This is a genomic window from Pseudomonas sp. FYR_2 (assembly GCF_043106425.1).
GTDB lineage: Bacteria > Pseudomonadota > Gammaproteobacteria > Pseudomonadales > Pseudomonadaceae > Aquipseudomonas > Aquipseudomonas monteilii.
This window is the reverse complement of record NZ_JBICMM010000035.1, coordinates 1-57,671: the sequence shown is the minus strand read 5'-3', so window position 1 is coordinate 57,671 and position 57,671 is coordinate 1. Positions and strand designations below refer to the sequence as shown.

48 protein-coding genes (1 of these 48 running past the window's edge) are annotated in these 57,671 nt (G+C 62.6%); 28 read left to right on the top strand and 20 right to left on the bottom strand.

Annotation, left to right across the window (positions count from 1 at the left end):
• Both ACF8R4_RS14510 and ACF8R4_RS14505 read right to left on the bottom strand, forming a co-directional pair.
• Positions 1 to 436, bottom strand: the 5' portion of a protein-coding gene (locus tag ACF8R4_RS14510; protein WP_028698964.1) for a hypothetical protein. The gene continues 122 nt to the left of window position 1, outside the view; only the first 436 of its 558 coding nucleotides appear in the window; the start codon lies at positions 434 to 436; the stop codon falls past the left edge of the window.
• A gap of 47 nt (positions 437 to 483) precedes the next feature.
• Positions 484 to 1,239 carry a sulfite exporter TauE/SafE family protein gene (locus ACF8R4_RS14505; protein WP_156867082.1) on the bottom strand — a complete coding sequence of 252 codons (756 nt, stop codon included), beginning with the start codon at positions 1,237 to 1,239 and terminating at the stop codon, positions 484 to 486.
• 97 nt (positions 1,240 to 1,336) lie between these two features.
• Here ACF8R4_RS14505 and ACF8R4_RS14500 point away from each other — a divergent pair, with 97 nt between their 5' ends.
• The 4 genes from ACF8R4_RS14500 to leuA all read left to right on the top strand — a co-directional run bounded on the left by ACF8R4_RS14500 (position 1,337) and on the right by leuA (position 6,569).
• A complete protein-coding gene (locus ACF8R4_RS14500; RefSeq protein WP_374754774.1) occupies positions 1,337 to 2,293 on the top strand; it encodes a LysR family transcriptional regulator in 957 nt (318 codons plus the stop codon).
• Positions 2,253 to 3,632 (top strand): exodeoxyribonuclease VII large subunit, encoded by a 1,380-nt coding sequence (gene xseA / locus ACF8R4_RS14495; RefSeq protein WP_156867083.1) that lies wholly within the window; start codon positions 2,253 to 2,255, stop codon positions 3,630 to 3,632. The genes ACF8R4_RS14500 and xseA overlap by 41 nt, the downstream gene beginning before the upstream one ends.
• A 3-nt stretch (positions 3,633 to 3,635) precedes the next feature.
• Positions 3,636 to 4,463, top strand: a complete 828-nt coding sequence (locus ACF8R4_RS14490) for a M23 family metallopeptidase (protein ID WP_164524999.1) — start codon at positions 3,636 to 3,638, stop codon at positions 4,461 to 4,463.
• A 432-nt stretch (positions 4,464 to 4,895) separates the two neighbouring features.
• Complete coding sequence (gene leuA, locus ACF8R4_RS14485; RefSeq protein ID WP_060497425.1) at positions 4,896 to 6,569, top strand: 2-isopropylmalate synthase; 1,674 nt, start codon at positions 4,896 to 4,898, stop codon at positions 6,567 to 6,569.
• A 137-nt stretch (positions 6,570 to 6,706) separates the two neighbouring features.
• Here leuA and ACF8R4_RS14480 read toward each other — a convergent pair whose 3' ends face one another.
• The 3 genes from ACF8R4_RS14480 to zwf are packed head-to-tail and all read right to left on the bottom strand — an operon-like array spanning position 6,707 to position 9,574.
• The gene (locus ACF8R4_RS14480; RefSeq protein WP_019098216.1) at positions 6,707 to 7,387 is read right to left on the bottom strand and encodes a bifunctional 4-hydroxy-2-oxoglutarate aldolase/2-dehydro-3-deoxy-phosphogluconate aldolase; all 681 of its coding nucleotides are present in this window, start codon (positions 7,385 to 7,387) and stop codon (positions 6,707 to 6,709) included.
• Between the two features lie 17 nt (positions 7,388 to 7,404).
• On the bottom strand, positions 7,405 to 8,118 hold the full coding sequence (gene pgl, locus ACF8R4_RS14475) for a 6-phosphogluconolactonase (protein WP_392492763.1): 714 nt from the start codon (positions 8,116 to 8,118) through the stop codon (positions 7,405 to 7,407).
• Positions 8,105 to 9,574: a glucose-6-phosphate dehydrogenase gene (zwf, locus tag ACF8R4_RS14470; RefSeq protein ID WP_104834051.1), complete on the bottom strand. Its 1,470-nt coding sequence runs from the start codon at positions 9,572 to 9,574 to the stop codon at positions 8,105 to 8,107. Before zwf ends, pgl begins: the two co-directional genes overlap by 14 nt.
• Positions 9,575 to 9,785: 211 nt before the next feature.
• Here zwf and hexR point away from each other — a divergent pair, with 211 nt between their 5' ends.
• Positions 9,786 to 10,649, top strand: coding sequence for a DNA-binding transcriptional regulator HexR (hexR, locus tag ACF8R4_RS14465; RefSeq protein ID WP_169774905.1), 864 nt, complete (start codon positions 9,786 to 9,788; stop codon positions 10,647 to 10,649).
• Here hexR and ACF8R4_RS14460 read toward each other — a convergent pair.
• The 10 genes from ACF8R4_RS14460 to edd form a co-directional block, all read right to left on the bottom strand.
• Positions 10,642 to 11,496, bottom strand: coding sequence for a D-hexose-6-phosphate mutarotase (locus tag ACF8R4_RS14460; RefSeq protein WP_104834050.1), 855 nt, complete (start codon positions 11,494 to 11,496; stop codon positions 10,642 to 10,644). The genes hexR and ACF8R4_RS14460 overlap by 8 nt on opposite strands.
• A 117-nt stretch (positions 11,497 to 11,613) precedes the next feature.
• The gene (locus ACF8R4_RS14455; RefSeq protein ID WP_060497427.1) at positions 11,614 to 12,957 is read right to left on the bottom strand and encodes a carbohydrate porin; all 1,344 of its coding nucleotides are present in this window, start codon (positions 12,955 to 12,957) and stop codon (positions 11,614 to 11,616) included.
• A 41-nt stretch (positions 12,958 to 12,998) separates the two neighbouring features.
• The gene (locus ACF8R4_RS14450) at positions 12,999 to 14,153 is read right to left on the bottom strand and encodes an ABC transporter ATP-binding protein (protein WP_060497428.1); all 1,155 of its coding nucleotides are present in this window, start codon (positions 14,151 to 14,153) and stop codon (positions 12,999 to 13,001) included.
• 3 nt (positions 14,154 to 14,156) lie between these two features.
• Positions 14,157 to 15,002 carry a carbohydrate ABC transporter permease gene (locus ACF8R4_RS14445; RefSeq protein ID WP_392492761.1) on the bottom strand — a complete coding sequence of 282 codons (846 nt, stop codon included), beginning with the start codon at positions 15,000 to 15,002 and terminating at the stop codon, positions 14,157 to 14,159.
• Entirely contained in the window at positions 14,995 to 15,903 is a 909-nt protein-coding gene (locus tag ACF8R4_RS14440) for a carbohydrate ABC transporter permease (RefSeq protein WP_019098213.1), read from the bottom strand. The genes ACF8R4_RS14445 and ACF8R4_RS14440 overlap by 8 nt, the downstream gene beginning before the upstream one ends.
• Positions 15,904 to 16,036: 133 nt before the next feature.
• On the bottom strand, positions 16,037 to 17,323 hold the full coding sequence (locus tag ACF8R4_RS14435; protein ID WP_392492758.1) for an ABC transporter substrate-binding protein: 1,287 nt from the start codon (positions 17,321 to 17,323) through the stop codon (positions 16,037 to 16,039).
• Between the two features lie 145 nt (positions 17,324 to 17,468).
• Positions 17,469 to 18,923 carry an ATP-binding protein gene (locus ACF8R4_RS14430; protein ID WP_104834046.1) on the bottom strand — a complete coding sequence of 485 codons (1,455 nt, stop codon included), beginning with the start codon at positions 18,921 to 18,923 and terminating at the stop codon, positions 17,469 to 17,471.
• The gene (gene gltR, locus ACF8R4_RS14425) at positions 18,904 to 19,629 is read right to left on the bottom strand and encodes a two-component system response regulator GltR (RefSeq protein ID WP_060497432.1); all 726 of its coding nucleotides are present in this window, start codon (positions 19,627 to 19,629) and stop codon (positions 18,904 to 18,906) included. The genes ACF8R4_RS14430 and gltR overlap by 20 nt, the downstream gene beginning before the upstream one ends.
• Before the next feature lie 70 nt (positions 19,630 to 19,699).
• Positions 19,700 to 20,659 carry a glucokinase gene (locus ACF8R4_RS14420; protein ID WP_060497433.1) on the bottom strand — a complete coding sequence of 320 codons (960 nt, stop codon included), beginning with the start codon at positions 20,657 to 20,659 and terminating at the stop codon, positions 19,700 to 19,702.
• Positions 20,656 to 22,482, bottom strand: coding sequence for a phosphogluconate dehydratase (edd, locus tag ACF8R4_RS14415; protein ID WP_392492756.1), 1,827 nt, complete (start codon positions 22,480 to 22,482; stop codon positions 20,656 to 20,658). Before edd ends, ACF8R4_RS14420 begins: the two co-directional genes overlap by 4 nt.
• A gap of 264 nt (positions 22,483 to 22,746) precedes the next feature.
• Between edd and gap the strand changes: the two genes are divergently transcribed.
• The 6 genes from gap (at position 22,747) to ACF8R4_RS14385 (ending at position 29,678) form a co-directional block, all read left to right on the top strand.
• Entirely contained in the window at positions 22,747 to 23,748 is a 1,002-nt protein-coding gene (gene gap, locus ACF8R4_RS14410; protein ID WP_060497435.1) for a type I glyceraldehyde-3-phosphate dehydrogenase, read from the top strand.
• A gap of 258 nt (positions 23,749 to 24,006) precedes the next feature.
• Entirely contained in the window at positions 24,007 to 24,519 is a 513-nt protein-coding gene (locus tag ACF8R4_RS14405; RefSeq protein ID WP_060497436.1) for an RNA polymerase sigma factor, read from the top strand.
• Positions 24,520 to 24,606: 87 nt separating this feature from the next.
• Complete coding sequence (locus ACF8R4_RS14400; protein ID WP_104834045.1) at positions 24,607 to 25,566, top strand: FecR domain-containing protein; 960 nt, start codon at positions 24,607 to 24,609, stop codon at positions 25,564 to 25,566.
• Between the two features lie 126 nt (positions 25,567 to 25,692).
• Positions 25,693 to 28,269 carry a TonB-dependent receptor gene (locus ACF8R4_RS14395; RefSeq protein ID WP_392492754.1) on the top strand — a complete coding sequence of 859 codons (2,577 nt, stop codon included), beginning with the start codon at positions 25,693 to 25,695 and terminating at the stop codon, positions 28,267 to 28,269.
• Between the two features lie 347 nt (positions 28,270 to 28,616).
• Positions 28,617 to 29,210 carry a biliverdin-producing heme oxygenase gene (locus ACF8R4_RS14390; protein WP_392492752.1) on the top strand — a complete coding sequence of 198 codons (594 nt, stop codon included), beginning with the start codon at positions 28,617 to 28,619 and terminating at the stop codon, positions 29,208 to 29,210.
• Between the two features lie 54 nt (positions 29,211 to 29,264).
• Positions 29,265 to 29,678 carry a YbaN family protein gene (locus tag ACF8R4_RS14385; RefSeq protein WP_060497440.1) on the top strand — a complete coding sequence of 138 codons (414 nt, stop codon included), beginning with the start codon at positions 29,265 to 29,267 and terminating at the stop codon, positions 29,676 to 29,678.
• On the opposite strand, the gene arcD (ACF8R4_RS14380) is transcribed toward ACF8R4_RS14385, so the two are convergent.
• Positions 29,658 to 31,085, bottom strand: coding sequence for an arginine-ornithine antiporter (gene arcD / locus ACF8R4_RS14380; protein ID WP_392492750.1), 1,428 nt, complete (start codon positions 31,083 to 31,085; stop codon positions 29,658 to 29,660). The two genes, ACF8R4_RS14385 and arcD (ACF8R4_RS14380), sit on opposite strands and share 21 nt — an antisense overlap.
• Before the next feature lie 435 nt (positions 31,086 to 31,520).
• On the opposite strand from arcD (ACF8R4_RS14380), the gene arcD (ACF8R4_RS14375) reads away from it, so the two are divergent.
• From arcD (ACF8R4_RS14375) to gltS, 7 genes are all read left to right on the top strand, one after another.
• Entirely contained in the window at positions 31,521 to 32,948 is a 1,428-nt protein-coding gene (arcD, locus tag ACF8R4_RS14375) for an arginine-ornithine antiporter (RefSeq protein WP_104834043.1), read from the top strand.
• Positions 32,949 to 32,981: 33 nt separating this feature from the next.
• Positions 32,982 to 34,235, top strand: a complete 1,254-nt coding sequence (arcA, locus tag ACF8R4_RS14370; RefSeq protein ID WP_060497442.1) for an arginine deiminase — start codon at positions 32,982 to 32,984, stop codon at positions 34,233 to 34,235.
• A gap of 69 nt (positions 34,236 to 34,304) precedes the next feature.
• Complete coding sequence (locus ACF8R4_RS14365) at positions 34,305 to 35,315, top strand: ornithine carbamoyltransferase (protein ID WP_392492747.1); 1,011 nt, start codon at positions 34,305 to 34,307, stop codon at positions 35,313 to 35,315.
• Positions 35,316 to 35,493: 178 nt separating this feature from the next.
• Positions 35,494 to 36,423 (top strand): carbamate kinase, encoded by a 930-nt coding sequence (gene arcC, locus ACF8R4_RS14360; protein WP_060497444.1) that lies wholly within the window; start codon positions 35,494 to 35,496, stop codon positions 36,421 to 36,423.
• A 56-nt stretch (positions 36,424 to 36,479) separates the two neighbouring features.
• Positions 36,480 to 36,848 (top strand): DUF5064 family protein, encoded by a 369-nt coding sequence (locus ACF8R4_RS14355; RefSeq protein WP_060497445.1) that lies wholly within the window; start codon positions 36,480 to 36,482, stop codon positions 36,846 to 36,848.
• An 83-nt stretch (positions 36,849 to 36,931) separates the two neighbouring features.
• A complete protein-coding gene (locus ACF8R4_RS14350) occupies positions 36,932 to 38,440 on the top strand; it encodes a sigma-54-dependent transcriptional regulator (RefSeq protein ID WP_016713105.1) in 1,509 nt (502 codons plus the stop codon).
• Positions 38,441 to 38,567: 127 nt separating this feature from the next.
• Positions 38,568 to 39,770 (top strand): sodium/glutamate symporter, encoded by a 1,203-nt coding sequence (gene gltS, locus ACF8R4_RS14345; RefSeq protein ID WP_060497446.1) that lies wholly within the window; start codon positions 38,568 to 38,570, stop codon positions 39,768 to 39,770.
• A gap of 53 nt (positions 39,771 to 39,823) precedes the next feature.
• On the opposite strand, the gene ACF8R4_RS14340 is transcribed toward gltS, so the two are convergent.
• Positions 39,824 to 40,318, bottom strand: a complete 495-nt coding sequence (locus tag ACF8R4_RS14340; RefSeq protein WP_060497447.1) for a RidA family protein — start codon at positions 40,316 to 40,318, stop codon at positions 39,824 to 39,826.
• 78 nt (positions 40,319 to 40,396) lie between these two features.
• A complete protein-coding gene (locus tag ACF8R4_RS14335; protein ID WP_060497448.1) occupies positions 40,397 to 41,812 on the bottom strand; it encodes an FAD-binding oxidoreductase in 1,416 nt (471 codons plus the stop codon).
• Positions 41,813 to 42,404: 592 nt separating this feature from the next.
• Here ACF8R4_RS14335 and gcvH point away from each other — a divergent pair.
• The 6 genes from gcvH to ACF8R4_RS14305 all read left to right on the top strand — a co-directional run bounded on the left by gcvH (position 42,405) and on the right by ACF8R4_RS14305 (position 49,497).
• Positions 42,405 to 42,788 carry a glycine cleavage system protein GcvH gene (gene gcvH / locus ACF8R4_RS14330; RefSeq protein WP_016713109.1) on the top strand — a complete coding sequence of 128 codons (384 nt, stop codon included), beginning with the start codon at positions 42,405 to 42,407 and terminating at the stop codon, positions 42,786 to 42,788.
• An 11-nt stretch (positions 42,789 to 42,799) separates the two neighbouring features.
• Positions 42,800 to 45,655 carry an aminomethyl-transferring glycine dehydrogenase gene (gene gcvP, locus ACF8R4_RS14325; RefSeq protein ID WP_060497450.1) on the top strand — a complete coding sequence of 952 codons (2,856 nt, stop codon included), beginning with the start codon at positions 42,800 to 42,802 and terminating at the stop codon, positions 45,653 to 45,655.
• Positions 45,656 to 45,820: 165 nt separating this feature from the next.
• Positions 45,821 to 47,197: an L-serine ammonia-lyase gene (locus tag ACF8R4_RS14320; RefSeq protein ID WP_392492744.1), complete on the top strand. Its 1,377-nt coding sequence runs from the start codon at positions 45,821 to 45,823 to the stop codon at positions 47,195 to 47,197.
• Positions 47,198 to 47,224: 27 nt separating this feature from the next.
• On the top strand, positions 47,225 to 48,346 hold the full coding sequence (gcvT, locus tag ACF8R4_RS14315) for a glycine cleavage system aminomethyltransferase GcvT (RefSeq protein WP_060497452.1): 1,122 nt from the start codon (positions 47,225 to 47,227) through the stop codon (positions 48,344 to 48,346).
• Positions 48,347 to 48,704: 358 nt separating this feature from the next.
• Positions 48,705 to 48,917, top strand: coding sequence for a cold-shock protein (locus tag ACF8R4_RS14310; protein ID WP_003257941.1), 213 nt, complete (start codon positions 48,705 to 48,707; stop codon positions 48,915 to 48,917).
• A 91-nt stretch (positions 48,918 to 49,008) separates the two neighbouring features.
• The gene (locus ACF8R4_RS14305) at positions 49,009 to 49,497 is read left to right on the top strand and encodes an RDD family protein (protein WP_060497453.1); all 489 of its coding nucleotides are present in this window, start codon (positions 49,009 to 49,011) and stop codon (positions 49,495 to 49,497) included.
• Positions 49,498 to 49,785: 288 nt separating this feature from the next.
• Here ACF8R4_RS14305 and lptG read toward each other — a convergent pair whose 3' ends face one another.
• Together lptG and lptF are read right to left on the bottom strand one after the other, a co-directional pair.
• Positions 49,786 to 50,847 (bottom strand): LPS export ABC transporter permease LptG, encoded by a 1,062-nt coding sequence (gene lptG / locus ACF8R4_RS14300; protein WP_016713114.1) that lies wholly within the window; start codon positions 50,845 to 50,847, stop codon positions 49,786 to 49,788.
• Positions 50,840 to 51,955 (bottom strand): LPS export ABC transporter permease LptF, encoded by a 1,116-nt coding sequence (lptF, locus tag ACF8R4_RS14295; protein ID WP_060500110.1) that lies wholly within the window; start codon positions 51,953 to 51,955, stop codon positions 50,840 to 50,842. The genes lptG and lptF overlap by 8 nt, the downstream gene beginning before the upstream one ends.
• Before the next feature lie 301 nt (positions 51,956 to 52,256).
• Here lptF and ACF8R4_RS14290 point away from each other — a divergent pair, with 301 nt between their 5' ends.
• From ACF8R4_RS14290 to ACF8R4_RS14275, 4 genes are all read left to right on the top strand, one after another.
• Positions 52,257 to 53,750, top strand: coding sequence for a leucyl aminopeptidase (locus ACF8R4_RS14290; protein ID WP_104834040.1), 1,494 nt, complete (start codon positions 52,257 to 52,259; stop codon positions 53,748 to 53,750).
• Positions 53,751 to 53,800: 50 nt separating this feature from the next.
• Entirely contained in the window at positions 53,801 to 54,229 is a 429-nt protein-coding gene (locus tag ACF8R4_RS14285; protein WP_060499874.1) for a DNA polymerase III subunit chi, read from the top strand.
• A 5-nt stretch (positions 54,230 to 54,234) separates the two neighbouring features.
• Positions 54,235 to 54,600, top strand: a complete 366-nt coding sequence (locus tag ACF8R4_RS14280; protein WP_060499875.1) for a hypothetical protein — start codon at positions 54,235 to 54,237, stop codon at positions 54,598 to 54,600.
• Positions 54,601 to 54,805: 205 nt separating this feature from the next.
• Entirely contained in the window at positions 54,806 to 57,652 is a 2,847-nt protein-coding gene (locus ACF8R4_RS14275) for a valine--tRNA ligase (RefSeq protein WP_019098190.1), read from the top strand.
• Positions 57,653 to 57,671 lie beyond the last annotated feature (19 nt).

The window sequence follows — 57,671 nt, the reverse complement described above, 5'->3', positions numbered from 1 at the left end:
TGGAAAAGGCACATGGCTGCAGGTAAATGAAGCCATTGATGTCATCTTCGAAGCCGCACAACGGGCAGGTGAAGTTGTCACTTACCCCCGGCATCCACTCTTCCAGGCTTTCGAACAGCGGCTCGCCCACTTCGCGCCGGCATTCCGGGCAACCGGCTTCTTCAAGAAAGCCATCGGTCGGTGTATAGATGCAGCGCTTGAGCATCACTTCCAGGCCGTTGACCTGCTGGCCGAAGGGCAGTTTTTCCGGGTGCAGGGCCACTTTGCGCGCGCCTGCAGCCAAGGCATGCCCCATGCGGTTGCCGGTGCGGCCACAGGTGGTCAGTTGCTCCTCGACGACCTTTTCGCGCACCAGCCAGCGCAGGATGGCGCGGGCGCGGGCTTCATGCACCGGGACGGTGGACAGCTTGGGAACGATGATGCTCTGGGTGTTCATGAACGGGAAAAGCCTGAAAAACTGCGGTAATGACGCAATTCTACCGCTCAGGCGCTCAGGTAGCGACCGATCAACGCCAACCCGCTGGCCAGCACCAGCCAGGTGACCAAGCGTACAAACGCCTCACGGGACAGCCGGTGGGTCAGCCTGCGCCCCAGCCAAAGGCCGACGAACATGACCGGCAGCAAGCAGACGGCAAGCAGCAGCAAGCTTTGGTCGGCATAGACACCGGCGACCAGGAACAGCGTCAGGCGCACCACCGTGCTGCAACTGATCAGCGCGCTCTGGGTGGCACGAACCTGCTCCTTTACCTCCAGCCGTGCGCTCAGGTAAAGGGCGTACAAGAAACCGCCGCTGCCAAATAGCGCACCGAACAAACCACCTGCCGTACCCATCGGCACCGCCCACACGCCAGACAACCGGGCCGGCCGCACCTTCACCGCCAACCCGTAAAGCGCGTAGGCCGTGACGAACAAGCCCATCAGCAGCAGCAAAAGGTCGGATTTCAGTTGCAGAAGAAATACCACGCCCAGCGCGCAGCCCAGCGCCATGAACGGCAGCAGCCGCAGCAACTCGCTGCGCACCACGTCCCGGCGCGATGGCAGCAGGTTGCCAAACGCGGCAACGAAGTCCAGCAGCACCAACAGCGGAATGATGCGTGACAACGGCATGAAGTGGATCAGCACAGGGCCGGCCACCAGCGCCGTGCCGAAACCGGCGATGCCAAAAACGATGTAGGCGGCACCGACACCGAACAGGATGGGCAGCCAGTCAAGGCCGGAAAACGACAGTTGGGCAAGCATGGCAGCAGTTCCTGAAAAGACAGGCCAAGGTTAGCCAGCCATGAGCCATGCCGGCTAATATGCCTTTATCGCCATAGCTATCTTGAAAAGGCATGACATGACGTCGATCCGCCAGTTGCGTTACTTCGTGGAAATTGCCGAGTGTGGCAGCTTCAGCGGCGCCGCCGAACGGCTATACATCGCACAATCGGCGCTAAGCCGGCAGATCAAGGAGCTGGAGCAGCAACTGGGCACGCCACTGTTCGAACGCACAGCACGCCTGCCACGCCTGACGCTAGCCGGGCAGGCCTTTCTCGAACGGGCTCGCCGCTTGCTGGCCGACCTGGCGCAAGCAGAGCGCGTTACGCGCGACATTGGCGAGGGGTTGCAGGGCAGCCTGCGCCTGAACCATTCCAGCACCGTGCCGCTGATCGGCCCGTTGCTGGCTCGCCTGGGGGACTATCTGCGGGAAAACCCGGGGGTTTCGCTGGAGATCGCGCAGCAGTCGTCGGAGGCCCAGTTGGAGGATATTGCGGCCGGGCGGCTGGATATCGGCCTGCTGCGCTTGCCGGTGCTGCGCCAGCACGAAGGCGTGGTGCTGCATGAACTGTTCAGCGAACCGCTGTTGCTGGCGGTCGCTGCTGGGCACCCATTGGCCAACGCGCCGCACGTTCAACTGGAGCAATTGAGGGAAGAACGCTTTATTTCCATCCCGCACCGGGACCGTGGCGGGCTGAGTTACCTGTCGGCTTCGTTGTGCATGGCGGCCGGCTTCTTTCCGCGCGCGGCGCAGGTGCTGTCGCGCAAAACTACGCAATTGCAGCTGATTCAGGCGGGTTTCGGGGTGGCGTTACTGCCAGCGTGCATGCGTGAAATTGCGCCGGCTTCGGTCAGTTTCGTGGCGCTGGAAGGGGGCTGCGAGAGCACCGTAGCGCTGGCTTGCCGACGTGACGTAGGGCAGATGGTGCGCCAGTTCGTGAAGGCGATAGGGCCGGGACAGACAACCGGGGCCGATGTCCTTTATGATGCCCGCCATGATCAAAGACCCCTTCGAACGACTCGGCCTGGACCGTGAGGTCCTTACCGTCAGCCAACTCAACGGCCGCGCCCGCGTGCTGCTGGAAGACGTGTTCCGCAGCGTGTGGGTGGAAGGCGAGATTTCCAACCTCGCCCGCCCCGCGTCCGGCCACATGTACTTCACCCTCAAGGACAGCGGCGCTCAGGTGCGCTGTGCATTGTTCCGGCAGAATGCCACCCGCGTACGCCAAGCCCTGCGAGACGGCCTTGCCGTTCGTGTGCGCGGCAAGGTTTCACTGTTCGAGGGGCGTGGCGACTACCAGCTGATTCTCGACACCGTCGAGCCGGCCGGCGATGGCGCACTTCGCCTGGCATTCGAAGCCCTCAAGGAAAAGCTCGGTGCCGAGGGGCTGTTCAGCGCCGAACGCAAGAAGCCGCTACCGGCCCACCCACAGCGCATCGGCATCATCACGTCACCCACCGGTGCAGTGATCCGCGACATCATCAGTGTGTTCGGCCGCCGTGCCCCCCAGGTAGAGCTGAACCTGATCCCGACAGCGGTACAGGGGCGCGAGGCCATCGCGCAGATCGTGCGTGCCATCCGCCTCGCCGACAGCCTCGGTTTCGATGCGCTGATCCTGGCCCGCGGAGGCGGCTCGCTGGAAGACCTGTGGTGTTTCAACGAAGAAGCCGTGGCGCGTGCGGTTGCCGCCTGCGTCACGCCGATTGTCAGCGCCGTGGGCCATGAAACCGATGTGTCGATCAGCGACTTTGTCGCTGACGTGCGCGCGCCCACACCGTCTGCTGCCGCCGAACTGCTGGCCCCCGACAACAGTGGCCTGCAGCAACGCCTGGATGGCCTGCAACGGCGCCTGCTGCTGCGCATGCAGAACCGCCTGACCCACGACCGCCTGCGCCTGGATTCCCTGGCCCGGCGCCTGCGCCACCCGGGCGAGCGTTTGCGCCAGCAGGCCCAGCGCCTGGACGACCTGGACATGCATCTGCGCCGCGCCTTCATGCTCAGCCTCAACCAGCGCCGCGAACGCCTGGCACGCCTGGAGACGCGCTTGGCCGCACAGCATCCGGGGCGTACCCTGAAACTGCTGAGTCAGCGCCTGGACAGCCTGGCCGAGCGCCTGCCACGGGCCATGCGCGACGTGCTCAAAGATCGCCGCCAGCGCTTCCAGGCTCAGTTGCAAACCTTGCAGGTGGTCAGCCCGCTGGCCACCCTCGCCCGCGGCTACAGCATTTTGCTGGATGAACAAGGCCAGGCCATCCGCAGCGCCGAACAGACCCGCAACGGCCAGCGCCTGACCGCTCGCCTGAACGAAGGCGAGCTGCTGGTGCGGGTCGAAGACAACCACCTGACCCCGGTCACCCTCTCACTACTGGACTGACACATGCCCCGCCTGCTTGCGCCCCTGCTTGCCCTTTCCCTGTTGCTGCTGGCCGGCGGCGCTCAGGCCAGCTACATCACCCGCATATTGAATAAGCCGGTGCCCGGCGGCGTGGCGGTGGTCGACCTGGGCCCCGCCGCCAGCGCGCCCAGTGCCCGCTTCGACGGCAAGCCGGTGCTGGTGGTGAAGGAGCAGGATACCTGGCTGGCCATCGTCGGCATCCCGCTGACCCAGAAGCCCGGCACTGCCACGTTGAACCAGGGCGGTCGCACGCTGCCTTTCAGCGTGGGGAGCAAGAAATACCCCGAGCAGCGCATCACCCTGAAGAACACCCGCCAGGTCAACCCGAACCCGGCCGACCTCAAGCGCATCGACCGCGAACTGGCCGAGCAGATCAAGGCCTACCGCAGTTTCAGCCCGAGCCTGCCGAGCAACCTGATCCTCGACAAGCCGGTCAACGGCCCGCTGTCGAGCAAGTTTGGCGTGCGCCGCTTCTTCAATGGCGAAGAACGCAACCCGCATGCCGGGCTGGACTTCGCGGTGCCGGCGGGCACGCCAATCAAGACCCCGGCCAATGGCAAGGTGATTCTGGTGGGGGACTACTTCTTCAATGGCCGCACAGTGTTCGTCGACCATGGGCAGGGCTTCATCAGCATGTTCTGCCACATGTCGAAGATCGATGTGCAGGAGGGGCAGCAGCTGCGTCGTGGCGAGGTGGTCGGGCGTGTGGGCTCCACCGGGCGGGCGACCGGGCCGCATATGCACTGGAACGTCAGCCTGAATGACGCGCGGGTGGATCCGGCGATATTCATTGGGGCGTTCCAGCCCTAGTATCGGCGGCGCCTGCTTCGCGGGCATGCCCGCTCCCACCGGTATTGCGCCGCTCTCGAAGGCCGCGCTGTACCTGCGGAGCGGGCAAGCCCGCGAAGAGGCCAGCACTGCCGACATCAATTCCGCCGTGTTGCGCAATCGAAAAATACCGCGCAACATTCAATAATCATTCAGAAAATTCCAGCGATAAAATCTCGCAAAAGAACTTTTTTTAAGCATTCCTCTCAATTTTCCTCGAACGCTTGCCATCCCCCACCCCACTGGTTAAGTTTGAGGGCATGAAAACCTTCAGCACCCTCATCCTGCTCCGACAACATCGCAGCCTCTGCCTGGTCAGCGCCCGACTACCAGGTTGAATCGCGTCGCCTCGCCTCTTCATCTCGTTATCGCTCGGCAGGCCCGATCTCGGCCGCACACAAAAGGATTGCTTCCATGACCATGCTCAAAGACCCTTCGAAGAAGTACCGCGCTTTCCCGACCATCGACCTGCCTGACCGCACCTGGCCCTCGAAGACCATCACTGCCGCGCCGATCTGGTGCAGCTCCGACCTGCGTGATGGCAACCAGTCGCTGATCGAGCCGATGGATTCGGAGAAGAAACTGCGCTTCTGGAAGACCCTGGTGCAGGTGGGCGTGAAGGAAATCGAAGCCTCGTTCCCGTCTGCCTCGCAAACCGACTTCGACTTCGTGCGTACCCTCATTCAAGACGGCCATATTCCGGATGACACCACTATCCAGGTGCTCACCCAGGCGCGTGAAGACCTGATCGCCCGAACCTTCGAGTCGCTGCGCGGTGCCAAGAAAGCCATCGTCCACCTGTACAACGCCACCAGCCCGTCGTTCCGCCGCATCGTCTTCAACCAGGACAAGCAAGGCGTGAAGGACATCGCGGTGAACGCGGCCAAGCTGTTCGTCAAGTACGCTGCCCAGCAGCCGGAAACCCAGTGGACCTTCCAGTACTCGCCAGAAACCTTCAGCGCCACCGAAATGGAGTTCGCCAAGGAAGTCTGTGACGCAGTCATCGAGGTGTGGAACCCGACGCCTGAGCATAAGATCATCCTCAACCTGCCGGCCACGGTGGAAGTGTCTACGCCGAACATCTACGCCGACCAGATCGAGTGGTTCTGCCGCAACGTCAGCCGTCGCGACAGCGTGATCATCAGCCTGCACTGCCACAACGACCGCGGCACCGGCATCGCCGCCACCGAACTGGGCCTGATGGCGGGTGCCGACCGCGCCGAAGGCTGCCTGTTCGGCAACGGCGAGCGTACCGGTAACGTCGACCTGGTGACCTTGGCACTGAACCTCTACACCCAAGGCATCGACCCGTTGCTGGACTTCTCCGACATCGACGGCGTGCGCAAAGTGGTCGAAGAGTGCAACCAGTTGCCGGTGCACCCACGTCACCCGTATGTGGGCGATCTGGTCCACACCGCGTTCTCCGGCTCGCACCAGGACGCCATCCGCAAAGGCTTCGCCAAGCAGCAGGAAGGCGAGCTTTGGGAAGTGCCGTACCTGCCAATCGACCCGGCCGACATCGGCCGCAGCTACGAGGCGGTCATCCGCGTCAACAGCCAGTCGGGCAAAGGCGGCATCACCTACCTGCTCGAGCAGGAATACGGCATCAGCCTGCCACGCCGCATGCAGATCGAATTCAGCCAGGTCGTCCAGGGTGAAACCGACCGCCTGGGCCTGGAAATGACCGCCCAGCAGATCTACAGCCTGCTGCACAAGGAATACCTCCAGGCCAACGCGCCGTACGCGCTGGTCAGCCACCGCCTGCAGGAAGAAAACGGCCACAGCGCCGTGGAAGTGGAAGTCGCCGGCGAAGGGGAAACCACCCTGCACTGGCGCGGCAAGGGCAACGGCGCCCTGGAAGCCCTGGTAGCCGGCCTGCCGATCTCGGTGGAGATCATGGACTACAACGAGCATGCCATTGGCGCAGGCACCAATGCCAAGGCTGCTGCCTACATTGAATTGCGCGTGGCCGGTGGCCGTCCGGTGCATGGTGTGGGTATCGATGAAAACATCACCACCGCCAGCTTCAAGGCGCTGTTCAGCGCGCTGAACCGCTCGCTGAGCCAGCAGGAAGCGAAGGCGGCCTGAGCCCTGGTGTGATGAATGAAAAAGCCCGCATCGTTTGATGCGGGCTTTTTTGTTGCCTGTTCTGGCCCTACAAGAATGACAGGCAAAAAAAGGGGCGCCGACCAAGCGCCCCATAAGCCGTAAAGCACACAACAAATTCAGTTGGCGTCCAGCAACGCCATCGCCTCGGCACTGCACGCCTCGATCCGCGCCCAGTCGCCGTTCTTGATCCAGCCGCTGTCGAGCATCCAGGTCCCGCCCACGCACATCACATTGGGCAAGGCCATGTAGTTGCGCACGTTGGCCGGGTTCACGCCGCCCGTAGGGCAGAAGCGGATATCACCGAACGGCCCGCCAAAGGCCTTGATCGCTGCAACACCGCCGCTGATTTCCGCCGGGAACAGCTTGAAGCGGCGGTAGCCCAGGGCGTAGCCCATCATGATTTCGGACGGGGTGCTGATGCCCGGCAGCAGCGGGATTTCACTGTCCACGCCAGCTTCGAGAATGTCCTGGGTAATGCCCGGGGTAACAACGAATTGCGCGCCCGCCGCTTCAACGGCGGCAAACATGCTGCGATCAAGCACGGTACCGGCACCAACGCACAGCTCCGGGCGCTGTTCACGCAGCACCTGGATGGCCTTCAGGCCATGCTGCGAGCGCAGGGTCACTTCCAGGGTACGGATGCCGCCAGCGGCCAGGGCATCAGCCAGTGGCAGGATGTCTTCCTCACGGGCGATGGTGATCACCGGCAGGATGCGCGCCTTTTCGCAGATGGCATCGATCCGCGCGGCTTTATCGGCCATCGAGAGCTTGGGCTGTGGGCGTTCAAGGGTGGTCATGACTGTGGATCCTTGGCTCATGGGCACCAGTAGATGTCCAGGGGGTCGTGAAGAAAAGCGCGAATCGGCATTTCAGTGAGGTCGTTGCCAGCCAGCGCGGCGCGCAGGGTAGCGAGTTTGCCCTGGCCTTGCACGGACAGCGCAGTAAAGGCGGCACTGGCCAGCAGCGAGCGGGTCATCGACAGGCGCTGGTGCGGCACGCTCGGTGCCAGCAACGGCAGGCAGCGGCGCGGGCTGGACAGGTCCAGGCCTGCTTCCAGGTTGGGGCTGGCCGGGAACAGCGAGGCGGTATGGCCATCGTCGCCCATGCCCAACACCAACACATCGATAAGTGGCAGCCCGGCCAAGGCCTGGTCGGCCTTGAGCGCGGCGGCTTCGAGGTTCTCCGCCTGCTGGTACAGGCCAACAAAGCGGGCCTTGGCCGCTGCACCCTTGAGCAGGTGGCGGGCCAGCAGGCCAGCATTGCTGTCGGCGTGCTCCACGGGCACCCAGCGCTCATCGGCCAGGCTGACGGTGACCTTGGACCAGTCCAGGTTTTCGCTGGCCAGCTTCTCCAGGAACGGCACCGGGCTGCGGCCGCCGGACAGCACCAGGCAGGCCTGGCCCTTGGCAGCAATCGCCGCACGCAGGCGCTCGGCCACGTCGTGGGCTTGAGTGGCGGCCAGCGCCTTGGCATCTGCCAGCGTGTGTACCTTCACAGCCGCTGGCAGTTTCAATTCAGATATCCCCATACCACGCCCTCCCATCGCGTGTGATCAGTGCAATCGAGCTCATCGGCCCCCAGGAGCCCGCCGCGTAAGGCTTGGGCGCATCGCCCGCATTACGCCAGCCGGCGATCAACTGGTCGCACCATTTCCAGGCATATTCGATTTCATCCTTGCGCACGAACAGGTTCTGGTTGCCACGCATCACTTCGAGCAGCAAGCGCTCGTAGGCATCCGGAATCCGCGCACTGCGCCAGGTGTCGGAAAAATTCAGCTGCAACGGGCCGCTGCGCAGCTGCATGCCCTTGTCCAGGCCCTGCTCCTTGGTCATTACCCTTAAAGAAATGCCTTCGTCCGGTTGCAGGCGGATGATCAGCTTGTTACCGATCTGCAAACGCTGTTCCGGGGCGAAGATGTAGTGCGGCGTTTCCTTGAAGTGGATAACGATCTGCGACAGTTTCTGCGGCATGCGCTTGCCGGTACGCAGGTAAAACGGCACGCCCGACCAACGCCAGTTGCGAATGTCGGCACGCAGTGCGACGAACGTTTCGGTGTCGCTCTGGGCATTGGCGTTGTCTTCTTCCAGGTAGCCGGGCACCGGTTTACCTTCGCTGTAGCCGGCAATGTACTGGCCACGCACCACACGGGTGCTTAGCCCGTCGCCGGTGATCGGTGCCAGGGCCTTGAGCACTTTTACCTTCTCGTCGCGAATGGCATCGGCCGACAGTTCGCTGGGCGGGTCCATGGCGATCAGGCACAGCAGCTGCAGCAGGTGGTTCTGGATCATGTCACGCAGTTGGCCAGCCTTGTCGAAGTAGCCCCAGCGGCCTTCGATACCGACCTTTTCGGCGACGGTGATCTCCACATGGGAGATGGAATTCTGGTTCCACTGGGTTTCGAACAGGCTGTTGGCGAAACGCAGTGCAATGAGGTTTTGCACCGTCTCTTTGCCCAGGTAGTGATCGATACGGTAAACCCGGCTTTCGGGGAAGAACCGTGCTACGGCATCGTTGACCCGACGCGACGACTCCAGGTCGTGGCCAATAGGCTTTTCCAGCACCACACGGGTGCGCGGGGCCAGCCCGGCCTTGTCGAGGTTTTCACAGATTGCCCCATACACCGCTGCCGCCGTGGCGAAGTAAGCGATCAGCGGCAGTTCGCCTGGCAATTGCTCGGCCAGGGCCTGATAGCCCTCGGGCTGAAGAAAATCCAGATGCTGGTATTTCAGCCTGGCGAGAAAGCGTCCCAGCGCTGCTGGCTCGATATCCGCCTCGGGCACATGCCGGCGCAGGTGCGCCTCGATGCTGTTCAGGTGCTCCTGCGCGCTGCCGGCTTCGCGGGCCAGCGCCAACAGGCGGGTGTCCGGGTGCAACAGGTTGGCCCGGTCAAGCTGGTAAAGCGCAGGAAACAGCTTGCGCAATGCCAGGTCGCCGAGGGCGCCAAACAGGGCAAAGGTGCAAGGTTCGACACTGATCGCAGCCATGATGTTGGTTCTTTCCTAAAGTTGGTCTAGGAATACCGCTTTCACATGCGGTTTTCAAGGGATAATGTAGTAAAAACCACAACATTACACACAAGTGTTACAGACAAGTGGTACGCCAACCGCGCCGACAGTACGATAGACGACCGTGCAAAAAGCCTGCTGCTTCCACAGCCGGCTGTCTTCCCGACCCAAGGACACACCCATGGACCGCGTGCGAAACCTCCTGGAGCAGATCCAGGGACGCCTCGACGAGCTGAACAAGGCCGAACGCAAAGTCGCCGAAGTCATCCTGCTCAACCCGCAACAAGCGACCCGTTTCAGCATTGCTGCGCTGGCCCAGGCGGCCAAGGTCAGCGAACCGACCGTCAACCGCTTTTGCCGCTCGTTCGGCGTCAGCGGCTACCCCGAACTGAAGCTGCAGCTGGCACAGAGCCTGGCCAGCGGCGCCGCCTACGTCAGCCGCGCAGTAGAGGCCGACGATGACCCGGCCGCCTACACCCAGAAGATCTTCGCCAGTGCCATCGCCTCGCTCGACAGCGCCTGCCAGCAACTGGACCCGCAACAGGTCAGCCGCGCCGTGGACATGATGATCCAGGCCCGGCAGATCCACTTCTTCGGCCTGGGCGCCTCGGCGCCGGTAGCCCTGGACGCGCAGCACAAGTTCTTCCGCTTCAACCTGGCCGTGTCGGCCCATGCTGACGTGCTGATGCAGCGCATGCTGGCCTCGGTGGCGCACACCGGCGACCTGTTCGTGATCATTTCCTACACCGGGCGCACCCGCGAACTGGTCGAAGTGGCACGCCTGGCCCGTGAAAACGGCGCCTCGGTACTGGGCCTGACCGCCGCCGGCTCGCCACTGGCCAACGCCTGCAGCCTGAGCCTGCACATTCCGCTGCCGGAAGACACCGACATCTACATGCCGATGACTTCGCGGATCATTCAGCTGACGGTGCTCGATGTGCTGGCCACCGGCATGACCTTGCGCCGCGGCGTGGACTTCCAGCCACACTTGCGCAAGATCAAGGAAAGCCTGAACGCCAGCCGCTACCCGATCGAGGACGACGAACTCAACTGAGCCGGTGCGCCTGCAAGCGCAGGTGGGCACGCTGCCCCGGCGCCAGGCTCAGGCCCTCGCCACTGCCGCTGGCCGCCTCGACGCAAACAAAATGCTGAGTTTCGCGGCCGGTCACGCCCATCAACGGGCGGTTGCCCGGGTGCCAGACCACGGTATCGTCGCTGTCACCCGTATCGATGCATAGCTCACGCTGCCAGGCCGGGTCCTGCAGTTGCACACGCGGTGTGCCGGGGTAGACCTTCTGGCAGCCCCCTTTGAGCTTCAGCGCGCCATCTTCTCGGCAGGCCTGGCGGTTCAAGCGGTCGTAACCTTCGATGTCCTCAAGCCCGGACAGCGCTATCTCGGACACGTCACTGATGCGCCAGTAGGCTAGCAGCGCATGGCTCAACTGGCAGGGTTCGCTGTCCTGATGTTCGGTGCTCAGGCTCAGTTCCATGCGGCTACCCAGCCGGGCATGCAGGTCTACCTGCCAGTCACACAGGTCCAGCCGCCATTTCAGGGTCACGCCCTCCTCGTCCTCGCGGCTGTCCACCAGCTTCCAGTCCAGCAACCGTGCCCAGCCGTGGGCTGGCCACAAATCCTCACTGGGGTGGCGGCCATACCACGGCCAGCACACTGGCACGCCACCACGTATCGCCCCCACCTGCGGCCACTGCTCGGCGCACCACAGCCAGGGGCGCTCACCCGCTGGCTGAAAGTGCAGCAGTTGCGCGCCCTGGCGACTGAATACCGCCTGGCAACGGGGGTGATCGATGATCAGCACATCGCGCTGCTGGTAACGCTCCCACTCGAATGTCGGCCTGGGCCGCTGCGAGGAAAAGAAGCGATGGAGCGGATGTTCGGGCATGGTTCAGAGCTCTTGTTGTTTGAGATAGCGCTGTCTCGGCCTATCCCTGACACCCACTGCAGGCCAGTGGGTGCCGGGAACCGAAAAGGGATTGGCGTAAATTTACAACAATTGCCCTCAGAATGACGACTGAATCTTCAATCCTGCGACCAGCGCGTTGTCCACCTCGTCCACCCCGCCAGGGCTCTTGATGTACTGCAGGTTGGGCCGCACGGTCAGCCAGTTGGTGACGTGAAAGCCGTAATAGAGCTCGGCGTTGTACTCGGTGCGCTGCAGCGGCACGAAGCCTGGGTTGTCGTAATCGCTGATACCGCTCTGGGCATTAAGCAGTTCGGCACGCTTCTTCACGTCGTCATTCACATGAATACGCGCCACGCCGAAGCCGATGTCGTCCTTGGGCCGGGCATCGAAGGCGCCTTTGTAGACCAGCCCCACCTGCTGGTAGTTGTCGACCACGTTGGTGGCCTTGTCGTGCACGGTGAAGTTGGCGAACAGGCTAAGGCCACGGTTGACGTCACCCGCATGGGCAGTGACCTGCTGCTGCGCCACCACCCACCAGCCATGCTTGCTGGAGTGGGACTTGAAGGCCTCGCCGGTCAGCGCCTGGGGGTTGCCGTTGATGTCGTCGTAGACATCGTCGGCCTTGGCCGTGCTGTAGTAGTAGCCCAGGCGGTACTCGCCCGGCAGGCCATTGACCTTGGGAGACCATACCGCCTCGACCGGCAGGATCGCGCCCTTGGTACCGCTGCCGCTTAGCTTGAAGCCGTTGCCGGTTTCCAGGTTGGAGGGGTTCTGCTCGAAGGCACCGACCTGGACGAAAAATTCCGGGGTGATGTTGTATTTAACCCGCAGCGCCCACTGGCTGACCGGCCAGTTGTACCAGATACCGCCCACCCAGTTACCCACCTGCGAGCCGCAGAAGGCCAGGTTCTGGAAGTCGCACGGGAAGCTGTTGAAGTCCTCGCCCGGGCCGAACCGGCCGAGCTTCACATCCAGCGCACCGTCGAAGTATTTCTGCTTGAACCACATCTGGGTCAGGCGCCAGGTCTGGCCGCGGCCCCACACCTCCTGCACCGAACTGAACTGCCCGGCGCGTGGGTCGCTGATACGGTCGTTGGACAGGTTGCGGCCACTGCGCTCGGTGATCGCCAGCTTGAACTCGGCATCGTGCCAGCCAAGGATCTTTTGCAAGTCCAGGTGTGCACCAAGGGCAAACTGATCGCTGTAGCGCGCTGTCTTGTCGTCGTTGTAGCCGCCGTTAAGGTTGCCGGCCACCTCGCCGACGTAGTCGAGGGTGAAGTCGTAGCCCTTCTCCAGCAGCTCAGTGCGGGTGCCGCCCCAATCGCCGGTCATCCATTTCGATTCGCTGGAAAAGGCCTCGGCAGCCTGCGCGCCGCTGCTGCCGACAACGGCGAGCAGTGCCAGCGAGCCCAATGTCCTGATGCGTTTGCGCTGTTCCATCCCTTTGCGTCCTCTTTTTTCTTATTGATGGTGTAGACGAGTCAACGGCCTTTGAAGTGAGCCACGTTGTCCTTTGCAGCTGCTGCAGTGCTGGCCAGGTGCAGGCGTTCGCCGCTTTGGGCGTCGAACAGCAGCACCCGGGCCGGGTCGAATTGCAGGCTGAGGGTGTCCCCCACCCGGCACGCCACATCGGGCGCCAGGCGGCAGCACACCTTGGTCTGGTTGAGGGTGACGAATACGAGCAGGTCTGGCCCGGTGGGCTCGGTTACCTGCACCTCGGCACGAATGCCCGGCAGGCCGTTGCCCTCGACGGTGCCCAAGGCAATTTGCTCGGGGCGGATGCCGAGGATGATCTCGCGGCCCTCCAGTTCGTCACCGGCTACGCCCAAGGGCAGCTCGCAGCGTGCCTGGCCGCTGTCGAGCACGGCCAACAAGCGCCCCTCCTGCTGCGTGAGGCGCACCGGAATGAAGTTCATCGGCGGCGAACCAATGAAGCTGGCGACAAACTGGTTGGCCGGGTCGTTGTAGATCTGCTGGGGGGTGCCGAACTGCTGGATGATGCCGTCCTTCATCACCGCCACCTTGTCGCCCAGGGTCATGGCCTCGATCTGGTCATGGGTGACGTACACGGTGGTGGTTTTCAGGCGCTGATGCATCAGCTTCATTTCGGTGCGCATCTCGACGCGCAGCTTGGCATCGAGATTGGACAGCGGTTCGTCGAACAGGTAAATCTTCGGCCGCCGCGCCAGCGCCCGCCCCATGGCTACGCGCTGCTGCTGGCCACCGGACAGCTGCGCCGGCTTGCGCGCCAGCAGGTGCTCGATCTGCAGCAGCTTGGCCACCCGCGCAACCTCTTCGTCGATGGCGGCCTGGGGCAGCTTGCGGATCTTCAGGCCAAACTCGATGTTCTCGCGCACGCTCATGGTCGGGTACAGCGCGTAGGACTGGAACACCATGGCGATGTCGCGGTCCTTGGGGCTCATGCCGCTGACATCCTGGTCATCGATAAGGATCGCGCCACCGGTAATCTGCTCAAGGCCTGCGATGCAGTTCATCAAGGTCGATTTGCCGCAGCCGGAGGGGCCGACCAGGATCAGGAATTCGCCATCCTTGATCGACAGCTGGATGTCCTTGAGGGTATCCGGCAGGCCGCTGCCGTAGGTCTTGTTCACATTGCGAAGTTCGAGCGTTGCCATGACTTACCCCTTGACCGCGCCGGCGGTGAGCCCGCGGACGAAATATTTGCCTGCCACCACGTACACCAGCAGGGTTGGCAGGCCGGCGATCATCGCCGCCGCCATGTCGACGTTGTACTCCTTGGCCCCGGTACTGGTATTGACCAGGTTGTTCAGGGCCACGGTGATCGGTTGCGAGTCGCCACTGGAGAACACCACACCGAACAAAAAGTCATTCCAGATCTGGGTGAACTGCCAGATCAGGCAGACCATGATGATGGGCGTGGACATCGGCAGGATGATGCGGCGGAAAATGGTGAAGAAGCCGGCACCGTCCAGGCGTGCAGCCTTGACCAGCGCATCGGGGATGCCCACATAGAAGTTGCGGAAGAACAGCGTGGTGAAGGCCAGGCCATAGACCACGTGCACCAGCACCAGGCCGCCAGTCGTACTGGCCAGGCCGAGCTTGCCAAGGGTGAACGAGGCCGGCAGCAGCACGGTCTGGAACGGCAGGAAGCAGCCGAACAGCAGCAGGCCGAAGAACAACTGCGAGCCGCGAAAGCGCCACATCGACAGCACATAGCCGTTCAGCGCGCCGATGGCGGTGGAGATAAGCACGGCCGGCACGGTGATCATGATCGAATTCCAGAAGTAACCGCTGACCGTGCCCCAGGCCTTGACCCAGCCAATGCCGGTGATCACCTGCGGCCAACTCAGCAGGTTGCCGGTGCTGATGTCTTCCGGGGACTTGAAGCTGGTCAGCAGCATCACCACCAGCGGCACCAGGTACAGCGCCACGGCCAGCAGCAGCACCGCGTGGATGGCGATACGGCTCATGCTGAGCACGGGCTTTTCGACAGGGCTATGCATGGCGTTTGCTCCGCAGCTCCGAGTACAGGTAAGGCACGAGGATCGCCAGGATCGCCCCGAGCATGAGAATGGCACTGGCCGAGCCCATGCCCATCTGGCCGCGGCTGAAGGTGAAGGCGTACATGAACATCGCAGGCAGGTCGGATGAGTAACCCGGGCCGCCAGCGGTCATCGCCGCCACCAGGTCGAAGCTTTTGATGGCGATGTGCGAAAGGATCATCAGCGCACTGAAAAACACCGGGCGCAGGCTGGGCAGTACCACGGTCCAGTAGATGCGCGGCATGCTGGCGCCATCCATTTGCGCAGCGCGGATGATCGAAGGGTCGACACCGCGCAGGCCGGCCAGGAACATCGCCATGATGAAGCCCGAGGCCTGCCACACGGCCGCGATCACCAGGCAGTACACGACCCGGTCGGGGTCGATCAGCCAGTCCAGACGAAAGCCCTCCCAGCCCCAGTCACGCAGCAGCTTGTCCAGGCCCATGCCGGGGTTGAGCAGCCACTTCCAGGCGGTGCCGGTGACGATCATCGACAGTGCCATGGGGTACAGGTAAATGGTGCGGATGAAGCCTTCGCGGCGAATGCGCTGGTCCAGCAACACTGCCAGCAACACACCGATGGCCAGGCTGATGGCGATGAACAGGCCACCGAACAGCAGCAGGTTCTTGCTGGCCACCCACCAGCGGTCGTTGTCGAACAGCCGGGCGTATTGCGCCAGGCCGGCCCATTTGTAGGTGGGCAGGAAGGTCGAGGTGGTGAAGGACAGCACGAAGGTCCAGAGGATGTAGCCGTAGAAGCCCACCAGGACGATGAACATGCTGGGTGCCAGCACCAGTTTGGGCAGCCAGCGCTGAAGCGCGTCCAGGGGTGAGGCCCGCAGTTGGGCGGTGGTTGTGGTCATAGGTCGGATTCCGAGGTAATGGCGGTGCGATGCACCGCTTCGCGGGCAAGCCCGCTCCCACATGGGCCCTGCTCGCCGCAGGTCTTAGGCAGGGCGCCAGACCTGTGGGAGCGGGCTCGCCCGCGAATAGCGGTTACAGGGCAGCCTTGATCGCCGCCGCCAGTTTCTTCGCCGCATCGGCCGGGTCGGCCTTGGGGTCGTTGATGTAGTTGGTCACCACATCGAAGAACGCGCCCTGCACGGCCAGCGTGGTGGCCATGTTGTGCGCCATGCTTGGCTGCAGGCCGCCGGTTTTGGCATCCGCCAGGAAGTCCTTGGCAGACGCCTGCGCGCAGGTATCAAAGCCATACTTGGCCATGTCGGCCAGCATGTCGTTACGCACCGGGATCGATCCTTTGTTGGTGCTGAAGACCTTCTGGAAGTCCTCACCCAGCACCTTGCGGGCAATGTCCTGCTGGCCGGCAGCCGTGCCGGGGTTGTTCTGCTTGAACACCACCAGCGAATCGATGTTGTAGAGGAAGGCCTTTTCGGTGCCGGGGAACGGCACGCACTGGTAATCCTTGCCGGCGATTTTCTTCGCCAGGGTCCACTCGCTCTTGGCCCAGTCACCCATGATCTGCATGCCGGCCTTGCCGTTGATGACCTTGGCCGCTTCCAGGTTCCAGTCCTGGCCTTTGCCGTCCGGGTCCATGTAGGTGGCGACCTTTTTAAGCTCGGTCAACGCCTTGACCATGTCCGGGCCGGTCAGCGCGGCGCTGTCGAGATCGACCATGGCCTTCTTGTAGCCATCAACGCCCATTACCGACAGCACCACGCTTTCGAACACGGTGCTGTCCTGCCACGGCTGGCCGCCATGGGCGAGCGGGATGAAGCCGGCAGCCTTGAGTTTGTCGGCAGTGGCGTAGAATTCGTCAAGGGTGGTGGGCGCCTTGTCGATACCGGCTTTCTTGAAGACTTCCGGGTTGATCCACAGCCAGTTGGTACGGTGGATGTTTACCGGTACGGCGACGTAGTTACCGTCGTACTTCACGGTGTCGGCGACTTTCTTGTCGAGCAGTGTGTCCCACTGTTCGGCCTTGGCCACCTCCTTGAGCACATCGCCATCGAGCAAGCCGGTGGCCGCCCAGTCCTGAATGTCAGGCCCTTTGATCTGCGCGACACCCGGTGGGTTGCCGGCTACAGCGCGGCTCTTGAGCACGGTCATGGCCGTGGCACCGCCACCACCCGCGACGGCACCATCTTTCCACGTAAAGCCGTCTTTTTCGACCTGGGCCTTGAGCACATCGGCAGCAGCTTTTTCACCCCCCGAAGTCCACCAATGCACGACTTCGACAGTGCCTTTGGGTTCGGCAGCGTGGGCACTGAGCGGGAGTAGGGAAGCCAGGGAGATTGCGGCAGCGAGCCGGAGCGTGGAATTCATCGAAGCACCTTTCTTGTTGTTATACCGTGCAAGTCGAGCGCTTGCGTTGCTTGAAGTCTAAACAGACTGCCCACCTCGCCAGGTAACGAAGCGATGCGTGAATGTCATCGTTTGGTTACATTGCCGGCGCACGCCATACACAGACTCACTCCACGCCACGCGGCAGATACAAGGTCACCCGCAAACCACCCTCCCTCAGGTTCAGCAGGCTCACCTCACCCCCATGGCTGTGGGCGATGTTGCGGGCAATCCCCAGCCCCAGCCCATAACCCTGCTGCTGCGCGGCCAGACGGAAATGCGGCTCGAACACCTGCTCCAGCTGCTGCTGCGGCACGCCCGGCCCTTGATCGTCCACCTGCAGCACAAACCCCTCGGCACTGTCGATGATGCGCAACCGTGCCCGCTCGCCATACTTGATGGCGTTGTCGATCAGGTTGCCGATGCAGCGGCGCAGCGCCAGCGGCTTGCCGGGGTATGGCGCAAGCGCGCGGCCTTCAACCGTGATACGGCCATCGCGCAGGTAGGGCTCGGCCAGGATTTCCAGCACCTGGTTGAGGTCCACCGGCTCGATATTTTCGTGGATGTCGGTGTCTTTCACACACTGCAAGGCGCCTTTGACCAGCAGTTCAAGTTCATCCAGGTCCTGGCTGAACTTGGCCTGCAAGTGTTCGTCCTCCAGCAGTTCGACGCGCAGGCGCAGGCGTGTAATCGGGGTGCGCAGGTCATGTGAAATGGCGCTGAACAGCTGGCTGCGCTCCGTCAGGTAGCGGCTGATGCGCTCGCGCATGCTGTTGAACGCCCGGCCCACCTCGACCACCTCGCTGCCACCGCCTTCGGCCACAGGCGCCACATCGGCGCCCAGCGACATCTCCCGCGCGGCCCGCGCCAGGCGCTTGAGCGGCCAGCTTTGCCAGTGCACCAGCAAGCCGATGAACAACAACAGCAAGGCCGTGGTGAGCACGATGAAACCGATCTGCTGGCGAGGCAGGCGTTCGGCCTCAAGGCTGGTGTAGGGTTCGGGCAACAGCGAGGCGATGTACAGCCACTCGCCCTCGCCCAGGCGGATCTGCGTTACCAGCACCGGCGGGTTGAGCGGTTCCAGGGTTAACGAGTAATGCGCCCAGGAACGTGGCAGCTCGTCGAGCTTCAGGCCGCTGTTGAAGATGCGCAGGTCATCGGGCCCGACGAATTCCACGGAAATGTCCATCTGCGAACCCAGGCGCTCATGCAGCACCTGCTGGAACACATCGATCACCGCCTGCTTGCGCGGGGTAACGGGCAGCACCGGCATATCCAGGGGTTTGGCATTGAGTGACACGAAAAAGCGCGTCCCCCCCATGCTGCGCAACTGGTCGAGCACCAAGGGCCGGTAGGCCACCGGCAGCGAACGGAAGTAACTGACACTGGCGCTCATCGAGTGGGCCAGGCTGCTGGCGCTGGCACGCAGGCCCTGCAACTGGCTGGCACGCAGCTGGGCCACCCAGATGATGCTCGACAGGCCCTGGGCCAACAGCACCACCAACAGGGTCAGCAGCAGCATACGCCCCAGCAGCGAACGCGGCAGCAAGCGCCAGTGCCGCTCAGGGCGCAGTGCAGACATGCGTCGCCAGCAGGTAGCCACTGCCGCGCACCGTGCGGATCAGCCGGGGTGGTTTTTCGGTATCGCGCAGGCGCTGACGCAAGCGGCTGACCGCCATGTCGACAATGCGGTCCAGCGGCATGGGCTCGCGGCCACGGGTGGCATTGCCGATGGTGTCGCGGTCGAGAATCTGCTGCGGGTGGTCGAGGAACAGCTTGAGCAGGGCAAAGTCGGCGCCCGACAGAACCACCTCTTCGCCGTCGCGATGGAACAGCCGGTGGCTGACCGTGTCCAGGCGCCAGTCATCGAAGGCCAGCACGGCATTGCCGGGTGCCGCCGTGCCGAATTCGGCACGGCGCAGCAGGGCCTTGATTCGCGCTTGCAGTTCGCGAGGGCTGAAGGGTTTGCCCAGGTAGTCGTCAGCGCCTAGCTCCAGGCCAATGACCCGATCGGTTTCATCGGAGCTGGCCGTGAGCATGATGATCGGCACCCGCGCCTGACGCGGGTGCTGGCGTACCCAGCGGCACAGGCTGAAGCCGTCTTCGTCAGGGAGCATGACGTCGAGGATGACCAGATCGCAGGGCGTGGTTTCCAACGCATGGCGAAAGCCCTTGCCGTCGGCTTCGGCATGCACCTGGAAGCCGGAACGGCTCAGGTAGGTTTGCAGCAGTTCACGGATTTCCTGGTCGTCGTCGACCATCAGGATCGATTTGCCGGCAGTGCTCAAGGTGGTCCTTCCTCTTGTTGGTTACAGGTCTTTGTTGCCTGTTTTTACAGGGGCCGCTTTGCGGCCCCTGTCAGTGATCCAGCGCTTGCTGCAAGGCCACCCCGGCCCCCAGCAACCCGGAAAACTCCGCCGTCACCAGCCACACCGGCACGCCAGCGAAGTAGCCGCTCATACAGCCTTTGTCGGCAAAACTCGCCGCAAACCCACTGCGCAAAAACAACTCGGCAAAGCGCGGGATCACACCGCCAACAATATAAACCCCACCCCGCGCGCCCAGCGTCAGCACATTGTTACCGGCCACACGCCCAAGGAACCGGCAAAATTGCTCGACCACCGCCAGCGCCTGCGGTTCACCGCCCAGCGCGGCATCGGTGACCTGCGCGGGGGTTGTGTGCCTGGGTGTGTCGCCGTCCAGCGCGCAGATTGCCTGATACAGGCGCACCAGGCCGCCACCACTGAGTACGGTTTCAGCGCTGACATGGCCGATCTGCCCATGGATTTGCTGATGGATCGCCGCTTCACGGGCATTGCCAACCGGCAGATCGACATGCCCACCCTCCCCCGGCAAGGCCTGCCAGTGCTGTTCGCCAAGGCGCAGCAGCGACCCCACGCCCAAGCCTGTGCCCGGCCCGATCACCAGCGCCGGCCGCGACGGGTCAGCCTGGCCTGGGCACACTTCGCGGAACTCGCCCTCACGCAGACGGGTCATGCCCAGCGCCATGGCCGTGAAATCGTTGATCAGCAACAGACGCTCGACCTGCAAGGTCTTGCAGAAGGCCGCGCGACTCAGGCGCCAGTGGTTGTTGGTGAAGCGAAATTCGTCGCCATCGACCGGCCCGGCCACTGCCAGGCATACCGCCGCCAGGCCGCCACGGGTAATGCCCTGGCTCTGCAGATAGGCCTCGATGGCCTGCTCCGGGCTGGTGTAATCCGCCGTGGCGAAGACTTTGACTTCATGCAGCTGGTTGTCACGCCACAACGCAAAACGGGCATTGGTGCCGCCGATGTCGCCAACCAGCAGGTCCTTCATTTGAGGTTCTCCAGGGCCGAAGTAAAGGCACTGGCGCCCTGCTCTGCCGGGCTGAACGCCATGCGCATGAAGCCGAACAGCTCGCGCCCGCAACCCAGGTCGTTGCCCTCAGGCGCTGGCGGCAGGTCGCGGCTGGCCAGTTCTTCGGCCGACACCATCACCCGCAACGTGCCTTCGACACCGTCGACCCGCACGATATCACCATCACGCACCCGCGCCAGCGGGCCGCCATCATAGGCTTCGGGGCATACGTGGATCGCCGCCGGGATCTTGCCCGAGGCACCGGACATGCGCCCGTCGGTGACCAGCGCCACCTTGAAGCCACGGTCCTGCAACACCCCGAGGAACGGCGTGAGCTTGTGCAGTTCGGGCATGCCGTTGCAACGCGGGCCCTGGAAACGTACCACCGCGACAAAGTCACGCTCCAGCTCGCCGGCCTTGAACGCGTCGGCCAGCGACTGCTGATCGTGGAACACTCGCGCCGGGGCCTCGACCACCTGATGCTCGGCGGCGACGGCAGACACTTTCATCACGCCACGGCCCAGGTTGCCCTCCATCACCCGCAGGCCACCTTCAGCCGAGAACGGCCGCGCGACCGGGCGCAGGATGCTTTCGTCCAGGCTCTGCAGCGGCCCTTCGCGCCACACCAGCTTGCCGTTGTCGAGGAACGGCTCCTGGGTGTAGCGGCGCAGGCCATGGCCGGCCACGGTGTTGACGTCTTCGTGCAGCAGCCCGGCATCGAGCAGCTCGCGAATCAGGAAAGCCATGCCACCGGCAGCCTGGAAGTGGTTGATGTCGGCCTTGCCATTGGGGTAGACGTGCGACAGGGTCGGCACCACTTCGGAGAGGTCGGCCATATCCTGCCAGGTCAGCTGGATGCCTGCCGCCTGGGCAATCGCCGGAATGTGCAAGGTGTGGTTGGTCGAGCCGCCCGTGGCGTGCAGGGCGACGATGGAATTGACCAGCGCCTTCTCATCGACGATTTCGCCCAGCGGCATGAAGCTGCCGCTGGCCTTGGTCATGCGCGTGACCTGCTGCGCGGCCTCGGCGGTAAGGGCGTCGCGCAGCGGCGTGTACGGGTTGACGAACGAAGCACCCGGCAGGTGCAGGCCCATCACTTCCATCACCAGCTGGTTGGTGTTGGCGGTGCCGTAGAAGGTGCAGGTGCCAGGGCTGTGGTAGGAGTTCATCTCCGACTCCAGCAGCTCTTCGCGGCTGGCCTTGCCTTCGGCATAGCGCTGACGCACGTCGGCCTTCTGCTTGTTGGAGATGCCGGACACCATCGGCCCGCCAGGGACGAAGATGGTCGGCAGGTGGCCGAAGCGCAGCGCCCCCATCATCAGGCCGGGGACGATCTTGTCGCAGATGCCCAGCATGAGCGCGGCGTCGAACATGTTGTGCGACAGCGCTACCGCAGTGGACATGGCGATGACTTCGCGGCTGGAGATGGCCAGCTCCATGCCTGGCTCGCCCTGGGTAACGCCGTCGCACATGGCCGGCACGCCACCGGCAAACTGGCCGACCGAGCCGACTTCGCGCAGCGCCTTTTTGATCTGCTCGGGGAAGTGCAGGTACGGCTGGTGGGCAGACAACATGTCGTTGTAGGCCGAGACGATGGCCACGTTGGCCGCGTTCATCAGGCGCAGGGTCTGTTTGTCCTCACTGCCGCAACCGGCCACGCCGTGGGCGAAGTTGGCGCACTGCAGGCTGGCACGCATGGGGCCTTCACTGGCCGCACCGCGAATCAGCTGCAGGTAGCGTTCGCGGGTGGCACGACTGCGTTCGACCAGCCGTTGGGTGACCTCAAGGATGCGCGGATGCATGTACTGGACTCCAGGCTAATTGTAAGGGCGGTTTACCAGGCATTTCCCCTCCAAACGATTGCGGCCTAGGCTCAAGGTAAGGAGCCCGCTGCATCGGTGGAGGCACATCGCCCGACCACTCGTTGTATGTTTAAACAAAATACTGCCACTAAAAAGGCTTGTTTTCTATCGGCCAGTGAATAATCTTGTAATTCCAACAACAAAACCGTTTCAGTGAAGCTCCTTTTTGCCACAGGTTTCACTCGGACTGCCAGAGGTACTGCCATGACCCTACGCATCGCCATCAATGGATTCGGCCGCATCGGGCGCAACGTCCTGCGCGCACTGTATACCCAAGGCTACCGCCAGGACCTGCAGGTCGTCGCCATCAACGACCTGGGCGACAGCGCCATGAATGCCCACCTGCTCAAGTACGACAGCGTACACGGCACCTTCGACGCCACGGTCGAGGCCGACCACGAAAGCCTGACGGTCAATGGTGACCGTATCGCGGTCAGTGCCATCCGCAACCCGGCCGAACTGCCTTGGAAGGCCGAGGCGATCGACGTGGTGTTCGAATGCACCGGGCTGTTCACCGACCGTGCCAAGGCCGCTGCACACCTGGCCGCAGGGGCTGGCAAGGTGATTGTTTCGGCGCCGGCCAAGGGTGCCGATGCCACCGTGGTGTACGGGGTCAACCATGACATCCTGCGTGCTTCGCACCAGGTCATTTCCAACGCCTCCTGCACCACCAACTGCCTGGCGCCGATTGCCCAGGTGCTGCACCGCGAGTTCGGCATCGAGCAAGGCCTGATGACCACGATTCACGCCTACACCAACGACCAGGTGCTGACCGACGTCTACCACAGCGACCCGTACCGCGCGCGCTCGGCCACCCAGTCGATGATCCCGAGCAAGACCGGCGCTGCCGAGGCCGTGGGCCTGGTGCTGCCGGAGCTGGCCGGCAAGCTGACGGGCATGGCGGTGCGGGTGCCGGTGATCAACGTGTCGCTGGTGGACCTCACCGTCAACCTCAAGCGCGAGGCCACGGCCGAGCAGGTCAACCAGCTGTTCCTTGAAGCCAGCAAGCATTCCCGGGTACTGGGCTACAACGCCTTGCCGTTGGTTTCCTGCGATTTCAACCACAACCCGCTGTCGTCCATTTTCGATGCCAACCATACCCGTGCCAATGGGCGCATGCTCAAGGTGCTGGCGTGGTATGACAATGAGTGGGGGTTCAGCAACCGGATGCTGGATAACTGCCTGGCTCTAAGCCGGGCAGGCTGACGCGACCATTGTGGGAGCGGGCTTGCCCGCGAAGCAGGCCACGCGGTGGATGGCACGGGCTTCGCCCGTGATCGCGGGCATGCCCGCTCCCACAGTGATCGCGCAACCCTTCAGATTTTGAGCAAGGCAATTGCTCCAAAAATGAGGCTGGGCCAGGTCGCAGACTCACAATCTTTACCTTTTCCTAACACTTCCACACTTGACCTTCGGCATAGATGATAAGCATTATCATTAACCTTTCGTCGACCAGGTTCCCCCGTGAGTCAGTACCGGTTCAACTCCGTCTTCCTCGTCCAGCGCCTTACCCTGCTGCGCACCCTGCAACGCATGGTCGGTAACCCCAGCACGGCCGAAGACCTGCTGCAGGAAACCTACCTCCGGGTGTCCCGCGCCTTGGGCGAGCGGCCCATCGAGCATATCGAGCCGTTCGTGTTCCAGACCGCGCGCAACCTGGCACTGGACCATCTGCGCGCACGCCGGGTGCAGGCACGGATGCTGGTCGACGACGTGCCCGACGAGGTCCTGCACAGTGTGGCTGCCCCCGCCACCAGCAGCGAGGACGCCGCCCATGCCGAGCAACTGCTCAAGCAACTCAGCATCAGCCTCAACCAACTGAGCGAGCGCCAGCAGCGCATCTTCATCCTCAGCCGGCTGCATGGCGCCACCTACCTGGAAATCGCCGAACAGCTGAATGTGTCGCCCAGCACGGTGCAGAAGGAGCTGAAACTCATCATGGCGATCTGCATGGGTGTCGCCGACCGCCTCAAGTAGCCGACCGCTGCCCGGCGGTTACGCAAAGCCCTTGCCACACCCCGCCTTAGCCTTGATCATTCGCGAAAAACCATTCAAGGATTTCCCGTGACCGACAGCCCCGCCCCTCGCCCGTCACCCGCCGGGCCCAGCGCCCGTGCTCGTGCCATGGACGAGGCGCTGGACTGGCTGGTGCGCCTGCAATGTGCCGACGCTGCAGATACCCAGGCTTTCGAAGCCTGGCTGAGCGCGGCTCCCGAAAACGCCGAGGCCTATGTCGAGGCAGAAGCGCTGTGGAACGGTGCCCCACTGCACCACGCGGCCGCGCAGATGCACCAGCTGCAGCGCCGCTCATGGCGCGGGCGCCTGCGCAGCCACTGGAAACCCCTGGCCACTGCAGCTGTGCTGCTGGTCGGGCTGTTCACCGTCGGTAACCTGCCCATGCGCCTGCAGGCTGACCACCTGACCGTGGTAGGCGAGCGCCAGCGCCTGCAACTGGAAGACGGCGCAAAAGTGCTGCTCAACACCAATTCGGCCTTTGCCAGCGACCGCCGCGATGGCCGCCAGGTCGCCCGCCTGCTGCAAGGCGAGGCCTACTTCCAGGTACCCGAGGACGTGCTGCCGTTGGAGGTAGAAGCCGGGCCGTTGCGTGCCCAGGTGCGCGACACCGACTTTGCCGTGCGCTACCTGGACGGCGAGGCTCAAGTGCGGGTGCAACGCGGCGATGTCGACCTGCAGGGGGCCCGCGACCAGCGCATTCGCCTGAGTGCCGGCGACAGCATCAGCGTCGGCCCGCAGGGCTTTGGCCAACGCCAGCGCCCCGACATGCACAAGGACCTGGCGTGGATCGATGGCCGCCTGGTGTTCGAGAACTGCCCCTTGAGCCAGGTGCTGGCCGAAGTGCGGCGCTACTACCCCGGCTGGATCATCAACCGCAATGCGCAGCTGGAAGACGTGGCCGTCACTGGCAACTACCGCCTCGACCAGCCGCTGGAAACCCTGCGCGCGCTGGCCCACATCACCTCGGCACAGCTGCATGAGTACCCGGCGTTGGTCATTCTGAACTGACCCGAGCATTATTTTTACGCAATCGCGCTACCCCGCCCGTCTCGTTATAGTCAATGCAACTGATTCTTGTTTGAAAACGAGAACAGCCATCACCTATAACAGTCCGCGCGTCTGGGAGCGCTTCCGATGTCCACTGGTCCTACCCGCTCGTCCCCCCTTCCCCGCCTGTCCCTGTTGACCTTGGCCCTGCTTGCCAGCGGCGCCTGCGGCCTGCCTGCAATGGCCGCAGAACCGGCCCAGGCCAGCAGCCCGCGCATGGGTGACTACCGCTTCAGTATCAGCCAGCAGCCGCTGGTGTCGGCCATCAATGCCTTCAGCAAGGTCACCGGCTGGCAAGTCGGCTTCAGCGCCGAACTGGCCGAGGGCGTGGTTTCGCCGGGTGTACAAGGCTCGCTGGCACCCGAAGCGGCGCTCAAGCGCCTGCTGCACGGTACCGGGCTGGGTTTGCGCAAGATCAGCAACGGCAACGTGGTGCTCGAACGCCAGGCCAGCGGCAATGTGATCGCCCTGCAGCAGGTGACCGTCAGCGCCACCCGTAGCGCCCAGGATGTCAGCCAGGTGCCGAGCACCGTCAGCGTGCAGACCCGCGAGCAACTGGACCGCCAGAACGTCAACAACATCCAGGACCTGGTGCGCTACGAGCCGGGCGTATCGGTGGCCGGTACCGGCCAGCGCAGCGGCCTGAACGGCTACAACATCCGCGGTATCGACGGCGAGCGCATCCTCACCCAGGTCGACGGCGTGTCGATCCCGGACAGCTTCTTCTACGGCCCCTACGCCCAGACCCAACGCAACTACGTCGATCCGGAAATCGTCAAGCGCGTGGAAATCCTGCGTGGCCCGGCCTCGGTGCTGTACGGCAGCAACGCCATCGGCGGCGCGGTGAGCTATTTCACCCTCGACCCCGACGACATCATCAAGCCCGGCAAGGACGTAGGCGCCCGCCTGAAGACCGGCTACAGCTCGGCCGACGAAAGCTGGCTCACCTCTGCCACCGTCGCCGGCCGCGAGGGCGACTTCGATGGCCTGTTGCACCTGAGCCAGCGCAATGGCCATGAAACCGAGACCCACGGCAGCCACAGCGGTGACGGCCTGTCGCGCACCGAAGCCAACCCAATGGACGTACGCACCACCAACGTGCTGGCGAAGCTGGGCTGGAACTACGCCGACGACGCACGCCTGGGCGTGACCTACGAGCGCTACAAGGATGATCGCGACCAGAACATCCTCAGCGCAGTGGGTGGGCCGTTCATTCCCGGTTTTGGCGGCATGGGCTACTACAAGGCGCGTAATGGCAACGACACCATCACCCGCGAGCGTTTCGGCATCAATCACGAATTCGGCCTGGACTCGCTGGTCGCCGACCATGTGAAATGGAGCCTGAACTACCAGATCGCCAAGACCGACCAGCACACCGAGGAAGTCTACGCACCGCCTGGCCGCCAGGTTCTGCGTACCCGCGACACCACCTACAAGGACCGCCAGTGGGTATTCGATGCCCAGCTCGACAAGGCCTTCAGCATCGGTGCCACCGACCACTTGCTGACCTACGGCACCACACTCAAGCATGAGAAAGTCACCGGATCGCGCAGCGGCACCGGCACCTGCCTGACCATTGGCTCCGGTTGCACCGCCATCGGCGCCGACCGCCCGGCAGACGGCCAGGCGCTGGTCAGCGACTTCCCGGACCCGACCGTGAACACCTACAGCCTGTTCATGCAGGACGAAATCCGCTGGAACAACTGGACCTTCATGCCCGGCGCACGCTACGACTACACGCGCATGGAGCCCAAGTTCACCGACGAATTCCTGCGTGGCCTGGCATCGACCGGTACAGCGCCTACGTCCCAGGACGACTCGGACAAGAAGTGGCACCGCGTCTCGCCCAAGTTCGGCCTGACCTACGCCTTCAACGACAACTACACCTGGTACGGCCAGTATGCCGAAGGCTTCCGCACCCCGACCGCCAAGGCCATGTACGGTCGCTTCGAAAATATCGAGCAAGGCTACCGTGTAGAGGGCAATCCGAACCTTGAGCCGGAGAAGAGCAAAAGCTACGAAACCGGCCTGCGTGGCAACTTCGCTGCCGGTAACTTCGACGTGGCGGTGTTCTACAACAAGTACCGCGACTTCATCGATGAAGACGCCGTGCAAAGCGCCAACCTGGAACAAACCTTCCAGGCCAACAACATCAAGCACGCCACCATCAAGGGTGCCGAGGTCAAGGGCCGCCTGAACCTCGACCATTTCGGTGCGCCGCAAGGCCTGTATACCCAGGGCTCGATTGCCTACACCTACGGCCGCAACGATGACACCGGAGAGCCGCTGAACAGCGTCAATCCGCTGAAAGGCGTGCTCGGCCTGGGTTACGAGCAGCAGAACTATGGCGGCCTGCTGAGCTGGACGCTGGTCAAGCGCAAGACCCGCGTCGACGACAGCACCTTCTATTCGCCTGACGGCTCGACCTCGAAGTTCCGTACACCGGGCTACGGCGTGCTGGACCTGACCGGCTACTACAAGGTGACCGACGACGTCACCATCAACGCCGGCCTGTACAACCTCACCGACAAGAAGTACTGGCAGTGGGACTCGGTGCGCAGCTACGACGGCCAGGGTGAAGCGGCTGTTACCCAGCCCGCCAACATTGACCGCCTGACCATGCCAGGGCGCAACTTCGGTATCAATGTGGTTTGGGATATCTGAGACTTTTAGTTTTGCATCGACTGTGAGATCGAGCGCCGCCCGCGCGGCGCATCGCGAGCTGCGCTCGCTCCTACGTTTGTTTCGGGCCAATTATTCCTGTGGGATTTGTGTGAACGCCTTGATGCATGGCTCGGTATTGCGCCGTACAAACAAGGCGGTCGCGCGCGCCTATCACAGGCGTTACTGTCCCGAAACAAACGTAGGAGCGAGCGCAGCTCGCGATGCGCCGCGCGGGCGGCGCTCGATCTCACAGGCGCTGCAACTCTCAAAAAAGCCAGTTTTTTTACTGTCCCGCCCCCGCTGTTTCGTCTTGTATCTAGACGCCCCTTTTTCCAAGGATTGCCCCCATGACCGAACGCCCAGCCCTGCGCTCCCAGCGCCTGAACCAGATCACCCACGCCCCGCACGCCGCGCTGGATGCCCTGGTCAAATCCCACGCACCCTTCGACAGCCGCGAAAGCTTTGCCCGCTTCGTCGTTGCCCAGTACCTGTTTCAGTCTGAATTGCAGGCCCTGTACAACGACCCGCAACTGATCGCCATCGTCCCCGACCTGGCCGAGCGCTGCCGCGCCGATCAGGCCCGCCTGGACCTCGCCGACCTCGACACCGAAGTACCGGCAGCCGTGCCGGGCGCCCTGGGCAAACCGAGCCTGGGTGAGGCAATGGGCTGGATCTTCGTCTCCGAAGGCTCCAAACTGGGCGCTGCGTTTCTGATCAAGCGTGCCGTGGCCCTGGAACTGTCCGAAAGCTTCGGTGTCCGCCACCTGGGCGAACCGGCCGGTGGCCGTGCCGAAGGCTGGAAGCAGTTCACCCGCATCCTCGATGGCCTGGCATTGTCGGCCGAAGAGGAAGCCGCTGCCGAACGCGGCGCCGTTGCCGCCTTCGAACGCTTCACCGAGCTGCTCAAGCACGCCTATGCTGCAGATGCCGCGCTGGTTTGATACGCCGTAGCCGGCCACCCTTCCGGTGGCCGCACCGTTTTATGCAGTGAGACCATGACCCGACCCGCCCGCTCCAAACTCGCCCGCCTGCTGTATGGAATACTGGCTTACGTGAGCCTGGGCGTGGGCCTGGTCGCCATCGTGATTCCCGGCTTGCCGACCACCGAGTTCATCCTGCTGGCCGCCTGGGCTGCCACGCGCAGCTCACCGCGCCTTTCAGCCTGGCTGGAAAACCACCGGTTGTTCGGGCCAATCCTTTACAACTGGCGCAATGGCAAGGTGATCCAGCGCCGGGCCAAGGTAAGCGCGACCCTCAGCATGCTGCTGTGTGCTGGCCTGATGCTGACCTTTTTCGAACACCGCTGGCCGGTGTTCCTGGCCATCGCCGGCATGACCCTGGGCAACCTGTGGATCTGGTCGCGCCCGGAGCATGCCTGCCCTGCCCCGTCACAAGCTCAGCAGCCCTGAATACAAGGCGTAGGCCGCCAATGCAGCGCCCACAAGCACGGCAGCGAAAATCAGCTTTTCCCAGGTGGTGAACAAGGCCTGCCCCTGCTCATGCTTGGCCCTGGCGAACAGGATCACACCGGGTGCGTACAACAGCGCAGAAAGCAGCAGGTACTTCAGCCCCCCCGCGTACAGCAGCCAAACGGCATACAGCAGGGCAACCAGCGCCACCAGCAGGTCCTTGCGGCGCAGGCCCGGTTGCCCGGCGTAGGTTTCCCCACGCACCGCCAGCAGCACGGCATAAGCCGCCGACCACAGGTAGGGCACCAGGATCATCGAAGACGCCAGGTAGATCAGGCTGGTGTACGTACCGGCCGAGAACAGCGTGATCAACAGGAAGCCCTGGATCATGCAGTTGGTCAGCCACAGGGCGTTGGCCGGCACATGGTTGGCGTTTTCCTTGGCCAGAAAGCGCGGCATGGTCTTGTCCCGCGCCGTGGCGTACAGAATCTCGGCGCACAGCAGCGCCCAGGACAGCAAGGCACCGAGCAAAGAGACCGCCAGCCCAAGGCTGATCAGCAACGCACCCCAAGGGCCGACAATGTGCTCCAGCACCGAGGCCAGTGAGGGGTTCTGCAGCCCGGCCAGTTCCGGCTGGGTCATCACCCCCAGCGACAACACGTTGACCAGCACCAGCAACGCCAGCACCCCGAGAAAACCGATGACCGTAGCCTTACCTACGTCCGAACGGCGCTCGGCTCGCCCGGAATACACGCTGGCCCCCTCAATACCGATGAACACGAACACGGTCACCAGCATCATGTTGCGCACCTGCTCCAGCACGCTGCCGAACTGCGGGTTGCTCATGCCCCAGATATCCCGGGTGAAGATATCGGAACGGAAGGCAAACGCGGCAATCACCACGAACATCAGCAATGGCACTACCTTGGCCACGGTGGTCACCTGGTTGATGAACGCGGCTTCCTTGATGCCGCGCAGCACCAGGAAATGCACCGCCCACAGCAGCAGCGAAGCACAGCCGATGGCGATTGGCGTGTTGCCTTCGCCAAACACCGGGAAGTAAAAGCCCAGGGTGCTGAACAGCAGTACGAAGTAGCCGACGTTACCCAGCCAGGCGCTGATCCAGTAACCCCAGGCCGAGGAGAAACCCATGTATTCACCGAAGCCCGCCTTGGCGTAGGCGTACACCCCCGAATCGAGCTCCGGCTTGCGGTTGGCCAGGGTCTGGAACACGAAGGCCAGCGCCAGCATGCCGACAGCCGTGATGCCCCAGCCGATCAAAACCGCCCCTACATCGGCACGCGCCGCCATGTTCTGCGGCAGCGAAAAGATGCCGCCACCAATCATCGAGCCGACCACCAGCGCGATCAGCGCGCCAAGGCGCAGCTTCTGTCCCGGTTCGCTCATGAGCCTCCCTTTTTCCTGCACTGTCACGCATTTGAAACAGCGTTGCGGGCCATATAAATGCTGTTACTTATAATGAAGCATGGCCTTGAAGCTATAGCACTAATAACTGCTTTGTCTATGCACCGCTCCTGTAAAAACTAGCAGCTGCGCGGCAACTAGAAAAGAAACTGATAAAACTCGAAATTCTTGTGAAAAATTTGCGAAAGCGGCAAAAGCGGCTAGCTTCAAGCATCGCAGGCTGAACAGAGCGTTTGCTCTAGAACGACATGGAGGTGCCAGCGCGCAAGGCCTGCAGCTTAAGCTGTCGGCACTCTCCAGGAGCACCCGTGAAGGAAATCCCCTACCTTCGCGTCGCCTTAAACTGACACAAGTCAGGTTACGGCAGAGGCGTCAGATTTATGCTGATGTCAACTTTCTCCTGGCAGGAGTTGTTAAATGTCTGATTCATCCGGAAAACTAAAGCTCGGCGCGTTAGTTGCACTTGTCGTCGGTTCAATGATTGGCGGCGGGATCTTCTCGCTGCCGCAAAACATGGCCGCCAGCGCTGGGGTTGGTGCGGTGTTGATTGGCTGGGGCATCACCGCCGTCGGCATGCTGACCCTGGCCTTCGTGTTCCAGACCCTGGCCAACCGCAAGCCTGACCTGGATGGCGGGGTGTATGCCTACGCCAAGGCCGGTTTCGGCGACTACATGGGCTTTTCCTCGGCCTGGGGCTACTGGATCAGTGCCTGGCTGGGCAACGTCGGCTACTTCGTGTTGCTATTCAGTACCTTGGGGTACTTCTTCCCGATCTTCGGTGAAGGCAACACGCCGGCCGCCATCATTGGCGCGTCGATCCTCTTGTGGGCCGTGCACTTCCTGGTGCTGCGCGGCATCAAGGAAGCGGCATTCATCAACCTGGTCACCACCGTGGCCAAAGTGGTGCCGCTGGCGCTGTTCGCACTGATCTGCCTGTTCGCCTTCAGGCTCGACATCTTCACCGCCGACATCTGGGCCGTAGGCACACCAGAGCTTGGCAGTGTGATGAACCAGGTGCGCAACATGATGCTGGTCACCGTGTGGGTGTTCATCGGCATCGAGGGTGCGAGCATCTTCTCGTCCCGGGCGGAAAAACGCTCTGACGTGGGCAAGGCCACGGTCATCGGCTTCATCACCGTGTTGCTGTTCCTGGTGCTGGTCAACGTGCTGTCGCTGGGCATCATGACCCAACCGGAGCTGGCCAAGCTGCAGAACCCGTCGATGGCGGCCGTGCTGGAACATGTGGTCGGCCACTGGGGTGCGGTGCTGATCAGCGTCGGCTTGATCATCTCGCTGCTGGGGGCCCTGCTGTCGTGGGTACTGCTGTGCGCAGAAATCATGTTCGCCGCCGCCAAGGACCACACCATGCCGGAGTTCCTGCGCCGCGAAAACGCCAACCAGGTGCCGGCCAACGCCCTCTGGCTGACCAACGCCATGGTGCAGATCTTCCTGGTGATCACGCTGTTCTCCAACAGCACCTACCTGTCGCTGATCTACCTCGCCACCTCGATGATCCTGGTGCCTTACCTGTGGTCGGCAGCCTACGCCTTCTTGCTGGCACTGCGCAGCGAAACCTACGAACAGGCCCTGGCCGAACGCAAGAAAGACCTGATCATCGGCGGTATCGCCCTGTTGTACGCCATCTGGCTGCTGTACGCCGGCGGCGTGAAATACCTGCTGCTCTCGGCCCTGCTCTACGCACCTGGCGCCATCCTGTTCGCCAAGGCCAAGCGTGAGGTAGGCCAACCTGTCTTCACCAACGTGGAAAAACTGATCTTCGCAGCCGTGGTCATCGGTGCCCTGGTGGCAGCCTTCGGCCTGTACGACGGCTTCCTGACCCTTTGACCCACGTCTTCGTTCAATTGGAGGAATGAAACCATGTCCGCTGAAAAACAGAAGTACGGTGTCCACTCCGAAGCCGGCAAACTGCGCAAAGTGATGGTTTGCGCTCCGGGCCTGGCGCACAAGCGCCTGACGCCGAGCAACTGTGATGAACTGCTGTTCGACGATGTGATCTGGGTCGACCAGGCCAAGCGTGACCATTTCGACTTCGTCACCAAGATGCGCGAGCGCGGCGTAGATGTGCTGGAAATGCACAACCTGCTGACCGACATCGTCCAGCAACCCGAAGCACTGAAGTGGATCCTAGACCGCAAGATCACCCCCGACACCGTGGGTGTGGGCCTGACCAACGAAGTGCGCAGCTGGCTCGAAGGCCTTGATCCTCGACACCTGGCCGAATTCCTGATCGGTGGCGTGGCGGGCCAGGACCTGCCACAAAGCGAAGGCGCCGACGTGGTCAAGATGTACAACGACTACCTGGGCCATTCCAGCTTCATCCTGCCGCCATTGCCCAATACCCAGTTCACCCGCGACACCACCTGCTGGATCTACGGTGGCGTGACGCTGAACCCGATGTACTGGCCGGCGCGACGCCAGGAAACCCTGCTGACCACTGCCATCTACAAGTTCCACAAGGAGTTCACCGGCGCCGACTTCCAGGTGTGGTACGGCGACCCTGACAAAGACCACGGCAATGCCACCCTCGAAGGCGGTGATGTGATGCCGATCGGCAATGGCATCGTGCTCATCGGCATGGGCGAGCGCACCTCGCGCCAGGCCATCGGCCAGCTGGCACAGAACCTGTTCGCCAAGGGCGCCGTCAAGGAAGTGATCGTCGCGGGCCTGCCGAAGTCCCGCGCCGCCATGCACCTGGACACCGTGTTCAGCTTCTGCGACCGCGACCTGGTCACGGTCTTCCCGGAAGTGGTGAAAGAGATCGTGCCGTTCATCATCCGTCCGGACGAAGGCAAGCCGTACGGCATGGACGTTCGCCGCATCAACAAGTCGTTCATCGAAGTGGTGGGCGAGCAACTGGGGGTCAAGCTGCGCGTGGTCGAGACCGGCGGCAACAGCTTCGCCGCCGAGCGCGAACAGTGGGATGACGGCAACAACGTGGTGGCCATCGAGCCGGGTGTGGTCATCGGCTACGACCGTAACACCTACACCAATACCCTGTTGCGCAAGGCGGGTATCGAGGTCATCACCATCAGCGCCGGCGAACTGGGCCGGGGCCGTGGCGGCGGCCACTGCATGACCTGCCCGATCGTGCGCGACCCTATCGATTACTAACGCCCATTACCCCCGGCCGCCCTCACAAAGCGGCGGCCGGTGCGTTCACCAAACTCAAGGAGAAAAGTCATGGCGTTCAACATTCACAACCGCAACCTGCTCAGCCTGGAACACCACACCACGCGCGAGTTGCGCTACTTGCTGGACCTGGCCCGCGATCTCAAGCGCGCCAAGTACACCGGCACCGAGCAGCAGCACCTGAAGGGCAACAACATCGCCCTGATCTTTGAAAAGACCTCTACCCGTACCCGCTGCGCGTTCGAAGTGGCGGCCTATGACCAAGGCGCCAACGTCACCTACATCGACCCCAACTCTTCGCAGATTGGCCACAAAGAGAGCATGAAAGACACCGCCCGCGTGCTCGGGCGCATGTACGATGCCATCGAGTACCGTGGTTTCAAGCAGGAAATCGTCGAAGAGCTGGCCAAGTTTGCCGGCGTGCCGGTGTTCAACGGCCTGACTGACGAATATCACCCAACGCAAATGATCGCCGACGTGCTGACCATGCGTGAGCACAGCGACAAGCCGCTGCATGACATCAGCTATGCCTACCTGGGCGATGCCCGCAACAACATGGGCAACTCCCTGCTGCTGATCGGTGCCAAGCTTGGCATGGATGTACGCATCGCCGCACCGAAGGCGCTGTGGCCGCATGATGACCTGGTCGAGCGTTGCAAGAAATACGCAGAGGAAAGCGGCGCCCGCATCACCCTCACCGAAGACCCGAAAGCGGCGGTCAAGGGTGTGGACTTCGTGCACACCGACGTGTGGGTATCGATGGGCGAGCCAATCGAAGCCTGGGGTGAGCGCATCAAGCAGCTCAAGCCTTACCAGGTGAATGCCGACCTGATGAAGTCCACCGGCAACCCACGGACCAAGTTCATGCACTGCCTGCCGGCGTTCCACAACTCCGAGACCAAGGTAGGCAAGCAGATCGCCGAACAGTACCCGGACCTGGCCAACGGCATCGAGGTGACTGACGACGTGTTCGAGTCGCCAGCCTGCATCGCCTTCGAGCAGGCGGAAAACCGTATGCACACGATCAAGGCGATCCTGGTGTCGACCCTGGCTGATCTGTAAGGGCTGACTCGATAGCGCGGCCACCCCGCTCCCATGTAGGAGCGGGTTCACCCGCGAATGCGTCGGCAGCACCAACCTATTTTTCTGGGCTGACGCCTTCGCGGGTAAACCCGCTCCTACACAGGGAGAGGCACGGCCTGAGAGCATCACTCCCTTCTCTCGTTAAAGGACATTCCCCATGCGTATCGTTGTTGCATTGGGCGGCAACGCCCTGCTGCGTCGCGGCGAGCCCATGACCGCTGACAACCAGCGTGCCAATATCCGTACCGCCACCGAACAGATCGCCAAGATTCACCCCGGTAACGAATTGGTCATTGCCCACGGCAACGGCCCGCAGGTTGGCCTGCTGTCGCTCCAGGCGCTGTCCTACAAGCCCGACGAGGCCTACCCGCTGGACGTGCTAGGCGCTGAAACCGAGGGCATGATCGGCTACATGATCGAACAGGAACTGGGCAACCTGCTGGCCTTCGAGGTGCCGTTCGCCACCCTGCTGACCCAGGTGGAAGTGGACGCCAACGATCCCGCCTTCAAGGACCCGACCAAGTTCATCGGCCCGGTCTATAGCAAGGAAGAAGCCGAGCGCCTGGCCAAGGAAAAGGGCTGGGTGGTCAAAGCTGATGGCGACAAATATCGCCGCGTGGTGGCCAGCCCCAAACCCAAGCGCATTTTTGAAATCCGCCCGATCAAGTGGCTGCTGGAAAAGAGCAGCATCGTGATTTGCGCAGGCGGTGGTGGCATCCCCACCCTGTACGATGAAAACCGCAAGCTCAAGGGCATCGAGGCGGTGATCGACAAGGACCTGTGCTCGGCTTTACTGGCCGAGCAACTGGATGCCGACCTTCTGATAATCGCCACTGACGTCGATGCGGCGTACATTGACTGGGGCAAGCCTACGCAAAAAGCCATCGCCCAGGCACACCCTGACGAACTCGAACGGCTTGGCTTCGCTGCCGGCTCCATGGGGCCAAAGGTGCAGGCTGCCAGTGACTTCGCCCGCAATACCGGCAAAGTAGCGGTGATCAGTTCGCTCGAGAACATCGAGGACATCGTCAAAGGCACTGCCGGCACTCGGGTCTCCACCGCGAAGCCGGGGATCAGCTACCGTTGAATGCAGTGGGCGGGCGCCTGGCGCCCGCCATTTTCGACCTTCCAGAGGAGTTAGCCATGGCCCAGTACCACCCCGGTCATGTACACATCGAGCGCACTGCGCTGAACGCGGCAGACCACAGCTACGACCTGAACATCGAGTACGAGGCAGTGTCTGATCCCAAGGAAGGCAGAGGCATTCAGTTCCACATGCATGGCAGCATCGAAGGCAAAACGGTGGAAGAAAAGTTCTTCCTCGCCAAGGACCAGGTGTTGCCCAGCTTCCTCATGCAACTGAGCCGCAAGGCCCAGTCGTATCTGGCGCCGCCGAAGAAATTCGAGACCCTGAGTTCGCCGCACAAGCTCTATGACCACATGTTCGCCGACATTCGCGAAAAGCTCGATGTGAAATCGGGCGATCCGATCAAGCCTGAACATCTGGAGTGATTTCAAGAACCGGGGCCGCACAGCGGCCCCGGCGATGTTAAGGCATACTACCGCCCTCCCCGGCCACCACCTCACCCTCCCCCATGCGCATCCACGTCAGCTTCATCGACCGCGTCGGCATCACCCAGGAAGTCCTCGCCCTGCTCGGTGCCCGCAACCTCAACCTGGACGCCGTGGAGATGGTCCCGCCGAACGTCTACATCGACGCCCCCACCCTAAGCCCCGCCGTGCTTGAAGAACTGCACGACGCGCTCTTCGAGGTGCATGGCGTGCAATCGGTGGACGTGGTCGACATCCTCCCTGGCCAACGCCGCCACCTGCAGCTGGATGCCCTGCTGGCCGCCATGAGCGACCCGGTGCTGGCGGTGGACAGCGCAGGGCTGGTGCTGCTGGCCAACCCGGCGCTGATCGAACTGTGTGGCCGCGAATCCGCCGGGCGCTCGGTGGGCGAACTGTTTGGCGACCCGGCGCTGCTGCAAGCCCTGCTGGACAACAACTTCCACCTGCCCATGCGCGAGATGCAGCTGAACGGCCAGAGCCTGCTGCTGGACGCCATGCCGATCACCAATGCCGGCGGCCTGCTGACGCTCTATCCACCTTCACGCATGGGCGAACGCCTGTCAGCCTTGCACCACGACCACGCCGAAGGTTTCGATGCCCTGCTCGGCGAGTCACCGGCCATCCGCACCCTCAAGGCCCGCGCCCTGCGCGTGGCGGCGCTCGATGCGCCATTGCTGGTGCATGGCGAAACCGGCACCGGCAAAGAACTGGTAGCCCGTGCCTGCCATGCCATCAGCAGCCGCCACGCAGCACCGTTCCTTGCCCTTAACTGTGCCGCGCTGCCCGAGAGCCTCGCCGAGAGCGAGCTGTTCGGTTACGCCCCTGGCGCCTTCACCGGCGCGCAACGGGGTGGCAAGCCCGGGCTGATGGAGCTGGCCAACCAGGGCACGGTGTTCCTCGATGAAATTGGCGAAATGTCGCCATACCTGCAGGCCAAACTGCTGCGCTTTCTCAGCGACGGCAGCTTCCGCCGGGTGGGCGGTGACCGCGAAGTGAAGGTGGATGTACGCATCATCAGCGCCACCCACCGCGACCTAGAACGCATGGTTGCCGACGGCAGCTTCCGCGAAGACCTGTTCTACCGCTTGAACGTGCTCAACCTGCAGGTACCGCCACTGCGCGACCGGGGCCAGGATATCCTGATGCTGGCGCATTTCTTCATGCAGCAAGCCTGCACGCAGATTCAGCGCCCACCTTGCCGGCTGACCCCCGCCACCCACTCGGCACTGCTGGCCAACCCTTGGCCGGGCAATGTGCGCCAACTACAGAACGTGATTTTCCGCGCAGCGGCCATCTGCGAGGGCAACCTGGTGGATATCGGCGACCTGGACATCGCCGGTACTTCGGTGGCACGTGGGCTGGATGGCGACGTAGCCAGCCTGGAGCAGGCCGTGGGTGACTTCGAGCGTGAGCTGTTGCAGCGCTTGTATGCCAGCTACCCGTCGACGCGGCAGTTAGCCGGGCGTTTGCAAACTTCGCATACCGCTATTGCCCAGCGACTGCGTAAATATGGAATACCCGGAAAAGCCTGATACTTGTCGTCAAAACTTACCGTTGATTCAGATTTTTCCTAGCCGCTCAGCCGCAATTGACTGGAGTACTCGCCGTAGAATGGTGACATTGTAATTTTGCATGTCACCCTGAGCGAAGAGTACCCTGATGTTTGAACTCGATTTTTACGGGACACTTGTAGCCGCCTCTTTAGTACTGCTACTGGGGCGCGGTCTGGTCGCACGTATTGGCTTCCTACGCGCTTACAATATTCCGGAGCCTGTTGCAGGTGGGTTGGTCGTTGCCCTGTCACTCTTGGCATTGCGCAGTTTCGATGTACAGGTCCAGTTTGATACCTCGTTGCAAGCACCGTTGATGCTGGCATTCTTCGCCACCATCGGTTTGAGTGCAGACTTTGCCAGCCTGAAGAAGGGCGGACGCGTGGTTGCCGTGTTCCTGCTGGTGGTGACGGGCCTGCTGCTGGTTCAGAACGCCATGGGTATCGGGCTGGCAACGGCATTGGGGCTCGACCCACTGATGGGCCTGCTGGCCGGTTCGATCACCTTGTCTGGCGGCCACGGCACTGGTGCTGCCTGGAGCGCGACCTTCACTGAAAAATTTGGGTTGGCTTCGGCCTCGGAACTTGCACTGGCCTCTGCCACGTTCGGCCTGGTGCTGGGCGGTTTGATTGGTGGCCCGGTCGCCCGGTTGCTGATCAAGCGTGTCAAAACATCGGGTGTGGAAGAAGAAGTACCGCAGTTACCCAAGGGCTTTGAGCAGCCGAACAAAGAGCGGTTGATTACTTCGTTTTCATTTATCGAAACCTTGGCACTTATTGCCGTCAGCTTACTGGCCGGCACATTACTTAACAGCCTGTTGAAAGGTACGGCATTCGAACTGCCAACATTCGTTTGCGTACTCTTCGTGGGCGTATTGTTGCGCAACGGCCTTTCGGCGTTCGGTTTTTATCATGTCTTCGAACGGGAAGTTTCGGTACTGGGCAACGTCAGTCTGTCGCTGTTCCTGGCAATTGCCTTGATGTCACTCAAACTGTGGGACCTGGCAGCACTGGCCTTGCCGTTCTTCATACTGCTGGCTGCACAGACATTGGTCATGGCACTGTTTGCGATCTTCGTGACATTCCGGGTCATGGGCCGCAACTACGATGCAGCGGTGCTGGCGGCGGGGCACTGTGGCTTCGGCCTGGGTGCAACACCCACGGCGATTGCCAACATGCAAGCGGTGACCCAACGTTACGGCGCCTCGCACATCGCCTTCCTGGTGGTGCCGATGGTGGGTGCGTTCTTCATCGACATCATCAACGTGATCGTGATCAAACTGTACCTGGCATTGCCATTTATCACTGGCTAAACCCACCGGCCAGTCCCGGGCATGGCTAGCCCGGGACTGTCGCATGCCTGGGTTCAGGGACGAACCGCTGTCACTTCGATCTCGACACGCCAGGCAGGGTCGGCCAGGCCGGCAATCTGGAACGCCGAGCGTGCAGGAAGGACTGGCTGCTTGGCGGCTGGCCCGAAGAATTGGGTATAACCGGCCATGAAACCGTCGAAGTCCATCTTCCCGCCGTTCTCCGGGCCGCCCACCAGGAATACCTGCATCTTCACCACGTCGGCAAGACCAAGGCCCAGTTCTTTCAGCTGCTGCTGGATGTTTCCAAGCACATTGATGGTTTGTGCCTTGGTATCACCGTAGGCTTCCAGCGAACCCTTGGGTGCGTCAGGGTGAATAACCGAAGGGACAGAACCACTCAGGTAGACAACCGTCTTCCCGGCAGGCACCTCTACAGCCGACGAGATAGGGAAACTCCCTGCGCCATGGCGCACGATTTCTTGTGCATGAACGCTCCCGGCACCCGCGAGTGCCACGGCCATTGCTGCGGTCGTTAAAGCCACTTTCATACTGTTCTCCTGATGATTGCCAAAAATGTGCACGCATCGACGCTGCGCGGACGGGTCATTCCATTGCGCCTGGTGGGCTTAGAACCGATACAGGCTGAAGGGTTTGGGGTCCAGCACCGGCGCCTTTCCAAGCAGCAAGTCCGCCGACAGTTCGGACGACACCGGGCTTTCGGTCATCCCCCAACCGGTTGCGGTGTTGAGGACCAGCCCCGGGTACTCATTGACCTGCGAAATGATGGGGTTTTCATCGGGTGCGATAGCCATGGCACCGCTCCACTGATCGATCAGCTTCGCATCGCTGAACGCAGGGAACTCGACCTTGAGTTTTTCCAGTGAGGCATTCAGTTCCGGCAGGTCCGGCGCTGCGGTCATCAGCCGGTTTTTCTCGAACGGCGAAACCTCGTCCAGCTTCCAGTGCGTTGGCTGAATGAACGAATCGATCAGTTGCTTGTTGAGTGAGATGTGCACCGGGAAGTCGGGGATGGCCAGCAGTGGCAGGTACTTATAGCCATACATGAACGACTCTTTGACCACCGGGGCAACCACGACGCGTGGCGAGGTGGCGTATGTGCCGTCAGCCTGCTCGCGGAAGTAGATATTCCCAGGCAATGCAACGTTGCCCCCAGGTGCACGGGGCGCCGCGCTGATGATTTGCTGGGACTGGTAGGCGGGCAAGGTAGGTACATCGACGCCCAGGTTTTGCATGAACAACCGGGACCATGCACCGCCCGCCACGATCACGCGAGACGCCCTGATGGCGCCCTTTTCCGTCACCACGTCGGAGATGGCACCTGCGTGGGTTTCCAGGCCCCTGGCGGCGCAGTGGGTGTAGATCCGCACCCCCACTTTCTTGGCATACTCGGCCATGACGAACGAAGCGCGCTCGGCATCCAGGCTACCGGAGTCTTCCTCGAAGCCTGCAACCGTCCAGCGCGAGGATGCACCGCGCAGGCGCTCTTCAAGTTCACTGCCTTGAATGATTCGCGTCTTGAAGGGAATGTCTGCGCCGACTTCCCGCGTTTTGACATCGATCCACTTTCTGACGCCTTCCAGGTCTTCTTCATCGAAAGGTACTTCGACCCGGCCTTGTGTGCGGTAACTTGTGTCCGCCCCCACTTTGGCATTCATCTCTCGCCAACGTTGCTTGGCAAGATGGTGCAACTGGAATGTCGCATCAGGCATCTTGTAGGTCATGACCTGGCCATAGAACCTGCAAGACTGTTCGCCGGCAATTTCACCTTTTTCAACGACAACGACCGAGAGGCCGCGCTCGACAAGGTTGATTGCGGTCATGAGCCCCAGAATACCAGCGCCAACAACCACTACGTCTGCCTGCTTGGGAAGCGCCCCCTCGGTGCCTGCCACATAACCGAACCGCGGTTTGCCGGGAATCAATCGGCCTTCCCGGGTCAACAACGGGGTCAGAACCCCTGCGCCGCCTGCGATAGCCACGACGCCGCCGCCAATCAAAAATTTACGCCTCGTCATTCCCATGACACTTTCCCTTCCTGATATTCGGTGCTGGTTGCATGAGCCCTGGCAGCAAGGCACATGCTGGGCCGACAGCCGAATAACCAACTTTGTGGTTATTGCTTCAGACTGACGGCTCACATGAAAGGTGGCCATTCTGGTGACGCGCTATAGGCGGGAAAATCGTTGAGGGCAAATACTTAGTTCAGCCATTTGAAAACTATCACGCAGGTGACACAAATAGTTGATATGGCGACACGGTATAGGTGCAAGAAGAAAGTGCTAAAAGCTTTGCAAGTATCGAACTTGCTTGATTTATTCCGGCTTGCCAACAACTGAACTGGCTCAAGGAATCGTATCGATTTCAATACACCGTAACGAAATCAGTACGAACCCGTTCGAGTGCTATTGCACAAGGTTTTGATCCCCAAACCCTTTTTCATGCACAACCTTCTGTAGCGTTTTCGTTCCAAACAAACAAGCAGCCACCCCGCAAAAATCAATAAATCATTGTTTTTAAAGAATTTTCTTTGATTGGCCGCATTATTGCTAAGGGAAAGCAACCCCAAGAGCGCGGAGCCACCGCGCCCAACGCCCTGCTTCCCGAGGATTCCCCATGAGCGAGTTGCGTTTCACTGAAGATCACGAATGGCTGCGCGTCGAAGCCGATGGCAGCGTCACCGTGGGCATCACCGCCTACGCCCAGAACGCCCTTGGCGATGTGGTTTTCGTGCAACTGCCAGAGTTGCAGCCGTATGAGAAAGGCAGCGAAGCGTCCACCGTCGAGTCGGTAAAAGCCGCCAGCGGTGTCTATATGCCCCTGACCGGTGAAGTGGTCGAGGTCAACGGCCAGCTCGAAGACAGCCCGGAACTGGTCAACGAAGACCCGATGGGCGAAGGCTGGTTCTTCCGCTTCATCCCTGCCGACGCCAGCGCCGTAACCGCCCTGCTCGACCAGGACGCCTACGACCGCCTGCTCAAAGCCAACGACGACGCCTGAGGAACTCCGCCATGACCATCAACCTCGGCACCGCCAACGAATTCATCGCCCGCCACATCGGCCCGCGCGCCGCTGACGAGCAGGCCATGCTCGCCGCCCTGGGCTTCGACTCGCTGGAGGCCATGACCGCTGCGGTCATCCCCGACAGCATCAAGGGCACCAGCGTGCTCGGTTCCCACGACGGCCAGAGCGAAGCCGATGCACTGGCCGCACTCAAGGCCATTGCCGGCAAGAATCAACTGTTCAAGAGCTACATCGGCCAGGGCTACTACAACACCCACACCCCGGCACCGATCCTGCGCAACCTGCTGGAAAACCCGGCCTGGTACACCGCTTACACCCCATACCAGCCAGAAATTTCCCAAGGCCGCCTGGAAGCGCTGCTGAACTTCCAGACCCTGATCAGCGACCTCACCGGCCTGCCGATCGCCAACGCCTCCCTGCTCGACGAAGCCACTGCGGCGGCCGAGGCCATGACCTTCTGCAAACGCCTGTCGAAGAACAAGGCCAGCCACGCCTTCTTCGCCTCCGTGCACTGCCACCCGCAAACCCTCGACGTGCTGCGCACCCGTGCCGAGCCGCTGGGTATCGAGGTCGTGATCGGCGATGAGCGCGAACTGGGCGATGTCAGCGCCTTCTTCGGCGCCCTGCTGCAATACCCGGCCAGCAACGGTGACGTGTTCGACTACCGTGACGTGGTACAGCGCTTCCACGCAGCCAACGCCCTGGTCGCCGTGGCCGCTGACCTGCTGGCCCTGACCCTGCTGACCCCGCCGGGCGAGTTCGATGCCGACGTGGCCATCGGCAGCGCTCAGCGCTTCGGCGTGCCACTGGGCTTCGGTGGCCCGCACGCGGCTTACTTCGCCACCCGTGACGCCTTCAAGCGCGACATGCCGGGCCGCTTGGTCGGCGTGTCGATCGACCGCTTCGGCAAGACCGCCCTGCGCCTGGCCATGCAAACCCGCGAGCAGCATATCCGCCGCGAAAAGGCCACCAGCAACATCTGCACCGCCCAGGTGCTGCTGGCCAACATTGCCAGCATGTTCGCCGTGTATCACGGCCCGGCCGGCCTAAAGCGCATTGCCGAGCGCACCCACGCCCTGACCGCGATCCTGGCCGCCGGCCTGAAAGCCTTGGGCGTGCAGGTAGTGGGCGCCAGCGCCTTCGACACCCTGACCCTGGCCACCGGCACTGCAACCGCCAGCCTGCATGACAAGGCCCGCGCCCAAGGCATCAACCTGCGCCAGGTCGACGCCACCCACCTGGGCCTGTCGCTGGACGAAACCAGCAGCCAGGCTGACGTCGAGTCGCTGTGGCAATTGTTCGCTGGCGACCAGGCTCAACCAGACTTCGCCGCGCTGGCCGCCAGCACCGGTTCGCTGCTGCCTACCGCCCTGCTGCGCCAGTCGGCCATCCTCGAACACCCGGTGTTCAACCGCTACCACAGCGAAACCGAGCTGATGCGCTACCTGCGCCGCCTGGCCGACAAGGACCTGGCGCTGGACCGCAGCATGATCCCGCTGGGCTCGTGCACCATGAAACTGAACGCCGCCAGCGAGATGATTCCGGTGACCTGGGCCGAGTTCGGCAACCTGCACCCGTTCGCCCCGGCCGAGCAGAGCCAGGGCTACCTGCAGATGACCACCGAGCTGGAAGCCATGCTGTGCGCCGCCACTGGCTATGACGCCGTGTCGCTGCAGCCCAACGCCGGTTCTCAGGGCGAGTACGCAGGCCTGCTGGCCATCCGTGCATACCACCGCAGCCGTGGCGAAAGCCATCGCGACATCTGCCTGATCCCGTCGTCGGCCCACGGCACCAACCCGGCGACCGCCCACATGGCCGGCATGCGCGTGGTGGTTACCGCTTGTGACGCCCGCGGCAACGTCGACGTAGAAGACCTGCGCGCCAAGGCCATCGAGCACCGCGAGCGCCTGGCCGCGATCATGATCACCTACCCGTCGACCCACGGCGTGTTTGAGGAAGCGATCGGCGAAATCTGCGCGATCATCCATGACAACGGTGGCCAGGTGTACATCGACGGCGCCAACATGAACGCCATGGTCGGCCTGTGCGCCCCGGGCAAGTTCGGCGGCGACGTGTCCCACCTGAACCTGCACAAGACCTTCTGCATTCCGCACGGCGGTGGCGGCCCGGGCGTTGGCCCGATTGGCGTCAAGTCGCACCTGGCGCCTTTCCTGCCAGGCCACGCGCAGCTTGAAAACACCGAAGGGGCCGTATGCGCCGCGCCGTTCGGCAGCGCCAGCATCCTGCCGATCACCTGGATGTACATCCGCATGATGGGCGGTGCCGGCCTCAAGCGCGCCTCGCAAATGGCAATCCTCAACGCCAACTACATCGCCCGCCGGCTGGAAGAGCACTATCCTGTTCTGTATACCGGCGGTAATGGCCTGGTGGCCCACGAGTGCATCCTCGACCTGCGCCCGCTGAAGGACACCAGCGGCATCAGCGTCGACGACGTGGCCAAGCGCCTGATCGACTTTGGCTTCCACGCCCCGACCATGTCCTTCCCGGTGGCGGGCACGCTGATGATCGAACCGACCGAAAGCGAGTCCAAGGAAGAACTGGACCGCTTCTGCAATGCGATGATCCAGATCCGCGAAGAAATCCGTGCGGTCGAAAACGGTAGCCTCGACAAGGACGACAACCCGCTGAAAAACGCCCCGCACACCGCGGCCGAGCTGGTTGGCGAATGGGCCCACGGCTACAGCCGCGAGCAGGCGGTTTACCCGCTGCCAAGCCTGGTGGAAGCCAAATACTGGCCGCCGGTGGGCCGGGTCGACAACGTGTTCGGCGACCGTAACCTGGTGTGCGCTTGCCCGTCGATCGAGAGCTATCAGGACGCCTGATAGCTCCTCCCCCGCCACCTAGATTGGATGGCGGACTCTGTGGGAGCGGATTTATCGGGGCACCGAACCGCCGCGAATGCGGTGGTGAAACCGGCATCGCATTCGCGGGTGAACCCGCTCCTACAGGGCTCACCGTCCGTCCAACGAACTTGGCAGGAGGTCATTATGTCTTTGAGCGTCTTCGACCTGTTCAAGATCGGCATCGGCCCCTCCAGTTCCCACACGGTCGGCCCGATGCGCGCCGCCGCGCGGTTCGCCGAAGGTCTGCGCCGTGATGGCCTGCTCACCCGCACGGCCAGCGTCAAGGCCGAGCTGTATGGCTCGCTGGGCGCCACCGGCAAGGGCCACGGCAGTGACAAGGCCGTGCTGCTGGGCCTTGAAGGCGAACACCCGGACATTATCGACACCGAAAGCATCCCCGCCCGCCTACAGGTCATCCGCGACAGCGGCCGCCTAAACCTGCTGGGCGAGCACAGCATCGCGTTCATTGAAAAACAACACCTGTCGATGATCCGCAAGCCGCTGGATTACCACCCCAACGGCATGATCTTCCGCGCCTTCGATGACGCCGGCCTGCAAATTCGCAGCCGCGAGTATTACTCGGTGGGCGGCGGTTTCGTCGTCGACGAGGACGCCGCCGGCCACGACCGCATTGTCGAGGACAGCACCGTGCTGCCCTACCCGTTCAAGACCGCCAAGGAACTGCTCGGCCATTGCACCGCGCAAAACCTGTCGATAAGCCTAGTGATGCTGGCCAACGAGGCCGCCTGGCGCCCAGAGGCACAAACCCGCGCCGGGCTGCTGCGCATCTGGCAGGTGATGCAGGATTGTGTCGAAGCGGGCTGCCAGCATGAAGGCATATTGCCGGGCGGGCTCAAGGTCAAGCGGCGGGCGCCCGCGTTGTACCGCCAACTGAGCCGCCACCCGGAGGCCAGCCTGCGCGATGCCCTGTCGGTGCTTGACTGGGTCAACCTCTACGCCTTGGCCGTGAACGAAGAAAACGCCTACGGCGGGCGCGTGGTCACCGCACCCACCAATGGGGCGGCAGGTATCGTCCCGGCAGTGTTGCACTACTACATGCGCTTCGTGCCGGGCGCCAGCGAGGACGGGGTGGTGCGTTTTCTGCTCACCGCTGCGGCCATCGGCATCCTGTACAAGGAAAACGCCTCCATCTCTGGCGCGGAAGTGGGCTGCCAGGGCGAGGTCGGCGTGGCCTGCTCGATGGCTGCCGGTGCGTTATGCGAGGTGATGGGCGGCAGCGTGCAGCAGGTGGAAAACGCTGCAGAAATCGGTATGGAACATAACCTGGGCCTGACCTGCGACCCGATCGGCGGGCTGGTCCAGGTGCCGTGCATCGAGCGCAATGCCATGGGCTCGGTGAAGGCAATCAACGCGGTGCGCATGGCCTTGCGCGGCGACGGGCAACATTACGTGTCGCTCGACAAGGTCATCCGCACCATGCGCCAGACCGGCGCCGACATGAAAAGCAAATACAAAGAGACCGCCCGTGGCGGCCTGGCCGTCAACATCATCGAATGTTGACCCGACAACAACACCAAGGAGTCACCGATGTCCGAAACACTGCTCAAGACCCCACTGCACGCCCTGCACCTGGAACTGGGTGCCCGCATGGTGCCGTTCGCCGGCTACGACATGCCGGTGCAGTACCCGCTGGGCGTGCTCAAGGAACACTTGCACACCCGCGAGCAGGCCGGCCTGTTCGACGTTTCGCACATGGGCCAGATCATCCTGCGCGGCGCGGATGCCGCCAAGGCCCTGGAAAGCCTGGTACCCGTGGACATCATCGACCTCCCGGCAGGCATGCAGCGCTATGCCATGTTCACCAACGAGCAGGGCGGCATCCTCGACGACCTGATGGTGGCCAACCTGGGTGACGACACGCTGTTCCTGGTGGTCAACGCCGCCTGCAAAGACCAGGACCTGGCCCACCTGCACAAACACATCGGCAACCGTTGCGAGGTGCAGCCACTGTTCGAGCAGCGTGCCCTGCTGGCCCTGCAAGGCCCGGCTGCGGTCAAGGTGCTGGAACGCCTGGCACCGGAAGTGGCCGGCATGACCTTCATGCAGTTCCGCCCGGTGAAGTTGCTGGGCGAAGACTGCTTCGTCAGCCGCTCGGGCTACACCGGCGAAGACGGCTACGAAATCTCGGTGCCGGCAAACGCTGCAGATGCCCTCGCCCGCCGTCTGCTGGCCGAGCCGGAAGTACAGCCGATTGGCCTGGGCGCTCGCGACTCGCTTCGCCTGGAAGCCGGCCTGTGCCTGTATGGCCACGACATGAATACCGAGACCACCCCGGTCGAGGCCAGCCTGCTGTGGGCGATTTCCAAGGTGCGCCGGGCCGACGGTGCACGTGCTGCCGGGTTCCCCGGTGCCGAGGCCATCTTCGCCCAGCAGCGCGATGGCGTGGCACGCAAACGCGTCGGGCTGCTACCGCAAGAACGTACGCCCGTTCGTGAGGGTGCGGATATTGTCGATGCAAACGATAAACCGGTCGGTAAAGTCTGCAGCGGCGGCTTTGGCCCGACACTCGGTGCACCTGTAGCAATGGGTTATATCGATAGTGAACATGCTGCAGTCGACACACCGCTGTTTGCCGTGGTGCGGGGCAAGAAGGTTGCGTTGAAAGTCAGCAAAATGCCTTTCGTAGCACAACGTTACTACCGGGGTTGAAACGGCTTTGTGAAGGTTACGGGCAGGCTCGACATATTCGTTTTCGAACCTGCCCAATAACTTTTGAACATGGCGCCAGGCCAGGCGCCATGCCGTTTCCGTCAAATCGGTCGGTTATCGGCAAACGGCTGATTTTCCATACGACCAAGGGCTTGTTTTTCGCTCGGGAGTTGGCGTAGAGTCACTGCACTGTGTTTGCATGGGTCGCAACAGTTCGTGACCTGGGCCAGTAGCCGAGATTTGCTACAACCCGTTCGACGTCTCTTACTTTCCTGCAACCCAGCCCAGTAATCTTTCGCTTACAAACAAGTGCGAAAGAAACTGTCATCAAAATTTAAGCTTCATAGGAAATAAGACAATGGCTGAGCGTCAGAACGGTACCGTCAAGTGGTTCAATGACGAAAAAGGTTACGGCTTCATCACCCCAGAAAGCGGTCCGGATCTGTTCGTGCACTTCCGCGCTATCGAAGGCAACGGCTTCAAGAGCCTGAAAGAAGGCCAGAAGGTTACCTTCGAAGCAGTCCAGGGCCAGAAAGGCATGCAGGCTGACAAAGTTCAGGTCGCCGGCTAAGCCGAACCCGACTTCGAGAAAAGCCCCTGCCAAGTGCAGGGGCTTTTTTTTGCCCGTAGAATAGCGGCTTCGTCTTCTGGAGCCGTCCCGCATGTCCAAGCCTCTGCTCACCCCTCAGGGAGATTTTCCACCGGTCGGCCTGGGCCGGCGCCTGGCAGCGATGTTCTATGACTTTTTGCTGTGCACGGCCCTGCTGATCGTGACCGCTGGCGCCTACAAAATGATCCAGATGGCGATCATCGGCGAAGCACGCATGCGCGAGCTGACCGAGGCGGGGGCACTGGATGGCGACCCACTGCTGTCGACGGTGCTGCTGTTCGCCCTGTTCGGCTTCTTTGCCAAGTTCTGGACCCATGGCGGGCAGACCCTGGGCATGCAGGTATGGGGCGTGCGCGTGCAGAACGCCGATGGTTCGGCCATCAGCCTGTGGCAGGCGCTGCTGCGCTTTGTGGTCTCGATCGCCTCATGGCTGTGCCTGGGGCTGGGGTTCTTCTGGGTGTTGATCGACAAGCGCAAGCGGGGCTGGCATGACATTTATTCGGAGAGCCAGCTGGTGCGGGTGCCGAAGCTGAAGAAATAACGTGAGAGTACGCCGTTTTGGATGCTGCGCCTGTTAGATCGAGCGCCGCCCGCGCGGCGCATCGCGAGCTGTCGCTCGCTCCTACGTTTGTTTCGTGCCAATTAATCCTGAGGGATTTGCGCGCGTACGCCTTGGCGCATGGCTCGATATCGCGTCGTACAAACCAGGCGGTCGCGCGCGTCTGCCACAGGCGTTACTGGCCCGAAACAAACGTAGGAGCGAGCGACAGCTCGCGATGCGCCGCGCGGGCGGCGCTCGATCTCACTGGCACCACATCACCCAAGTCGATCAACCCGCCCGGCGCAACAACCACACACCGGCCAAGGCACAGATGCCCGCCGGGATCACCACCGCCAGCAGCGGCGGGAAGCCGAACACCTGGCTTGAAGGCCCCAACAGGTCCTGGCCGATGCGGAACACGAAGCCCACCAGCACACCGGTGAACACGCGCTGCCCGAGGGTTACCGAGCGCAGCGGGCCGAAGATGAAGGAAATTGCCATCAGCACCAGTGCCGCAGTCACCATCGGCTGCAGTACCTTGGTCCAGAACGCCAGCCAGTAGCGGGCATTGTTCAAACCCTGGTCAGACAGGTAGTGGATGTAGTCCCACAGCCCGGTAATCGACAGCGACTCGGGTGCCAGGATCACGGTATTGAGCAGTTCTGGCGTGAGCGAAACGTCCCAGCGCTCTTGCGGCGCGCTGACGACTTCGGTGTGGTCGCCACGGAAATAGGTGGTGCGCACGTCGGCGAGCAGCCAGTGGTCGTTCTGGTACTGGGCACGGCGGGCGAAACTCGACGTGACGATCTTGCGCTCGTTGTCGAAGCGGTAACGGGTCACCCCCAGCAGCAGGCCGTTAGGCTGCACGGCGTTGATGTGCACGTACTCTTCACCCTGACGGTGCCACATACCGCGCTTGGAGCTTTGTGCCTCACCACCGCCCTGGGCCAGGGAGCGGTCGGCCTGGGCCTTGTTCTCGGTCACCGGTGCCACGTATTCACCGATCAGCAGGCCGACCAGCATCAGTACCAGCATCGGCTTCATCACCGCCCAGACGATACGGCCGATGGAAACGCCGGCCGCACGCATGATGGTCAGCTCGCTGCTGCTGGCCAGGCTGCCCAGGCCGATCAGGCAGCCGATCAGTGCCGCCATCGGCAGCATTTCGTACAGCCGCCGCGGCGCGGTGAGCAGGACGAAGTTGCCAGCCTCCATCACCGTGTAGGTATCACTCAGGTCGCTCATCTCGTCGATGAAGGCGAACAGCGAAGCCAGGCCGAGGATGATCCCCAGCACAGCCAGGATGGCCAGCAGCACGCTCTGGCCGATATAGCGGTCGAGCTTAGCCATGGGCCACCTCCGCACGACGGGCAGCGCGCTTGAGGCGCAGCGGCTCCCAGTACATCAGCCCCAGGCCGATCAGCAGGAACAGACCGTGGACCCACCACATGCCCAGGCCGATCGGAAGTTTGCCCTTCTCGAGGGCACCGCGTACGGAAATCAGCATTGTCAGGTAGGCCATGTACAGAAGAATTGCCGGCAGCAGCTTGAGGAAGCGGCCCTGACGCGGGTTGACCCGGGACAGTGGCACCGCCAGCAGGGTGACGACGAACACCAGGATCGGCAGCGACAACCGCCATTGCAACTCGGCACGCTCACGCAGGCCTTTCTTGCCGATCAACTCGGAGGTGGGGATGGCTTCACGTTCGGTGACTTCCTCGCTGACTTCCGGCTTGGGCAGCAGCACGCCATAGGTGTCGTACTTGATGGCACGGTAGTCGGCCTGGCCCGGGTTACCGTCGTAGCGGTAACCGTTTTCCAGCACCAGATAGCGGTTGCCGTCGGCCTGGATTTCCTGGTGGCCCTTTTCCGCGACCAGCACCGACGGCGCGCGGTCCTTGGTCTTGTCCTGGTTGAAGCGCTTCTCGGAGATGAACACCCCGGCCAGGTTGATGCGGTCGTCCGACAGCTGCTCGGTGTAGGTTACCCGCGAGCCGTCACGCAACGTCTGGAAGCGGCCCGGCACCAGGGTGTCGAACTCGGTCAGCGCGTCTTGCTGGGCGATGATCTGCTGCACCTGGGCCACGCCCAGCGGTGCCAGACTCAGGCTCAGCCAGGCCACCAGCAGGGCGACCAGGGCGGCCGGCGCCATGGTCATGCCCAGCAGCCGCTGCTGGCTCATGCCGGTGGCCGACAACACGGTCATCTCGCTTTCCAGGTACAAGCGCCCGTAAGCCAGGAGAATGCCAAGGAACAGCCCCAGCGGCAGGATCAACTGCAGGAAACCCGGCAACCGGAAGCCCATGATCAGGAACAGCACGCCCGGGTCGAGCACGCCCTGGGCAGCCTGGGCCAGGTACTTGATGAAGCGCCCGCTCATGATGATCACCAGCAGCACAGCGCTGACGGCGCTCAAGGTCACCAGGACCTCGCGGGACAGATAACGAAAGACGATCAAACCAGACACTCCTGGGTTGTCAGGGCGGACTGCCATGCAATGGCGCCAAACAATGACTTAGTACATCCAAGACCAATGCCGGTTCGCCAAAGGCGAACCTCCATGTAAAGTGCGCGCATTATCCTGTGATTGACCGCCCCTGTCACTTGGCCGCGCATGATCGCGCATAACGGGGTTGTCAGCACGCTTGCCGCAGGCTCAAACTGGCAGCTTTTCCGCTGGCGCGCGACTAAGCGGCCAGGCCCGTCCAGAGCGCTGGCACACACAGCGCCATTCGTATCGATCATTCGGGGATCCTGACATGGAACTGGTTGTAAAAAGCGTAGCTGCTGCATCCGTAAAAACCGCCACACTGGTCATTCCGGTAGGTGAAAACCGCAAGCTCGGTGCTGTGGCCAAGGCTGTCGACCTGGCCAGCGAGGGTGCCATCAGCGCCGTGCTCAAGCGCGGCGACCTGGCCGGCAAGCCGGGCCAGACCCTGCTGCTGCAGAGCCTCGCGGGCCTGAAGGCCGAGCGCGTGTTGCTGGTAGGCAGTGGCAAGGATGAAGCTTTGGGTGACCGCGCCTGGCGCAAGCTGGTTGCCAGCGTGGCCGGCGTACTCAAGGGCCTGAACGGTGCCGATGCGGTGCTGGCCTTGGACGATGTGGCGGTCAGCAACCGCGACGCCCATTACGGTAAATACCGCCTGCTGGCCGAAACCCTGCTTGATGGCGAATACGTCTTCGACCGTTTCAAAAGCCAGAAGGCCGAGCCGCGCGCCCTGAAAAAGGTCACCCTGTTGGCCGACAAGGCCGGCCAGGCCGAAGTCGAGCGTGCGGTCAAACACGCCAGCGCCATCGCCACCGGTATGGCGTTCACCCGCGACCTGGGCAACCTGCCGCCTAACCTCTGCCACCCAAGCTTCCTGGCCGAGCAGGCCAAGGACCTGGGCAAGGCGCACAAGGCGCTGAAGGTCGAGGTACTGGACGAGAAGAAGATCAAGGACCTAGGCATGGGCGCGTTCTATGCCGTGGGCCAGGGCAGCGACCAGCCTCCACGCCTGATCGTGCTGAATTACCAGGGCGGCAAAAAGGCCGACAAGCCATTCGTGCTGGTCGGTAAAGGCATCACCTTCGACACCGGCGGCATCAGCCTCAAGCCAGGTGCCGGCATGGACGAAATGAAATACGACATGTGCGGCGCCGCAAGCGTGCTCGGTACGCTGCGTGCCGTGCTGGAACTGCAACTGCCAATCAACCTCGTGTGCCTGCTGGCCTGCGCCGAAAACATGCCAAGCGGCGGTGCCACCCGCCCAGGTGACATCGTCACCACCATGAGCGGTCAGACCGTGGAAATTCTCAACACCGACGCCGAAGGCCGCCTGGTGCTGTGCGACACCCTGACCTACGCCGAGCGCTTCAAGCCGCAGGCGGTGATCGACATCGCTACCCTGACCGGCGCCTGCATCGTCGCCCTGGGCAGCCACACCTCCGGCCTGATGGGCAACAACGACGACCTGGTGGGCCAGTTGCTCGACGCCGGCAAGCGCGCCGACGACCGTGCCTGGCAGTTGCCGCTGTTCGATGAATACCAGGAGCAACTGGACAGCCCGTTCGCCGACATGGGCAACATCGGCGGGCCGAAGGCCGGCACCATCACCGCGGGTTGCTTCCTGTCGCGCTTCGCCAAGGCCTACAACTGGGCGCACATGGACATCGCCGGTACCGCCTGGGTCAGTGGCGGCAAGGACAAAGGCGCCACCGGCCGCCCAGTGCCTCTGCTGACCCAGTACCTGCTGGACCGCGCTGGCGCGTGATGCCGTGAGGCCGGTGGCGCCTTGTGCGCCACTGGTCGGCGATTCTCACCATGAGCAAAGTCGACTTCTACATCTTGCCCACCGACTCGCTGTCGGCGCGGCTCGATTTCGCCTGCAAGCTGTGCGAAAAGGCCTGGCGCCTCGGCCACCGGGTGTACCTGCACTGCCAGGACGCGGAGCAGCGCAGCGAGCTGGACCAACGCTTGTGGCGCTTCAAGGGCGAGGCGTTCGTGCCCCACGACCTGGCCGAGGTGCATGCCGATGCCAGCGTGGCGCTGGGCTTGGCAGACAGCGCGGGCGAGCACCGCGACCTGCTGATCAACCTTGGCGCCAGCGTGCCGGGCTTTGTCGGCCAGTTCGAGCGGGTGGCCGAAATCGTGGTCGAGGAGCCTGGCATCCGCCAATCGGCCCGAGAGCGATTCCGTTTCTACCGTGAACAGGGCTATGCTCTGCAAGACCACCGCTTACAGCGACTTTGACGACGATGGACAAGCCCTCCCCTTTGCCCGACTCCGCCCATCTGCTCGATGACCTCGAGTCGATCCGCCAGCTGCTTGGCGACGCCGACCTGCAACCGCCGCTGCTGACCGAAACCGTGGAGCAGATTCCGTTACTGCTGGAAGAGCCTGCCGGCAACCCAGCACCGGTTGCCGAACCGGCGGCTGCCGAGCCCGAGGACGACCCGCAAACCCGCCGCCAGGACACCCTGCTGCACCTGGAGAGCGAACTGCGTGCCGCGGCGCAGATGATCATGCAGGACGTGATCAACGACTTCACCCCGCACATCGAGAACGAGATCAAGCGCCGGCTGGATGCGCGGATCGAGCGGTTGATCAAGCGTTCGGAGTAATCCTGAATTTCCGCGGTGCCTGCTTCGCGGGCAAGCCCGCTCCCACAGGGTCGCCACAAGTCTTGAAGGCTGTGGTGATCCTGTGTGCGGGCTTGCCCGCGAAGCAGACGCCGCACTGCCAGATAGCAGTAGCTTGTCGCCTGCGGCCCCCACCTTGGTTATACTTCCCGGCTTTCCCGAATAAATGCACAGGGTCCCGCCGCGCATGGATAAGACCTACCAGCCGCACGCCATCGAAACTTCCTGGTACAACACCTGGGAGTCCGAGAACTATTTCGCCCCACAAGGTGCAGGCGAGTCCTACACCATCATGATCCCGCCGCCGAACGTGACCGGCAGCCTGCACATGGGCCATGGGTTCAACAACGCGATCATGGACGCCCTGATCCGTTTCCGCCGCATGCAAGGCCGCGACACCCTGTGGCAGCCAGGCACCGACCACGCCGGTATCGCCACGCAGATGCTGGTCGAGCGCCAGCTCGAAGCCAAAGGCCAGAACCGTCATGACCTGGGCCGCGAGAAGTTTCTGGAAAAGGTCTGGGAATGGAAGGACCAGTCCGGTGGCAACATCAGCCGCCAGATCCGCCGCCTGGGCTCTTCGGTAGACTGGAGCCGCGAGCGCTTCACCATGGACGACGGCCTCTCCGAAGCCGTTAAAGAAGCGTTCGTGCGCCTGCATGAAGACGGCCTCATCTACCGTGGCAAGCGCCTGGTCAACTGGGATACCAAGCTGCACACGGCCATCTCCGACCTCGAAGTGGAAAACCACGACGAGAAAGGCCACCTGTGGAACCTGCGCTACCCGCTGGCCGACGGCGCCAAGACCGCCGAAGGCAACGACTACCTGGTGGTTGCCACCACCCGTCCGGAAACCCTGCTGGGTGACGCGGCCGTTGCGGTCAACCCGAATGACGAACGCTACCAGGCACTGATCGGCAAATTCGTCGAACTGCCACTGGTAGGCCGCCGCATCCCGATCATCGCCGACGACTACTGCGACCCTGCGTTCGGTACCGGCTGCGTGAAGATCACCCCGGCTCACGACTTCAACGACTACGAAGTCGGCAAACGCCACAACCTGCCACTGCTGAACATCTTCGACAAGAACGCCTTCGTGCTGGCCAGCGCCCAGGCCTTCAACCTCGACGGCAGCGTCAACGAGCAGGTTGATACCCGACTGCCGGCCCAATACGCCAACCTCGACCGCTTCGTCGCGCGCAAGCAGATCGTTGCCGACCTGGATGCCCAGGGCCTGCTGGTGAGCATCGACGACCACGCCCTGAAAGTACCGAAAGGCGACCGTTCGGGCACCGTGATCGAGCCGTGGCTGACCGACCAGTGGTACGTCTCTACCAAGCCGCTGGCAGAACCTGCCATCGCCGCCGTGGAAGATGGCCGTATCCAGTTCGTGCCCAAGCAGTACGAGAACATGTACTTCTCCTGGATGCGTGACATTCAGGACTGGTGCATCAGCCGCCAGCTGTGGTGGGGCCACCGCATCCCGGCGTGGTACGACGAGGCAGGCCAGGTCTACGTTGGCCGCAACGAGGAAGAAGTGCGCGCCAAGCACAACCTGGGCGCCGACGTGGTCCTGCGCCAGGACGACGACGTGCTCGACACCTGGTTCAGCTCGGGCCTGTGGACCTTCTCGACCCTGGGCTGGCCAGAGCAGACCGAGTTCCTCAAGAAGTTCCACTCCACCGATGTGCTGGTAACCGGCTTCGACATCATCTTCTTCTGGGTTGCGCGCATGATCATGCTGACCATGCACCTGATCAAGAACGAGGACGGCACCCCGCAAGTACCGTTCAAGACCGTTTACGTACACGGTCTGGTGCGTGACGGCCAGGGCCAGAAGATGTCCAAGTCCAAGGGCAACGTACTGGACCCGCTGGACATCGTCGACGGCATCACCCTCGACGCCCTGCTGGAAAAACGCACCAGCGGCATGATGCAGCCCAAGCTGGCCGAGAAGATCGCCAAGCAGACCAAGGCCGAGTTCCCTGAAGGTATCGCCAGCTACGGCACCGACGCCCTGCGCTTCACCTTCTGCTCGCTGGCCTCCACAGGCCGCGACATCAAGTTCGACATGGGCCGCGTCGAAGGCTACCGCAACTTCTGCAACAAGATCTGGAACGCCGCCCGCTACGTGCTGGACAAGGGCGAAGACTGTGGCCAGAACGGCGAAGCTTACGAACTGTCGCTGGCTGACCGCTGGATCATCTCGCAACTGCAGCGCACCGAAGCCGAAGTGACCCGCCAGCTGGAGCAGTTCCGCTTCGACCTGGCCAGCCAGGCGCTGTACGAATTCATCTGGAACCAGTACTGCGACTGGTACCTGGAGCTGTCCAAGCCGGTACTGTGGGACGAAAACGCCCCGGTCGAGCGCGCCCGTGGCACCCGCCGCACCCTGGTGCGCGTGCTGGAAGTGGCGCTGCGCCTGGCGCACCCGTTCATGCCGTTCATTACCGAAGAAATCTGGCAGCGCATCGCGCCGCTGGCCGGTATCGAAGGCAAGACCATCATGCTGCAGCCGTGGCCGGTGGCCAATGAAGCCCGCATCGACGCCGCCGCTGAAGGTGACATCGAGTGGCTCAAGGAACTGATGGTCGGTCTGCGCAACATCCGCGCCGAAATGAACATCGGCCCAGGCAAGCCGCTGCCGCTGTTCCTGAAGAACGCCAACGCCGACGACCAGCGCCGCCTGCTGGAAAACGAAGCCCTTCTGAAGAAGCTGGCCAAGGTGGAGTCGTTCACCGTGCTCGGCGATGCCGATGAAGCGCCGCTGTCGGCCACCGCTCTGGTCGGTGACCTGCAAGTGCTGGTGCCAATGGCCGGCCTGATTGACAAGGATGCCGAGCTGGCGCGCCTGAACAAGGAAATCCAGCGCCTGCAAGGCGAAGTGGCACGCGTGGGTGGCAAGCTGTCCAACGCCGCCTTCGTCGACAAGGCTCCGCCTGCGGTGATCGAGAAGGAACGTGCCAAGCTGGCCGAGTCTGAACAGGCCCTGGCCAACTTCACCGAGCAGCATGCGCGGATTGCTGCGCTGTAATCACAAGTGAAGCCATAGC

Bases quoted from the DNA above. Each gene is read 5' to 3' on its own strand.
- gcvP (WP_060497450.1), top strand. From the start codon at position 42,800: ATGACCATCAACCTCGGCACCGCCAACGAATTCATCGCCCGCCACATC.
- lptG (WP_016713114.1), bottom strand. From the start codon at position 50,847: ATGGCTAAGCTCGACCGCTATATCGGCCAGAGCGTGCTGCTGGCCATC.
- ACF8R4_RS14390 (WP_392492752.1), top strand. From the start codon at position 28,617: ATGACCGAACGCCCAGCCCTGCGCTCCCAGCGCCTGAACCAGATCACC.
- edd (WP_392492756.1), bottom strand. From the start codon at position 22,482: ATGCATCCGCGCATCCTTGAGGTCACCCAACGGCTGGTCGAACGCAGT.
- ACF8R4_RS14290 (WP_104834040.1), top strand. From the start codon at position 52,257: ATGGAACTGGTTGTAAAAAGCGTAGCTGCTGCATCCGTAAAAACCGCC.
- ACF8R4_RS14385 (WP_060497440.1), top strand. From the start codon at position 29,265: ATGACCCGACCCGCCCGCTCCAAACTCGCCCGCCTGCTGTATGGAATA.
- ACF8R4_RS14355 (WP_060497445.1), top strand. From the start codon at position 36,480: ATGGCCCAGTACCACCCCGGTCATGTACACATCGAGCGCACTGCGCTG.
- ACF8R4_RS14350 (WP_016713105.1), top strand. From the start codon at position 36,932: ATGCGCATCCACGTCAGCTTCATCGACCGCGTCGGCATCACCCAGGAA.
- ACF8R4_RS14490 (WP_164524999.1), top strand. From the start codon at position 3,636: ATGCCCCGCCTGCTTGCGCCCCTGCTTGCCCTTTCCCTGTTGCTGCTG.
- ACF8R4_RS14365 (WP_392492747.1), top strand. From the start codon at position 34,305: ATGGCGTTCAACATTCACAACCGCAACCTGCTCAGCCTGGAACACCAC.
- arcD (WP_392492750.1), bottom strand. From the start codon at position 31,085: ATGAGCGAACCGGGACAGAAGCTGCGCCTTGGCGCGCTGATCGCGCTG.
- gcvT (WP_060497452.1), top strand. From the start codon at position 47,225: ATGTCCGAAACACTGCTCAAGACCCCACTGCACGCCCTGCACCTGGAA.
- ACF8R4_RS14340 (WP_060497447.1), bottom strand. From the start codon at position 40,318: ATGAAAGTGGCTTTAACGACCGCAGCAATGGCCGTGGCACTCGCGGGT.
- xseA (WP_156867083.1), top strand. From the start codon at position 2,253: ATGATCAAAGACCCCTTCGAACGACTCGGCCTGGACCGTGAGGTCCTT.
- ACF8R4_RS14440 (WP_019098213.1), bottom strand. From the start codon at position 15,903: ATGACCACAACCACCGCCCAACTGCGGGCCTCACCCCTGGACGCGCTT.
- arcD (WP_104834043.1), top strand. From the start codon at position 31,521: ATGTCTGATTCATCCGGAAAACTAAAGCTCGGCGCGTTAGTTGCACTT.
- gap (WP_060497435.1), top strand. From the start codon at position 22,747: ATGACCCTACGCATCGCCATCAATGGATTCGGCCGCATCGGGCGCAAC.
- ACF8R4_RS14455 (WP_060497427.1), bottom strand. From the start codon at position 12,957: ATGGAACAGCGCAAACGCATCAGGACATTGGGCTCGCTGGCACTGCTC.
- ACF8R4_RS14460 (WP_104834050.1), bottom strand. From the start codon at position 11,496: ATGCCCGAACATCCGCTCCATCGCTTCTTTTCCTCGCAGCGGCCCAGG.
- ACF8R4_RS14275 (WP_019098190.1), top strand. From the start codon at position 54,806: ATGGATAAGACCTACCAGCCGCACGCCATCGAAACTTCCTGGTACAAC.
- ACF8R4_RS14430 (WP_104834046.1), bottom strand. From the start codon at position 18,923: ATGTCTGCACTGCGCCCTGAGCGGCACTGGCGCTTGCTGCCGCGTTCG.
- ACF8R4_RS14420 (WP_060497433.1), bottom strand. From the start codon at position 20,659: ATGAAGGACCTGCTGGTTGGCGACATCGGCGGCACCAATGCCCGTTTT.
- ACF8R4_RS14305 (WP_060497453.1), top strand. From the start codon at position 49,009: ATGTCCAAGCCTCTGCTCACCCCTCAGGGAGATTTTCCACCGGTCGGC.
- ACF8R4_RS14445 (WP_392492761.1), bottom strand. From the start codon at position 15,002: ATGCATAGCCCTGTCGAAAAGCCCGTGCTCAGCATGAGCCGTATCGCC.
- zwf (WP_104834051.1), bottom strand. From the start codon at position 9,574: ATGGCTGCGATCAGTGTCGAACCTTGCACCTTTGCCCTGTTTGGCGCC.
- ACF8R4_RS14500 (WP_374754774.1), top strand. From the start codon at position 1,337: ATGACGTCGATCCGCCAGTTGCGTTACTTCGTGGAAATTGCCGAGTGT.
- ACF8R4_RS14505 (WP_156867082.1), bottom strand. From the start codon at position 1,239: ATGCTTGCCCAACTGTCGTTTTCCGGCCTTGACTGGCTGCCCATCCTG.
- ACF8R4_RS14435 (WP_392492758.1), bottom strand. From the start codon at position 17,323: ATGAATTCCACGCTCCGGCTCGCTGCCGCAATCTCCCTGGCTTCCCTA.
- gcvH (WP_016713109.1), top strand. From the start codon at position 42,405: ATGAGCGAGTTGCGTTTCACTGAAGATCACGAATGGCTGCGCGTCGAA.
- gltS (WP_060497446.1), top strand. From the start codon at position 38,568: ATGTTTGAACTCGATTTTTACGGGACACTTGTAGCCGCCTCTTTAGTA.
- pgl (WP_392492763.1), bottom strand. From the start codon at position 8,118: ATGGGGATATCTGAATTGAAACTGCCAGCGGCTGTGAAGGTACACACG.
- ACF8R4_RS14395 (WP_392492754.1), top strand. From the start codon at position 25,693: ATGTCCACTGGTCCTACCCGCTCGTCCCCCCTTCCCCGCCTGTCCCTG.
- ACF8R4_RS14450 (WP_060497428.1), bottom strand. From the start codon at position 14,153: ATGGCAACGCTCGAACTTCGCAATGTGAACAAGACCTACGGCAGCGGC.
- ACF8R4_RS14480 (WP_019098216.1), bottom strand. From the start codon at position 7,387: ATGACCACCCTTGAACGCCCACAGCCCAAGCTCTCGATGGCCGATAAA.
- arcA (WP_060497442.1), top strand. From the start codon at position 32,982: ATGTCCGCTGAAAAACAGAAGTACGGTGTCCACTCCGAAGCCGGCAAA.
- arcC (WP_060497444.1), top strand. From the start codon at position 35,494: ATGCGTATCGTTGTTGCATTGGGCGGCAACGCCCTGCTGCGTCGCGGC.
- ACF8R4_RS14285 (WP_060499874.1), top strand. From the start codon at position 53,801: ATGAGCAAAGTCGACTTCTACATCTTGCCCACCGACTCGCTGTCGGCG.
- leuA (WP_060497425.1), top strand. From the start codon at position 4,896: ATGACCATGCTCAAAGACCCTTCGAAGAAGTACCGCGCTTTCCCGACC.
- ACF8R4_RS14320 (WP_392492744.1), top strand. From the start codon at position 45,821: ATGTCTTTGAGCGTCTTCGACCTGTTCAAGATCGGCATCGGCCCCTCC.
- ACF8R4_RS14310 (WP_003257941.1), top strand. From the start codon at position 48,705: ATGGCTGAGCGTCAGAACGGTACCGTCAAGTGGTTCAATGACGAAAAA.
- ACF8R4_RS14280 (WP_060499875.1), top strand. From the start codon at position 54,235: ATGGACAAGCCCTCCCCTTTGCCCGACTCCGCCCATCTGCTCGATGAC.
- ACF8R4_RS14335 (WP_060497448.1), bottom strand. From the start codon at position 41,812: ATGGGAATGACGAGGCGTAAATTTTTGATTGGCGGCGGCGTCGTGGCT.